Source organism: Sorangium sp. So ce363 (assembly GCF_051520435.1).
Lineage (GTDB): Bacteria > Myxococcota_A > Polyangia > Polyangiales > Polyangiaceae > Sorangium > Sorangium cellulosum_B.
This window is the reverse complement of the sequence record NZ_CP150333.1, coordinates 2,591,838-2,649,508: the sequence shown is the minus strand read 5'-3', so window position 1 is coordinate 2,649,508 and position 57,671 is coordinate 2,591,838. Positions and strand designations below refer to the sequence as shown.

The 57,671-nt window shown below is 72.0% G+C and carries 37 protein-coding genes and 2 pseudogenes (2 of these 39 cut by a window edge); 29 read left to right on the top strand and 10 right to left on the bottom strand.

The window, feature by feature from the left end:
• Positions 1-97 (bottom strand): annotated as a pseudogene (locus tag WMF12_RS10250) (sigma 54-interacting transcriptional regulator); its annotated part reaches 640 nt to the left of the window's first position; the annotation flags it as partial.
• A 244-nt stretch (positions 98-341) separates the two neighbouring features.
• On the opposite strand from WMF12_RS10250, the gene WMF12_RS10245 reads away from it, so the two are divergent.
• The 6 genes from WMF12_RS10245 (at position 342) to WMF12_RS10220 (ending at position 7,182) form a co-directional block, all read left to right on the top strand.
• Positions 342-1,697 (top strand): hypothetical protein, encoded by a 1,356-nt coding sequence (locus WMF12_RS10245; protein ID WP_437870435.1) that lies wholly within the window; start codon positions 342-344, stop codon positions 1,695-1,697.
• Between the two features lie 117 nt (positions 1,698-1,814).
• Positions 1,815-2,846: an AraC family transcriptional regulator gene (locus WMF12_RS10240; protein ID WP_437870434.1), complete on the top strand. Its 1,032-nt coding sequence runs from the start codon at positions 1,815-1,817 to the stop codon at positions 2,844-2,846.
• Positions 2,847-3,157: 311 nt separating this feature from the next.
• The gene (locus WMF12_RS10235) at positions 3,158-4,276 is read left to right on the top strand and encodes a hypothetical protein (RefSeq protein ID WP_437870433.1); all 1,119 of its coding nucleotides are present in this window, start codon (positions 3,158-3,160) and stop codon (positions 4,274-4,276) included.
• Positions 4,277-4,577: 301 nt separating this feature from the next.
• Positions 4,578-5,135 carry a hypothetical protein gene (locus WMF12_RS10230; protein WP_437870432.1) on the top strand — a complete coding sequence of 186 codons (558 nt, stop codon included), beginning with the start codon at positions 4,578-4,580 and terminating at the stop codon, positions 5,133-5,135.
• Between the two features lie 285 nt (positions 5,136-5,420).
• Positions 5,421-6,572, top strand: coding sequence for a hypothetical protein (locus tag WMF12_RS10225; RefSeq protein ID WP_437870431.1), 1,152 nt, complete (start codon positions 5,421-5,423; stop codon positions 6,570-6,572).
• A 43-nt stretch (positions 6,573-6,615) separates the two neighbouring features.
• Positions 6,616-7,182 (top strand): hypothetical protein, encoded by a 567-nt coding sequence (locus tag WMF12_RS10220; RefSeq protein WP_437745397.1) that lies wholly within the window; start codon positions 6,616-6,618, stop codon positions 7,180-7,182.
• Between the two features lie 98 nt (positions 7,183-7,280).
• Here WMF12_RS10220 and WMF12_RS10215 read toward each other — a convergent pair whose 3' ends face one another.
• The gene (locus WMF12_RS10215) at positions 7,281-10,085 is read right to left on the bottom strand and encodes a hypothetical protein (protein WP_437870430.1); all 2,805 of its coding nucleotides are present in this window, start codon (positions 10,083-10,085) and stop codon (positions 7,281-7,283) included.
• Positions 10,086-10,612: 527 nt separating this feature from the next.
• On the opposite strand from WMF12_RS10215, the gene WMF12_RS10210 reads away from it, so the two are divergent.
• The 3 genes from WMF12_RS10210 to WMF12_RS10200 all read left to right on the top strand — a co-directional run bounded on the left by WMF12_RS10210 (position 10,613) and on the right by WMF12_RS10200 (position 16,257).
• Positions 10,613-11,629, top strand: a complete 1,017-nt coding sequence (locus WMF12_RS10210; protein WP_437870429.1) for an ABC transporter substrate-binding protein — start codon at positions 10,613-10,615, stop codon at positions 11,627-11,629.
• Between the two features lie 56 nt (positions 11,630-11,685).
• Complete coding sequence (locus WMF12_RS10205) at positions 11,686-14,508, top strand: ATP-binding protein (RefSeq protein ID WP_437870428.1); 2,823 nt, start codon at positions 11,686-11,688, stop codon at positions 14,506-14,508.
• A 66-nt stretch (positions 14,509-14,574) separates the two neighbouring features.
• A complete protein-coding gene (locus WMF12_RS10200; RefSeq protein ID WP_437870427.1) occupies positions 14,575-16,257 on the top strand; it encodes a response regulator in 1,683 nt (560 codons plus the stop codon).
• 123 nt (positions 16,258-16,380) lie between these two features.
• Here WMF12_RS10200 and WMF12_RS10195 read toward each other — a convergent pair whose 3' ends face one another.
• Positions 16,381-18,153, bottom strand: a complete 1,773-nt coding sequence (locus WMF12_RS10195; RefSeq protein ID WP_437870420.1) for a hypothetical protein — start codon at positions 18,151-18,153, stop codon at positions 16,381-16,383.
• 211 nt (positions 18,154-18,364) lie between these two features.
• Between WMF12_RS10195 and WMF12_RS10190 the strand changes: the two genes are divergently transcribed.
• From WMF12_RS10190 to WMF12_RS10155, 8 genes and pseudogenes are all read left to right on the top strand, one after another.
• The gene (locus WMF12_RS10190; protein ID WP_437870415.1) at positions 18,365-18,967 is read left to right on the top strand and encodes a proton-conducting transporter transmembrane domain-containing protein; all 603 of its coding nucleotides are present in this window, start codon (positions 18,365-18,367) and stop codon (positions 18,965-18,967) included.
• On the top strand, positions 18,964-20,475 hold the full coding sequence (locus tag WMF12_RS10185) for a proton-conducting transporter transmembrane domain-containing protein (RefSeq protein WP_437870408.1): 1,512 nt from the start codon (positions 18,964-18,966) through the stop codon (positions 20,473-20,475). Before WMF12_RS10190 ends, WMF12_RS10185 begins: the two co-directional genes overlap by 4 nt.
• Positions 20,472-20,945: a Na+/H+ antiporter subunit E gene (locus WMF12_RS10180; RefSeq protein WP_437870406.1), complete on the top strand. Its 474-nt coding sequence runs from the start codon at positions 20,472-20,474 to the stop codon at positions 20,943-20,945. Before WMF12_RS10185 ends, WMF12_RS10180 begins: the two co-directional genes overlap by 4 nt.
• A gap of 35 nt (positions 20,946-20,980) precedes the next feature.
• Positions 20,981-21,127: pseudogene (locus WMF12_RS10175) on the top strand (monovalent cation/H+ antiporter complex subunit F); the annotation flags it as partial.
• Between the two features lie 186 nt (positions 21,128-21,313).
• A complete protein-coding gene (locus WMF12_RS10170) occupies positions 21,314-22,582 on the top strand; it encodes a trypsin-like serine peptidase (RefSeq protein ID WP_437873845.1) in 1,269 nt (422 codons plus the stop codon).
• 144 nt (positions 22,583-22,726) lie between these two features.
• Positions 22,727-25,177 (top strand): hypothetical protein, encoded by a 2,451-nt coding sequence (locus WMF12_RS10165; protein WP_437870402.1) that lies wholly within the window; start codon positions 22,727-22,729, stop codon positions 25,175-25,177.
• Positions 25,174-25,749, top strand: coding sequence for a hypothetical protein (locus WMF12_RS10160; RefSeq protein ID WP_437870401.1), 576 nt, complete (start codon positions 25,174-25,176; stop codon positions 25,747-25,749). The genes WMF12_RS10165 and WMF12_RS10160 overlap by 4 nt, the downstream gene beginning before the upstream one ends.
• On the top strand, positions 25,746-26,678 hold the full coding sequence (locus WMF12_RS10155) for an HTTM domain-containing protein (protein WP_437870400.1): 933 nt from the start codon (positions 25,746-25,748) through the stop codon (positions 26,676-26,678). The genes WMF12_RS10160 and WMF12_RS10155 overlap by 4 nt, the downstream gene beginning before the upstream one ends.
• A gap of 25 nt (positions 26,679-26,703) precedes the next feature.
• Here WMF12_RS10155 and WMF12_RS10150 read toward each other — a convergent pair whose 3' ends face one another.
• Positions 26,704-26,925 carry a hypothetical protein gene (locus WMF12_RS10150; RefSeq protein ID WP_437745380.1) on the bottom strand — a complete coding sequence of 74 codons (222 nt, stop codon included), beginning with the start codon at positions 26,923-26,925 and terminating at the stop codon, positions 26,704-26,706.
• A gap of 371 nt (positions 26,926-27,296) precedes the next feature.
• Here WMF12_RS10150 and WMF12_RS10145 point away from each other — a divergent pair, with 371 nt between their 5' ends.
• Together WMF12_RS10145 and WMF12_RS10140 are read left to right on the top strand one after the other, a co-directional pair.
• A complete protein-coding gene (locus WMF12_RS10145) occupies positions 27,297-27,662 on the top strand; it encodes a hypothetical protein (protein ID WP_437870396.1) in 366 nt (121 codons plus the stop codon).
• Between the two features lie 128 nt (positions 27,663-27,790).
• Positions 27,791-28,204 (top strand): hypothetical protein, encoded by a 414-nt coding sequence (locus WMF12_RS10140; protein ID WP_437870394.1) that lies wholly within the window; start codon positions 27,791-27,793, stop codon positions 28,202-28,204.
• Positions 28,205-28,312: 108 nt separating this feature from the next.
• Here WMF12_RS10140 and fbaA read toward each other — a convergent pair whose 3' ends face one another.
• Positions 28,313-29,386, bottom strand: a complete 1,074-nt coding sequence (gene fbaA, locus WMF12_RS10135; RefSeq protein ID WP_437551623.1) for a class II fructose-bisphosphate aldolase — start codon at positions 29,384-29,386, stop codon at positions 28,313-28,315.
• A 210-nt stretch (positions 29,387-29,596) separates the two neighbouring features.
• Here fbaA and WMF12_RS10130 point away from each other — a divergent pair, with 210 nt between their 5' ends.
• Positions 29,597-30,007, top strand: a complete 411-nt coding sequence (locus WMF12_RS10130; RefSeq protein WP_437870392.1) for a nuclease A inhibitor family protein — start codon at positions 29,597-29,599, stop codon at positions 30,005-30,007.
• A gap of 9 nt (positions 30,008-30,016) precedes the next feature.
• Here the strand turns inward: WMF12_RS10130 and WMF12_RS10125 are convergent, their stop codons facing one another.
• Entirely contained in the window at positions 30,017-31,039 is a 1,023-nt protein-coding gene (locus WMF12_RS10125) for a DNA/RNA non-specific endonuclease (RefSeq protein WP_437870391.1), read from the bottom strand.
• Positions 31,040-31,184: 145 nt separating this feature from the next.
• On the opposite strand from WMF12_RS10125, the gene WMF12_RS10120 reads away from it, so the two are divergent.
• The 8 genes from WMF12_RS10120 (at position 31,185) to WMF12_RS10085 (ending at position 50,320) form a co-directional block, all read left to right on the top strand.
• A complete protein-coding gene (locus WMF12_RS10120) occupies positions 31,185-33,647 on the top strand; it encodes a TonB-dependent receptor plug domain-containing protein (protein ID WP_437870390.1) in 2,463 nt (820 codons plus the stop codon).
• Positions 33,648-34,260: 613 nt separating this feature from the next.
• On the top strand, positions 34,261-35,262 hold the full coding sequence (locus tag WMF12_RS10115) for an alpha/beta hydrolase (protein ID WP_437870388.1): 1,002 nt from the start codon (positions 34,261-34,263) through the stop codon (positions 35,260-35,262).
• A gap of 125 nt (positions 35,263-35,387) precedes the next feature.
• Positions 35,388-35,684: a DUF2288 domain-containing protein gene (locus WMF12_RS10110; protein WP_437870386.1), complete on the top strand. Its 297-nt coding sequence runs from the start codon at positions 35,388-35,390 to the stop codon at positions 35,682-35,684.
• A gap of 36 nt (positions 35,685-35,720) precedes the next feature.
• Positions 35,721-36,623, top strand: coding sequence for a WGR domain-containing protein (locus WMF12_RS10105; protein ID WP_437870384.1), 903 nt, complete (start codon positions 35,721-35,723; stop codon positions 36,621-36,623).
• A 236-nt stretch (positions 36,624-36,859) separates the two neighbouring features.
• Entirely contained in the window at positions 36,860-39,685 is a 2,826-nt protein-coding gene (locus WMF12_RS10100; RefSeq protein WP_437870383.1) for a hypothetical protein, read from the top strand.
• Positions 39,682-46,554: a HEAT repeat domain-containing protein gene (locus tag WMF12_RS10095; RefSeq protein WP_437870382.1), complete on the top strand. Its 6,873-nt coding sequence runs from the start codon at positions 39,682-39,684 to the stop codon at positions 46,552-46,554. The genes WMF12_RS10100 and WMF12_RS10095 overlap by 4 nt, the downstream gene beginning before the upstream one ends.
• Complete coding sequence (locus WMF12_RS10090; RefSeq protein WP_437870379.1) at positions 46,551-48,440, top strand: SWIM zinc finger family protein; 1,890 nt, start codon at positions 46,551-46,553, stop codon at positions 48,438-48,440. Before WMF12_RS10095 ends, WMF12_RS10090 begins: the two co-directional genes overlap by 4 nt.
• 386 nt (positions 48,441-48,826) lie before the next feature.
• Positions 48,827-50,320: a reverse transcriptase family protein gene (locus tag WMF12_RS10085; RefSeq protein ID WP_437870374.1), complete on the top strand. Its 1,494-nt coding sequence runs from the start codon at positions 48,827-48,829 to the stop codon at positions 50,318-50,320.
• Positions 50,321-50,326: 6 nt separating this feature from the next.
• On the opposite strand, the gene WMF12_RS10080 is transcribed toward WMF12_RS10085, so the two are convergent.
• Positions 50,327-51,226, bottom strand: a complete 900-nt coding sequence (locus tag WMF12_RS10080; protein WP_437870366.1) for a helix-turn-helix transcriptional regulator — start codon at positions 51,224-51,226, stop codon at positions 50,327-50,329.
• 90 nt (positions 51,227-51,316) lie between these two features.
• Here WMF12_RS10080 and WMF12_RS10075 point away from each other — a divergent pair, with 90 nt between their 5' ends.
• A complete protein-coding gene (locus WMF12_RS10075) occupies positions 51,317-52,075 on the top strand; it encodes an MBL fold metallo-hydrolase (RefSeq protein WP_437870357.1) in 759 nt (252 codons plus the stop codon).
• Between the two features lie 181 nt (positions 52,076-52,256).
• Here WMF12_RS10075 and WMF12_RS10070 read toward each other — a convergent pair whose 3' ends face one another.
• The 3 genes from WMF12_RS10070 to WMF12_RS10060 all read right to left on the bottom strand — a co-directional run.
• Positions 52,257-53,444 (bottom strand): PAS domain-containing protein, encoded by a 1,188-nt coding sequence (locus WMF12_RS10070; protein ID WP_437870352.1) that lies wholly within the window; start codon positions 53,442-53,444, stop codon positions 52,257-52,259.
• Between the two features lie 338 nt (positions 53,445-53,782).
• Entirely contained in the window at positions 53,783-54,505 is a 723-nt protein-coding gene (locus tag WMF12_RS10065; RefSeq protein ID WP_437870345.1) for a hypothetical protein, read from the bottom strand.
• A gap of 620 nt (positions 54,506-55,125) precedes the next feature.
• A protein-coding gene (locus tag WMF12_RS10060; protein WP_437870342.1) for an AAA family ATPase crosses the window boundary here: on the bottom strand, positions 55,126-57,671 show its 3' portion. The gene runs 2,449 nt beyond the window's last position; the window shows 2,546 of its 4,995 coding nt (coding positions 2,450-4,995); the start codon falls outside the window, past its right edge — the gene reads right to left on this strand; it ends in the stop codon at positions 55,126-55,128.

The window sequence follows — 57,671 nt, the reverse complement described above, 5'->3', positions numbered from 1 at the left end:
CCGCGATCAGAAACAAAAATGCGCCGCTCCCTGATCCGTCGAGATCTCGCTGCCCGCCCGTGGCGGATAGCGTTCTTGGGTCAGGTTCACCAGACACGAACCTAGTCGTACCCAGTCGGGCAGACGCGGTCAATACGCCAGGGGGCGGTCGCAGCAGCGAGTCGGCTGGCCGATTCGACCAACTCCCTGGCCGGCGCAACCAGGCCGCCCCACGGGCCGATCGCTAGATCTGCCTCATGCCCAGCCGCGAAGGCGCACACCGCGCGCCTCGCCGGCGAGGCCTGGAGGCTCAAACCATGATCGGTCGAATGGAACTCTCGCGAAATTCGAGGAAGGGCCCGTTGGCCCTCGCGCTCGCCACCACCCTTGCGGTCGCCGGGTGCTGCGATATGCGGGATGACGACGGCCCTGGCGGAGGCTCGACGAGCGGCGGAGGGGACGGCGGCTCGGCGGCCTCCGGCGAAGGCGGCTCATCGAGCTCCGGCGAAGGCGGCTCGTCGAGCTCCGGCGAAGGCGGCTCATCGAGCTCCGGCGAAGGCGGCTCGTCGAGCTCCGGCGAAGGCGGCTCGTCGAGCTCCGGCGAAGGCGGCTCATCGAGCTCCGGCGAAGGCGGTTCGGACCGCTGCTCCCCGGTCGCGACACACAACGGGATCATCTCGATCCAGGACGTATCGATTCAAGGGCTTCCACAGGCGGGCCACGGCCTGACGGTGCAGGTCCTGTTCACCTCGTCCACGCCTCCTGCGTACGAGCAGACGCCCGGAAAAATCGACGGGTGCAGGGCGTGGGTCTACGACGTGGAGGACAGCCCGCCGCCGGCACTGACGGATCAGGGCGTGATCACGATTGCCGGCCTCGAAGGCGGGCCCATCGCGTGCCGCTTCGCTGGCTCGGGTTATGTGTGCCCGACGTCGACAGGGGCCGGACAGGCGAGCGTCGCTCCGGGGCAGCCCGGAACCGCGGCCTACACGATCGAGGGCGCGACGTTCTCCGCGGCCGACGTCGGCCGTTACCTGCGCGTCACCGGCGCGGCGAACGCCAGGAACCAGGGAGCGTTCCCCATCGTCGCCGTGGAGTCGAGCACGACGGCGATCGTGGTCAACCAGGGCGCGGCGGAGGAAGCCTTCGCGGCCGAGTACACCGTCCTCGCCGGGGCGGGGCCCGTTCCGAACAACCCGGTCGACCCGATCGAGCGCGGCGCCGAGGTCGTCGTGGGCGTCTCGCCCGGCGGCGAGATGGCCTTCGACTTCCCCGACACAGCGCCGATCCCGGCCGGCCAGGCGTTCACCCCCGACACGGCGTCGGCGGCCGCCCTCGTGGCGGTGCCGCTCGACGGCAGCGCGCTGACGCTGGGCTGCGGCGGCCCGGGCGGCAGCTGCGGGTCGGCGCAGGCCACGGTCGTGCGCATCACCAGCACGGATGGCAATGTCGAGGGCGCGTCGCCGGCCGCGATGCCGCCGCCCGCGCGCAAGCAGGTCGAGATCCAGTGCGTCGCGTTCGGAGGCGATGGCACGCTGACCATCCCGGCGGAGGCGATGAAGCTGCTCCAGGAGGCCCATCAGGTCTCCCCGATCTCGCGCATCCGCACGGCGCTGATGCGCGAAGGATGGGCGAACGCGACGAACGCTGCCCCGCTGCCCCCGAACACTGCGAGCATCCTCGTCGGCCACGGGCTCCTCGGCTTCACCAACCCCTGACGCCCGCTCGGCCAGCGCCCTGATCAGCGTGTCAGATCGCGCTGGCCCTCGCGATCTCGCGCCGCGGCGAACACCGGCGCGCAGCGATCGGTGCAGATCGTGCATGATCCCAGGCGCATGCACCGCCCGCTGCCCACCGTGATGACGTCCGTGGCCAGGCTGGTCGTCGACCTCGGGCTCCGCGACGGCATCCGGCTGGGCGCGATGGAGCGCGCCGCGCGCCTGCCGTCGCTCGCCGCTGATCCCGACCGGCGCATCGAGATCGACCGGCTGCTCGATCTGTGGACCTATCTGGGTCAAACGCTGGACGACCCGTCGCTGCCTATCCGCGTCGCGCAGCGGGCGAGGGTGGAAGACCTGCATGTGCTCGGGTTCGCGATGATGACCGCGCCCTCCATCCGCCACGCGCTCGGCACCGCGGCGCGGTACAGCGCGCTCCTGACCGACTCGGGCCGATGGGAAACCGTCGAGACCGCGAGGCGCGTCGAGGTGCGGTGGCATCGGCTGCGGCCGCTCACGCTGGGGCACCGCCTCTCCAACGAGACCGCGCTGGCGCAGAGCCTCGGCTGCCTGCGGCAGATGGCGGGCGACGATCTCACGCCGCTGGAGGTGAGCTTCCGCCACGCGGCGCCGCCGCGCCGGACTGCGCACCTGGAGTTCTTCCGCTGCCCCGTGCGGTTCGACGCGCCCTGGGACGGGATGGTGTTCCGCCGCGAGGTCCTCGACATGGTGCCTGTGGGCGCGAACCAGAGGTTATGGGAGTACCTGTGCCGGAGCGTGAGCGCGCTCTGCGAGCAGCTCGCGCCGCCGTCGAGCGCGGACGGCGTGCGGCACCAGCTCGTCCGCGCGCTCGCGAGCGCCGAGGGCGGGATCCCGACGCTCGACGACGTGGCTCGCTCCCTCGGCACGACGGAGCGGACGCTGCGCCGGCGCCTGCAGGTCGAGCGGACGAGCTTCCGGAAGCTGGTCGAGGAGGTGCGCCGCGACCGCGCAACCGACCTGCTGGCGACGAGCAGCGTGACCGAGACGGCGCTCCGGCTCGGCTTCTCGGACACGACCGCGTTCAGCCACGCGTTCCGGCGCTGGTTCGGCTGCCCTCCACGCGAGCTCCGGGGCGCGAGGGGGGCTGCGGGCAATCAAGGGATGTGAGCGGGGGCGAGCCTGGGACGGCGTCCAGGGCTGGGTCGCGAGCCACGATGCGACCTGGATGAACCGCCGCGTTACCGGGCCGACCTGCAGCTCTTGCTAACGCACCCTGCGGCGCTGGACAGCGCTCGGGCTTGCGGCGCGGCACCGCTGGTGAGATCCTCGATGCGAAAGGTCACCAGAGACGTTCGAATGCACAGACCTGGTCCGCCGGCTTCGGTTGACCAGTCGACGACTCGTCGGGCCGACAAGCAACCGTGGAGCGCAGTGGCTGACGGGCAGGCGCAGGTGCCATTTGCAATGGAGCAGATCGGATGAGCGAGCCGTCGGCGTACGAGGATGGATATTCAGCGCTGCCTGCCGAGGATCGGCGGCGGCTCGCCGGGCGAATGTTCGCGGAGAAGAACTACGTGCTGGCGGCCGCGCTGTTCGAATCGGTCGGCGAAGAGCTCTCGGCGTTGGAGGAGGGTAAGCTCCGCTACTCGCGCGCGCACATCCAGCAGGGGCACGTGAGGCTCGTCAACACGGCGGCCGTCTTGCCGATCCTCTTTCATGGATATCGCGGAGAGACCGTGGCCGGCGTCCTCGGCGTGAAGTTCGGCGACTCCGCGTCTGCTACCGTCGACCAGCTCGTCCAGGTCGTCTACCAGCCCTCGTTCGACCCGGAGGCCGTTCTCTCCCTCGTCCTTGACGACGACCGGACCGTGCTCTCGATCACGGCGGCTAGCGTCAGCCTCTGGCGCTCCGCCTACCTCGCCTGGGACCCCGATTTTGCGAACAGCCTCCCTGCCGAGCGACTGCCAGAGGCTCTCGTAGTTCACCAGGAGCAGGTTGTCGTGCGCGCGGAGGATGCCGTGGAGCTTTGGCGCAAGATCGGGGCCATTTCGGTCGACGGTGCGGAGCGGCAAGCCCGGGCGCTCGACGGGTTGAGGGTCGCAGGGTGCTTCCGCGACGGCCGCAGGCACGACTTCAATGTTCATGTGGCGAGCGGTGGTCCAGGCGTCCAGCTCGCCAGGCTCCTCTTCGAAGCGGCGTGGGAACGCGCTCGCCTTCCCGGGAGTGTGGCAGCGCTGGAGAACCTGTTCGGCTACTTGCGTGGCTCCGGGCTCCCGGTCAAAGTGCAGCCGGGGTCGCCGTGTATTCTCCGGATTTTCGGGCGTCTGGGCTGGAGCCCCGATGCGGCCGACGCCATTCGCGAGGAGCTCTCCGCCATCCCTGCGGACGAGCCTCTCATCGTCGACCTTTCGAACTTCCGATCGATGGGCACCTATTTCCATCCGTTCTTCGCCCCCCTCGTCCAGCGGAGCGGTCCCACCGCGTGGATTCGATCACCAGGTGCAGATGACCATCTTTGCGCCATGTCTGTCAGTCCGGCCTGCATCTTCGACACGATGCCCGACGCTCTCGCACACATCCGCGCGGCGCGGAGATGAGCTATCCGCATCATGCGAAAGAAGGAGCTGTCCAGCCTATCAATGAGCCCGGCGTCGCTTCGCTCCGCGAGTAATTGCCGAGGCGTTGAGCCGTCGGAGGCCCTGGGCTGTACGTTCGGGGCATCGTGGAAGGTATTCCGTCCGATGTTCTATGGAGAGGATGTAACTGCAAGGCGCTCAAAAGCTATGACCACATCGCCCGTGGGCGAGCACGGGGTAGCCCAACAGGCCGCGGCGACCGGCGGCGCTTCGGACCGCGACAGACCGTCAGGTCGTCGGGTCGACTAGCAACGGGCGATCGATGAAAGCTCTCGATCCCCTGCGGTTTCTCTTCGAGCTCGCGAACTCGTATCGAGTACCGGCAGGGGTCGTCGCCGCCATCAACATTGCCCTCGCGATTGGCGCGTACTCGGTGCTTCCGAAGCGTGCCGCCGGCTCCACCGCCCGTGTCGGCGCTTTCGTCCTGGCTGGTCTACTTGGCGGGCCAGCGGCTGTTGCGGAGACTCTCATCGCGATCGAGCTCCTTGATTTCCGGCACGAAGCCGCCGGCCTGGCGCTCGCCTTCCTGCCGGTCTTGCTGGTACCAACGACGGTAGCCGTCCTCGTCTGGCTTTTCGGCGACTCCCTCGCCGGCGGCAGCAGGCGCCCCGCCTTGACGCTGCTGGGCGCGATCATCGGGGCCACGACCATGGCCCCCCTGTTGGCCGTCGTGCTCGAGCACTCACCGCTGGCGCTGCGCGAGCTTTCGGGATTGCTTTCGGAGGACGTCGCACCCTTCGTGTGGTACGCGTTTCTCGCGCTTCCAGTGGCCGCTGGCGCGGCTTGTGGGTCTGCTGTTCTACGTCGCGCGTCTCGTTAGAGGCACAACCTCTCGGCCGCTGCTGCCGGTACACGGATGGCCCTCGCGGTTCGAATACCACGCGCACGGCTCCCGATCGCTGCGGAGCTCCGCGAGCGCCGCGATCAGCCCTCGTCTCGCCTTGGGTGTCAGCTTCGCGAGCGCCGACGCATGGATCAGGTCCTCTTTCCCCTGGTCCCGACCTCGGCTCGCCGGACAGAGAACCTACACCGCCCGCCACCGGGTCTTCCGCGTTTTTTCCTCGGGCGCTCGCGCAGGCGGCGGAGCAGCGGATAGCGTGGAAGGATGAAGAACCCTCTGCAATTTCCCCTGGTGATCGCGCTGTTCCTCGCCGCCTGCGACTCCACGTCGAGCTCCGGCGGTGACGGCGGCGCACAGCCGGACACATCCTCAGCGGGCCCGCACGGCGGCGGACCGAACGATGGCGGCGGGGGCGGCGGAACGAGCGATGGCGGCGGGGGCGGCGGCGACACGTCGCCGTCCGGCACGCTGAGCGAGCGCTACCCGGACGACGTGGGGATCGCCGGTGACCCGGCTGTGCTCTTCCACGACGACTTCGAGCAAGGCTGGGGGCGCTGGGACGGGCCCACCGCCGACACGCGCTATCTGCACATCGAGGCCGACGCGGCGGCTGCCCACGCCGGGCAGGGCTACCTCCGCTCGACCGTGACGACCGCCGATCTGGCGGAGGAGACGTACATCTCGTCGTCCACGTGGGTCACCCACGAGCGCGTCGACGCGCTCTACTGGCGCTTCCATGTGCGCTTCCCCGAGCTCGCCCCGAACCCGCACCACTGGGTGCGCATGGCGGCGGGCACCGAGAGCTGGGACAGCAGCGGCCTCGCGAACACGGTGCCGCCCGGGGACGAGGGCTTCTGGTTCGACTTCGACACGACCACCGACGACGTCTTCAACTTCTACGCCTACTGGTACAAGATGCGCTCCGGGCGCTGCAACGACGGGACCGCCACCCCTGGCTGCGCCGGCGATCAAGGCACGACGTACTACTACGGGAATGTCTTCCAGCCGCCGGGTCAAGCGCCGTTCCCGCGCGACCGATGGTTCTGCGTCGAGATGCACGCGCGCGCCAACACGGTCGGCCAGAGCGACGGCGCGCTCGCGTTCTGGATCGACGGCGTGGCGATCGGCGACTACCGCCCCGGCTACCCCGACGGCACCTGGCTCCGCGCCCAGTTCCACACGGGAGGGTGCGACTTCAGCGCGTGCACGCCGCCCGAGCCGTTCGGTGGCTTCGACTTCCGATCGAGCGATGACGTGCGCTTCAAGAGCTTCATGCTCGACGCCTACTACGAGCGCGACTCCGACGCGCGCCGGCGGGCGGAGATGGAAGAGCTCGGCATGACCGTCTCCGACACACACACCATCCTCTACGACGATGTCGTCGTCGCGACCGAGCGCATCGGCTGCCGCCGCTGAAGCACGCTCCGCGCTCGGCCCTCTCCATGGTACCCTCCCGCGCATGGGTACCGCGAACGCCCCCGCCCCCCGACGGCGCTCGGCCCTGCGCCGCGCCGCATGCGCGGCCCTCCTGCTGGCCGCGTGCGGCCCCGCGCCCACGCTGGCCGAGCCGCGCGCGCCGGAGCCGCCGCCCGCAGCCGAGACGGTCTACATCGTCCTCCAGGATCCGCCCCCGGCGGCGGCGATAGCGGCGGCCGACGGCTGGGTGCCAGAAGAATTCCCCGGCGACAACCCGTTCGAGCGGACGCGGACCTGGATCGGCGATTACGACTGCCCGCAGGGCACGACCGAGATGACGTTCCGGATCCTGGAGGTCAAGGGCGACAGGATCAAGGCCGTGTTCGGCTTTCATCATGCCGAGTCCGGCGCCGCCGGCAAATACCTCATGAGCGGCCGCTACGACGCCGAGACGCGGACCGCATCGTTCTCGCCCGGCGCCTGGCTCGAGCGCCCGCCCAACTACGTCACCGTGGGCATGAAGGGCGACCTCGCGTTCGACGGCTCGCTCTTCGCCGGACGCATCGAATACCCCGACTGCGGCGCATTCCGGCTCCGGCCGGCGGGGTAGCGCCGCCCCTCGCGCTGCTCGTCGCCAGGCAACGCCGAGCGACGAGCAGCGCTTCCGTCATGTGGGCAGTCGCGCGAGCGAGGGGCGCGGCGCGACCCTCAGGGTGTGCTCGACGGGTCTGCCGGGTCGCTGCCCTCGTCTTCCTCGTCGCCGTCGCGGAATCCATCGCCGTCGCGATCCAGCCCGATCCGCTCCCCCGAGCCCGGCGGCGCGCACGTGTACGTGAGCTCGCCCCGATTGCGCGAGGCCCGGTGCCGCAGCGCCGCGTCGCGGATCGGCGCGTCGCAGAGCCGGTCGCCGACGAACAGGCCCGCGCCGACGTAGAGGAACCCCGCCGCCTCATGGTCGTGCGATCCCTTGACCACGAGATCGCACTCCCCTGCATCAGCCCGCGCGCGGAGCAGATCGATCCTCGGCCCGACCGCGGCCGCGTTGTGGCGGGTCAGCGTCACCTGCTGCCCGACGATCGGCGCCAGGTTGCTGTCGAACGCGAGCAGGAACTGCTCCACCTCGCGCCGCATCACGTCCCCCTCCGGCCCCGGCGGGAACCCGCCCGGGGTGAGCGGCGACTGGTTGAACCCCATGTCGGGGGTCGCCGAGCTCACGAAGCGGAAGAGCGTCGGGACGCCCCCTTCGTTGTTGAAGCCGAAGCCGCGGACCTGGTCGCCCAGGAACGCGTCGCTGCCCGGGAAGAGATCGTTGTTCGCCATCCCGAACATGCCGACCTTCTGGTACAGATTGCGGAAGTGCGGCGATTTGAAGGCCTCGGTCTCCAGGTCGAACGTGTACCGGCCATCGCCGCCGAAGAAGCCCGGCGCATCGACGCCGAACTCCTCGTTCGCGTGGCGGTCGAGCACATGGCACGAGACGCAGGTGCCCTCCTCGCTGAAGTCGGACACGTTGTTGAAGAAGAAGCTGCGCCCGGCCTGCTGGGCCGGCGTGAGCGAGTTGTCCAGCGCCCGGTTCGGGTTGGGCGGATAGGTGACCTGCAGGATGAAATCGGCGAACGCCTGCATGTCGGCCTCGGGGATGAACTCGCTCCTCCCCAGGAGATCCGTGAACGCGGCCTGGAACTCCATGAACGCCGTCACCTCGTCGAACGTCCCGCTGTCCGGGTGCGCGCTCGGCTCGTCGTCGCCCCCGGTGCGATCGCCGCGCCAGTGCATGGGCCCGTGGTTCGCCATCCCGCGGAGGCTCTGCGTCGTCATCGGCCCCTTCATCGGGTGGTGGGTGTCGGGTATCCCGAAGTCCAGCGGGTGTGACTCGAACGGCCCCGGGATGTCGACGACCACCCCGTCCGGATTGCCGAGATCCCAGGCCAGGCTGTCGAAATCGCCGTAGACATGGCAGCTCGCGCACGACGAGTCGCCGTGGCTCGACTCGAACGACGCGTCGTAGAGGAACCGGCGCCCGGCGACCACGCTCGGCGGCTCCGGGTTGTGCATCGGCACGTGCGCGATCTCGGACTTGGTCGTCGTGCTGAGGATCGAGATCGCGTTGTCGAAGCGCGTGATCGTGTACAGGCGCCGCCGCGCCTCGTCGAGCAGGAGCCCCGTCGGCCCGCCGCCGGGCACCGGGATCTGCCTGGAGGTGCTCGGCGTGAAGGTGTCGTTCTCCAGGGCGGCGGTGCTGAACACCCCGATCTTGGACGACCCGATCGTCGCCACGTACAGCGTCTTGCCGTCGCTCGTGACGGCCATCTGCTGCGGGAGGGCGAGGCTCTTCTGGTTCTCGGCGTTCGGGACCGGGGCGCAGCACGCGTCGTAATCGATGTGTTTGTTGAGGTGCCTCGGCGTGACGCTGCCCGCCGGGCCGAGGACGGTGATCCTGCTCTCGTGCAGGTGGCCCCGTGTCGTCTGGCCGGCGAAGATCCCGGGCCCCTCGAAGCGCTTCTCGTTCCCCGCCTCGGTGTTCGACACGTACACCTTCCCGCTGACCGGGTTGACCACCATGTTGTAGAGGATGGTGCCGACGCCGGTGTAGAACCCGGCGGCGCCGGGCAGCTGCCTCGGCGGGCTCGCGTTCGCGTCGATGACGAACACGTCCTTGTCGGGCAGCGAGAGCCGGACGGAGCTGTCCCAGACGCGGTTCAGCTCGTCGACCCAGTGGGCACCATTGAACTTGACGATGAGCCCCGTCTCCGGGTGCGGGATCCCCTCCGCGTTGGTGGCCGGCCCCGGCACGCCCCCCGCCGCCTCTCCGCCGTTCGGGATCAGGCCCTCGTGGAGCGCGGTTGTGCGGTTCCCGGAGTGGAAGGCCGCCGCATACACCTTGCTGCCGTCCGGCGTCACCGCCAGCGCCCTCGGGGTGTCGCTGAACAGCGTGACGATCGTGAGGGGCGCGCCGGCGAGCGTCGGGCCGAGGTGGGCGGCGTCGAAGACCCATACGTCCGCCCGGCCCACGCCGGGGGTCGTGAGCTGGGGATCGAACGGGATGTTCTGTCCGCGGTGCGCCGTCGTGATGAACGCGCGGCGCCTTCCGGGCCCCGCGAACACGATATCGCGCGGCTCGTCGCCCACGAGCAGCGTCCGCACGACCCGGCCCGAGCGCGCCCCCTGGGTCAGCTCGACGACGCTCACGCTGTCCGACAGGTGGTTGACGACCCAGACCTCGGTATCGCTCCGCGCCGCCACGGCCACCGGCTCGAGGCCGACGGGGATGGAGGCGCGGTGCTCGATACCCTGATCCTTGACCCGATACACCTCGAGGTGGTTGTCGGGTGTGTTTACAGCGAATAGCAGCTTTCCGTCGGGCGAGAGCGCGAGCGGACGCACATGGCCGCTCTCGAAGAGGGTGAAAGACGACGCCGCCTCGGCGGATCGGCCGGCCGCGAGGCCCACGAGCAGCGCCGACGCCGCGACGAGATGGCAGAGGACATCGCGCACGACAAAGTACGAGGCCATGAGTCACCTCCGGTGAGTGGGGTTCTCTTCACATGATTTCGAATGGCAAGCAGACGATAAGGCGCGAAGGTTGAGTTAAAGGGTAGTCGTGGCCGGCTCGCATTGCAATATCGCAATGGTTTTGCTTCAGCAATCGATGCCTTCGGCACACCTGCGCCGAGCTACCTACCGAGGTGTCGCGACGGTGCGAGGCAGTCCAGTCGGGCAGACGGCGCCGGCGATCTCGAGACGGCCCCCCGGATCGCCGTGATCCGGTCGCAGAGCATCGCGGCGCCGCGGCGGTTCATGGTAGGCTGCGCAACATGCAGGGGGGCCTCGCAGTCGGGCCGTCGTCTCGGCGCCGGGAGCACGGCGCCGGTCGTTCGATCGGCCGGCATCGCGCGCTGCCCGCGCGGCGCTGCGTGCGAGAGAGGACAGCCCCCGGACCCCCGCCGCGCGCCCCTTCCCGCCGGCGCCTCGCGCGCCCGTCGAGCGCCGCCCGCTTGACGCGCCCTCTCCACGATCCCGAGAAGGAGCCCCGAGAGACCATGAAGACATCGGCTGTGCGTCGCACGATCGGCTGGCTCGCGGTGACGGCGCTGTCCCTGCTCGCCTCGGCGTGCCAGCCGGAGCCCTCGCGCGGCGATCGGAGCAAGGAGGCGCGGCCGCCGCTCCGCGTCAGCCACGGCTACTGGGTTGGGTACTTCCCGATGTCGATCGCCAAAGAGAAGGGCTTCTTCGACCAGCAGGGCGTGGACGTCGAGCTCCTCTTCAACCCGGACCTGTACGGCATGATCTCCGATTTCACCGCAGGGAAGGTCGACGGCCTGCCCTGGACCATGGAGGTCGTCGTGCGCGTCCTCGCGAGGGAGCCGGACGCGCGGGTCGTCCTCTACCTCGGCCAGACGGCGGGCGCCGACGTCGTCATGGCGCGGCCGGAGATCGAGAAGATCTCGGATCTCAAGGGGAAGAAGATCGCGGCCAAGACCGGCGCCCTGGGCGAGATGCTGGTCGGCGAGATGCTGGAGAGGAACGGCCTCGCCATCGACGACGTGACGCTGGTCAACGTGAGCGAGACGGACGTCGCCCCGTTCCTGGCGAACAATACGATCCAGGCCGGACACACCTGGGAGCCCTACGTGACGCAGGCGGCGAAGTCCGGCGCCAGGCCGATCTTCTCCAGCAAGGAGACGCCCGGGCTGTTCGCCGATTTCATGATGTTCCGAGGCACGGTGCTGCGCGACCGGCCGGACGACGTCCGCGCCTTCATCCGGGGCTGGTTCCAGGCCGTCGAGTTCTGGAAGGCCCACCCGCAGGAGAGCAACGAGATCATCGCGAAGGCGCTGAAGATCCCGGTCACGGACATCAGCATCGACGGATACGAGCTCTTCTCGCTGGAGGAGGTCCGACAGCGGTTCGCGCCGAACAACGACCCCACGTCGCTGGCCCCGCTCGTCAACAAGCACGTCGATTTTCTCGTCCAGGACGGGCAGCTGGGGCGCCGCCCGGACATCAACAACATCTTCGATTCGTCCTTCCTGCCTCCCGTCACGAAGCGCGAGTGATCGCAGCGGCGCGTGGAGCACCTGGAGAGCACCACCACGGAGGTTCGACGAACGCTATGAGTCGCGCAAGGCAGCAGCTGCCGGTCCCCCTGATCACCCTCCGCATGAAGCTGATCGTGGCGCTCCTGACGGTCGCGCTCGCGCCGCTCTCGATCCTCACGCTCCTGAACAAGCGGACCAACGAGACGGTGCTGACCGAGAGCGCGAACCAGGCGCTCGCCGCGGCCGCGTCGCAGGCCGCGAACAGCGTCGACGACTTCATCGAGAGCAACCTCGACGCCGTCCGCGTCGAGGCCCGCCTGCCCGGGCTGACCAGCTACCTGAGCCTCGGCGAGGAGGCGCGGAGGAGCGGGACCGAGGAGCACGCGCGCGCCTCGAGGACGCTGCACGGGCTCATCCGGAAGGACACGATCAACATTCTCTCGTACGCGCTGCTCGATCAGCGCGGGCAGAACGTCCTCGACACGGTGCAGACGCCCGTCGACAGGGACGAATCCAAGCGGGACTACTTCGTCGGCGCGGTGGAGACGGGCCTGCCGTACGCGTCGTCGGTCGTGTTCGCTGGCGAGGTGCCCCAGCTCGTCTTCAGCAGCCCCGTCCGCGACGCGCTGAACAAGAAGAAGACGATCGGCGTGCTCCGGTGCACCTACAACCTGTCCGCCGTCCAGCGGATCATCCTCTCCCAGACGCGCCTCCTGGAGGCGTCGGACGCGTTCGCGATCCTCCTCGACGAGCACCACGTCCGCCTGGCGCACGGCCGCTCCCCGGAGCTCGTGTTCAAGTCGCTGGTGCCGCTCGCCCCGGAGCTCGAAGGCCGGCTCAAGGCGGAGCGGCGGCTGCCGGACAAACCGGCCGCGGAGCTGTCGACCGACGTGCAGGCCTTCGACGAGGGGCTGCGCCGGTTCGAGCGCGAGCAGGACCCCACCTCGACCGCGAGCCGCTTCCTGCAGGCCCGCATGGCCGCGAGGGACGCCCCCATGAGCGCGGTGGCCCTCGCGCGCGTGAGCGCCTTCGACGGCATGAAGAAGCCGCCGTGGACCGTGGCGTTCGTGCGGCCGGAAGCGGCGTTCCTCGAGCCCATCGAGGAGAAGACGACGCGCGACGCCCTGCTGCTCGCCTCGCTGATCGCAGCGATCGTCACGGCGGTCGCCGTCCTGATGGCGCAGGTCCTGACGAGGCCGATCACCCGCCTCGCCCAGGCGGCGTCGCAGCTGGCGAGCGGGAAGCTCGACACCGCGGTCGAGGTGCGATCCCACGACGAGATGGGCACGCTGGCGGAGTCCTTCAACCAGATGGCGCGCCAGATCCAGGGGTCGTTCGAGGAGCTCGAGCACCGCGTCGAGCAGCGCACGGCCGAGCTGAAGGAGGCGAAGGTCGCCGCGGACGCCGCCAACAAGGCGAAGAGCGACTTCCTCGCCAACATGAGCCACGAGCTCAGGACGCCGCTCAACGGCATCCTCGGCTACGCGCAGATCCTCCGGCGCTCGCGGGGGCTGAGCGAGCACGACCTGCGCGGGATCGACGTCATCCATCGCTCCGGCGCCCACCTGCTCACGTTGATCAACGACGTCCTCGATCTGGCGAAGATCGAGGCGCAGGCGATGGAGGCCCACGCGAACGATTTCCACCTGCCCTCGTTCCTGCGATCGACGGCCGAGATCTGCCGCATCCGCGCCGAGGAGAAGGGCATCGCGCTTGTGTATACGCCCGATCCCGAGCTCCCCACCGACGTGGTCGCCGACGAGCGGCGGCTGCGGCAGGTGCTGATCAACCTGCTCGGCAACGCCGTGAAGTTCACCGAGAAGGGCAGCGTCTCCTTCACGATCAAGCGGCTGGGCGAGGGGCCGCGCCCGCCGCACGGCTCCGCGCCGGACTCCGCCGCGCTCCAGAGCGCGCCGCGCAGGACGCACCGGGTGCGCTTCGAGATCGAGGACACCGGGACGGGCATCAGCCCGGATCAGCTCGACCAGATCTTCCTCCCGTTCAAGCAAGCCAGCGACGGCAAGCGCCGCGTCGACGGGACGGGGCTCGGGCTCGCGATCAGCCAGCGCATCATGAAGCTGCTCGGCAGCTCCATCGAGGTGAGGAGCGAGCCCGGCAAGGGGAGCGTGTTCTGGATGGACGTGATCCTCGCCGAGTCGCCCCGGCGAACCCAGCCCACGGCGCTCCGGCCCGCCTCGGCGGTCGTCGACTACGAGGGCAAGCGGCGGCGGGTCCTCGTGGTCGACGACCAGCCCGAGAACCGCGAGGTGCTCGTGACGATGCTGCAGTCCGTCGGGTTCGAGACGTCCGAGGCCACGGACGGCAAGGAGGGCCTCGCGGCGGCGTCGGAGCGCGAGTTCGACCTGGTGATCACGGACCTCGCGATGCCGGAGCTCGACGGCTGGGAGATGATGCGGCTGCTCCGGAAGGCGCCGGATCGAGCAGGATTGAAGATCTTCGCGTCGTCCGCGAGCGTCTTCCTGTCCGATCAGGACAAGAGCCTGGCCGCGGGCGCCGACGATTTCCTCCCGAAGCCGCTGCAGCTGGAGGAGGTCTTCGACAAGATCCAGCGGCACCTCGGGCTCTCGTGGATCTACGAGCAGCAGGGCGATCCTGGCGCGCCGGGCGAGGCACCCGCCGGCGCCCACCGCGACCCGAGCTCACCCGAGCCTGCCGGCGGCGCAGATTCTCCGATGACCGCCCCCGCCGCCGAGGATCTGCGGCTCCTCTTCGATCTCGCGCACAGGGGGCTCTTCCACCAGCTCCAGAAGCACCTCGACAGGCTCGAACGAGCCGATCCGAAGCTCGCGCCGTTTTGCAGGCACCTGCGCCGCCTGATGCAGGATTTCAAGATGGAAGCGGTTGAAGATTTCATCAAGATGCACCTACGCGATTGACGTTGCTTGGACGGCGCGCGCCTTGGTCGTGGCAATGGGAGCGCGCGCCTCCTGGAGGGTAGAACGATGGATGCCAGTGAAGCCGGTACGATACTCATCGTGGACGACAACCCGAGGAACCTCGGTCTCTTGTCGGATACCCTGACGGGCTCAGGCTTCGAGGTCGCGGTGGCGGTGGACGGCGCGCGCGCCCTCCGGCTCGCGAGGGAGGGGATGCCGGATCTCATCCTGCTCGACGTGAAGATGGATGGGATGGATGGATTCGAGACGTGCCGCCGGCTGAAGGGAGACCCGGCCACGGCCGCGATCCCCGTCATCTTCATGACGGCGAGCACGGACCTGTCCGCGGACCGGGTGAAGGGCCTGAACCTCGGGGCCGTCGATTACCTCGCCAAGCCGTTCCTGGACGAGGAGCTGCTCGCGCGCGTCCGGGTGCACACCAAGCTCAGGAGGCTGACGATGCACCTCGCCGCGCAGGTGGACGAGCGGATCGCGGCGGAGGCGGCCTTGCAGCGGCTCACGCAGGAGCTGGAGAGGCGCGTGGGAGAGCGCACGGTCGCGCTGGAGCGCGCGCTCGAGGGGCTCACGCAGGCGCAGGCGCAGATGGCGACGGTCATCCGCGCGGCGCAGGCGGTCTCGGGCGAGATCGTCCTCGACGACGTGCTCGACCGGCTGATGCGGCTCACGCTGGAGCACGCCGGCGCGCGGAAGTGCGTCCTCGTGCTCTCGCGCGAGTCCGGGCTGGTGATCGAGGCGTCGATCACGAGCGAGCCGGACACGGTGGTGCTCGGGCTCTCGAAGCCGGTGGGCCCGGGCGCCGATCTCGCGGCGTCGCTCGTGGAGGAGGTCGCGCGGGCCCGGCAATCGATCTTCGTCTGGGACACGAGCCGCGACGCTCGCCCGGAGGACGCGCGGTACCTCGCCGGGAAGGGGCCGAGGTCGATCCTCTGCCTGGCCATGATGTGCCAGGGCGAGCTGATCGGCGTCCTCTACATCGAGGGCGACGCGGCGCCGGAGCCGCTGCTCGCGGCGCAGCTGGAGACGCTCGGGCTTTTGGCCTCCCAGGCGGCGGTGGCCGTGAAGAACGCCCTGCTCTACGGGCACCTGGCGGACATGACGTCCGAGCTCCGCCGCTCGAACGAGCGCCTGGAGACCGAGGTGGCGCGCCAGACGGAGGAGCTCCGCCAGACGAACGAGCGCCTGCAGCGGGAGCTCGTGGAGCGCGCCCGGGCCGAGGAGGAGCGCGCCCGGGCCGAGGAGGAGCGCGCCGCGCTGCAGGCGGAGGTCATCGACGCGCAGAGCGCCCGGCTCGCGGAGCTCTCGACGCCGCTCATCCCGATCACCGATCATATCATGGTGATGCCGCTCATCGGGACGATCGACTCCGCGCGAGCGGAGCAGGCGCTCGAGGCGGCGCTGAACGGCGTCCAGGCGAACCGGGCGAAGGTCGTCATCATCGACGTCACCGGGGTGACCGTGCTCGACTCGGCGGTCGCGAGCACGCTGATGAGCACGGCGACGGCGCTGCGGCTGCTCGGGTCGAAGACGGTGATCACCGGCATCCGCGCCGAGCTGGCGCAGACGCTCATCGATCTGGGCGTCGATCTCGGCGCCGTGGTGACCAAGGGGACGCTCCAGAGCGGCATCGGCTATGCGCTCCAGCAGGCCGGCGGCGGCGTGGCGGGCCTGCACCTCAACGGCAAGCACGCCCGCAACGGCGGCGCTCCCGGGCGCAGGAACGGCCATTAGAGCGACGGTCACCCGCTTCGGATACGGGCCCACCTCGACGTTTTCGGTGCTCAGCGCACCTGAGTGCGCTTGCGCGCCGAAAACGCCGATCTGGGCCCGTCTCCTGTGCGGGAGACCGCCGCTCTAGCGACCGGCGGATCGCGGCCATTCGCTCGCCGCGGCGGGGAGCGCCGCCCGGTACCCCAGGTAGCGCCCGAACGCGCGCATCGCCTGGTTCCAGTGCTTGGGCTCCTTCACCAGCATCTCCTTCACGCCGACGTCGGCCAGCGCGTCGCCCACCTCGATCCACCGCGGCTCGCGCGTCAGCGCGTAGGCGGCGCCGAACACGGGCACGATCAGCAGGTTGAGGTCGGCGGTCCCGCTGTCGTCGTACGCGTCGGTCTCGCAGCCCCACAGGTACCGGAACGCGCGCCCGTCCGAGGTGATGGCGCGCTCGGCGAGCCAGCCTGCCGCGCGCGCGACCACCTCGCGGACACGCGGGTCGCCGGTGAGCGCGTGGTAGTCCATGAGCGCGTCGACGAGCAGCGCGGTCATGAACGGCGAGCCGCCGCGCGGGCCGCGCTCGCACTCCGACGGGTCGGCGCGGGTCAGGTCGTGCTCGAACGCGCCCGACGCGCCCTGCTGCTGCCACGCGACCGTGCGATCCGCGAGCCCGCGCAGCGTCGACAGGAGCTCCGGCCGCGGGTCGAGCGCGTAGTAGCTCGACAGGGTCATCATCACCCAGGCCATGTTGCGCTCGGTCACGCGCAAAACGTCCTCCCTTCCGCCCGTGAGCGCGGCCTGGTTCTGCCGGAGGGCCTCGCCCATGGCGAGGACCGCCTCCCTGGCCGCCGGATCGCCGGTGAGCAGGTAGTCGTCGACCATCCCCTGGCCGAGCATGCGCCGGAGGACTTGCCAGGAGAGGGGCGCCGCCGGGCTCCAGTCGTCGCGCTCGCAGACGTGGACCGCGAGGCGGCGATCGGGCGAGAACCTGAGCTCGTGCTGCCGGTACCAGACGGCCTCGGCGCGCGCGCGCCGGTAGCGCGCGGCGTCGCCGTTGCGGAGGAAGCGCTGGTAGAGCGCGTGCGGGCCGTCGTAGTACGTGCGGTACGGGGCCGCGCAGCTGACGCCGTACGCGTCGTAGGCGGGCGTCATGCGGGCGAGCGCGCCCTCGATGCCCGCCTCGAACCCGGGGAAGCGGCGATCGTCCATGGCCGGGAGCTGCGGCCCGGACACCAGGCTCGCCGCGTACCACGACGGCGGCAGCACCGCCGCGATCGGGCCGTCCGGGTTCGGCAGGAGCGCCTCGTCGAGCACGGCGCCCCGAGGGATCTGGAAGGACTGCGGGACCTGGGTGAGCCGGGGGGCCGGGGGGGCTTGGCGGTCGGCGCGCTGCGAAGGTGACGATGGCGAAGGGGCGCCGAAATCCAGCGTGTAGATCGCTCGTTCTCCGGGCGCGAGCGCGGCGCGGAAGACGAGGAGCGCGCTGCGGATCGAGCGGCCCCTGGGCCAGACGGCGAGCGGCTTCGCGCGGAGCGGGACCGCCGCGCCGCGCGCGTCGCGCAGGCGGATGAACCGGACGTCGCGCAGCGCGCCCGGCGCGAACGGCACGGCCGCCGACACGACGGCTTCCGGCGCCGGCAGCGCCGCTCCCGGCGGGCGCTTCGCGGGCGCGGGCGCGCTCGGCGCGGCGTCGGCGACGAGCAGCAGCGGGACCGATTCCGCGGGCGGCGGCGCCGGGAGCGCAGGCGCGCCGTGCGCCTCCAGGACGGCCCGCACCCGCGGCTCCACCCGGCGGGCGGCGGGCGCCCGAGCGGACGGCCGGCCGCAGCTCGCCAGGAGGAGCGGCGCTGCGAGGAGCAGCGCCGCGAGCGAGCGGCGGGCCGCGGGCCTCGCCTTGGCGCGCTGCGCATCCATGCCGCATCCGATGCTCTGCGCCCGCCGCGCATCGCGGCAGAGCCATCGAGCGCGCGGCCGCGACGAGGCGGGATGCTCGGCACGGCGCGCTCGCCCGATCGCGCTCGCCGGCGCCGCGGGAACGAGGGCAAACAGCGCGTCGAGCCCGCTCGGCAGGCCGTAGGCCCGAACGCCTCGGCCCCTCGCCGGCATCGAAGGGGAACCTGCTGCGATGCTGTGGGCTGTCCTGAGCGTGTTCGTCGGAGCGCTGCTGGCGCCGGCCCTCCACCGCGGGCTCGGGCGCCCGGCCGGCTGGCTCTTCGCGGCGCTCCCGCTCGCGGTGCTCGTGTTCGCGGCGCAGCTCGTCCCGGGGCCCTTCGCCGAGGGGGAGGCCCATCACGCGTCGCTGCCGTGGATCCCGTCGCTCGGCGTGGAGCTCGCGGTGAGGCTGGATGGGCTCTCGCTCGTGTTCCTCGGGCTCATCTGCGGCATCGGCGCGCTGATCTTCGTGTACGCGAGCGAATACCTGCGCTCGCACCCGCGGCTCGGGCGGTTTTACGCCTACCTGCTCCTGTTCACGGGATCCATGGCGGGCCTCGTGCTCGCCGACGACGTCATTCTCCTCTTCGTGTGCTGGGAGCTCACGAGCGTGAGCTCGTATCTCCTCATCGGGTGGGACCACGAGCGGCCGGAGGCGCGCAAAGCCGCCTTGACGGCGCTCCTCGTGACGGGCGGCGGCGGGCTCGCCATGCTCGCGGGCCTCGTCCTCCTTCATCGCGTTCATCGGACGATGGGCAGCGACGACATCGACTCTCTCGAATCGACCCGCCCATGAAGGTGCTCCTCGTCCTGCCCGTCCTCGTCCCCCTGGCCACGGCGGCCCTCTCGCTCCTCTCCTTCCGGCGCGTGGGGAGACAGCGCGCGCTCGGGCTCGTCGGGAGCGTCCTTCAGCTCACCGTCGGTATCGCCTTGCTCCGCGCCGTGCACCGGGGAGGCATTCAATCGACCCAGCTCGGGGGCTGGCCCGCGCCGTACGGCATCACCTTCGTGGTCGACCTCTTCTCCGCGCTGATGGTCCTGCTCTCGGGCGTCATCGCGGTCGCAACGTCGATCTACTCCCTGTCGGACATCGACCGCGGACGGCGGGCGCACGGGTTCTACCCGCTCATGCACGTGCTCCTCATGGGGACGAACGGGGTCTTCGTCACCGGCGACCTCTTCAATCTGTACGTCTGGTTCGAGGTGACGCTGATCGCGTCCTTCGTCCTCCTGGTGCTCGGCAACGAGCGGCCGCAGATGCAGGGCGCGATCAAGTACGTCGCGATGAACCTGATCTCGAGCGCCCTGTTCCTCACCGGCCTCGGCATCCTCTACGGATCCGTGCACGCCCTCAACATGGCCGACCTCTCGCTCAAGCTGCCGAGCCTCGCGCCGCCGATCCGGTTCACCCTCTCGATGATCTTCCTCGTCGCGTTCGGCATCAAGGCCGCTGTCTTCCCCCTCTTCTTCTGGCTGCCGGACTCGTATCACACGCCCCCCGTGACGGTCACCGCGCTGTTCGCGGGGCTCTTGACGAAGGTGGGTGTCTACGCCCTCGTGCGTAGCTTCACCCTCCTTTTCGTGGGCGACGGGGAAGCCACCCACGCGCTCCTCCTCGGGATCGCGGCCTTCACCATGGCCGTCGGCGTGCTCGGCGCGGTGTCCCACCGGGAGGTTCGGCGGATCCTCGCGTTTCACAGCGTGAGCCAGGTCGGCTACATGGTCATGGGCCTCGGCCTGTTCACGCTGTCGTCCCTCTCGGGGGCGATCTTCTTCGTCTTGCACCACGCCATCATCAAGTCGAACCTCTTTCTCATCAGCGGGATCATGCGATCCGACGGGAAAGACGTTTCCCTCGACCTTCAGGGCGGGCTCCTCGCGCGGAGCCCCGGGCTCTCCGCCTGCTTCCTCGTCACGGCCCTCTCCCTCGCCGGCATGCCGCCCCTGTCGGGTTTCTGGGCCAAGCTCATCCTGGTGCGATCGGGGCTCGAGGTCGGCTCGCGAGGGGCCGCGGCCGTCGTCGCCACGAGCCTCGCCGTCGGCCTCGTCACCCTCATTTCGATGACGAAGATATGGAACGAGGCCTTCTGGAAGCCCGCGCCCGCCGAGGCCGATCTCGCCCCGCGCGAGAGCGGGGCGCGGCGTCGCGCGCTCCTGTACGTGCCAGTGGTCCTCTTGACCGCGCTGGGCGTCACGCTCGGAATGGCGCCCGAGCCGCTCCTCGCCGTCGTGCGGCGGGCCGCGGCGCAGCTCGCCGATCCGACCGAATACGTGCGCGTCGTACTGGGGGAGGGTCACCCATGAGAGCCCTCGTCCTCAATCTGTTCCTGGCGATCGTCTGGGTGGGCCTGACCGGCCGCGCCACCGCAGGGGGCCTCGTCTTCGGCTTCCTCCTCGGGTACCTCTTGCTCCTCTGGCTCCGGCGCCTGATCGGCCCCACGACCTATTTCGAGAAGCTGCCAGGGGTGCTGTCGTTCATGCTCTTCTATGCGAAAGAGATGGTGCGGGCGAACCTCAGGGTCGCCCGCGACGTCATTTCGATCAGGCGAAAGAGCCGACCCGGCATCGTCGCGGTCCCCCTGGATCTGACGACCGATCTCGAGATCACCGTGCTGACGATCCTCCTCGCCCTGACGCCCGGCACCTTTGGCCTCGACGTCTCGGGCGACCGCACGGTCCTCTTCGTCCATGCGATGTTCGTGGACAGCGCCGACGCGCTGCGCGCGACCATCAAGAGCGACCTCGAGCGCCGCGTGAAGGAGCTCTTCCGATAACCCCGCTCTTGCTCGTCGCGATCGCCGTCGTCACGGTGGCGTTCGTCGTCGCGTTCATCCGCCTCCTGCTCGGCCCGAGCCTCCCCGACCGCGTGGTCGCCATGGACCTCATGGCGACGGTCGGCAGCGGGGGCATCGCCCTCTACGCGATGGTGACCGACCACGGCGTCCTCCTCGATGCGGTGATGGTGCTGCAGAGCTCGGCCGCGTGCGCGAGATCTTCGAGGCCTAGCGCCGCAGCCGCACCTCGACGCCCCCGGCGCTCCGCGGGAAGGCGTGTTTGCCAGGCTCGTCATCCTATCCTATCCTATGCGGTTCGTCCGCTTGCGCCGCTTCCATGTGGCGAGCCGGGACGAAGGGGGGTTGTAATGAACAGAAAGATGCTGGTCGCCGGGTCGCTCCTCGCGCTCACGGGGTGTGCCGGGAACGTGGACGCTCCCGGCGCAGGCGGAACCGACGATCCGGACGAGCTCGAGACGGCGCCCGAGCCGCTCCGGGCGGGTGACGTCATCGCGTATGCGGCCGAGACGTCCCACCCGTACACTGGTGGCTGGAAGCAGGCGATCACCTCGCCGGGCGCCACGTTCGTGCGCGTGCACTTCAACGACTTCTCTCTCGCGAAGGGCGATTATGTCACCGTCTCGAGCCCCGACGGCGCGAAGTCGTTTCGATACGAGGACCGCGGCCCGAACGGGGACGGCGACGTCTGGGCGTTCGCCATCGACGGCGAGACGGCGATCGTCGAGCTGCACAGCAGCACCGGCGGTGGCCACGGGTTCTCGATCGCGGATATCGGCCACGGGACGCTCGCGCTCGCCCCGGTTCCTGTGACATCGGGCGAGGCGACCCCGCACAGCGTCTCCCTCGCGAGGAGGCCCGGCGGAGGTACGCCGGATATCGTGTGTGCCTCGGAGGGTCGCGAGAACATCGCGTGTCACAGCGAGCTCAACGAGCAGCAGGGACCTGTGGCGCGGCTGAGCTTCGTGAGAGACGGGGGCATGTACCTGTGCACGGGTTGGCTGATCGCCGGGTCGAACGACAACACGCTCATCACCAACAACCACTGCATCAGCACCCAGGCCGAGACGGACAGCCTCGAGGCCCGCTTTGGCTATCAGAACACGACCTGCTGGGGCTCGACGGTGACGGCAGGCGTGAGCGTCAGGGGCGGCACCCTCCTCAAGACGAATAGCCGGACCCGCAGCCGTTCAAGAGGCGGCCTCGATTACACACTGATCCAGCTGCCGGGCGACTCGATGGGGAACCCCGAGACGACCTGGGGCGAACTCACCCCGACGACGAGGGCGCCCAGCGTAGGCGATGAGATCTACTTCATTCAGCACCCGGGCGGACGCCCGAAGCAGGTCGGCTTCTGGAAGGATGCTGCGCATACCCTCCCCTGCGTGGTCGACGCGATCGATCAGACTTACTCAGGCACGGTCGTGGGATCGCAGATCGGCTACTCGTGCGACAGCGAAGGGGGCTCGAGCGGGTCGCCGATCATCGATGCCGACACGGGCCTGGTGGTCGGCCTCCATCACCTCGCCAACGTCGGCTGGTTCACCTGCAGGAACGGGGGAACAGAGATGTCCGCGCTCTGCGCGGACGCGGGCGCGCTCCTCGACTGCAGCCCTTGAGTCGGACACCGTCGTGTCGCGCCTCCGCCGCTCCAGGCCAACGGCACCGGTGTCGAGCGCCTTGAGGCCGCTCGCCCCCCGAACCGCGCTCGGGCGACGGCGGCGATCGTGCGCGCCAGGCGTCGTGATAAGCGTCGCCGCACCATGCAGGCGCCCGACACCGATCCCCCCCCGCCCTCGGAGCAGCTCCAGGACAGCGCCCCCCCGGCCGAATCCCCCACGCTCGCCAGCCGCGGCGCTGCCTCCCGGCGCCCGCACGCGCGCCGCTGGACCGTCGGGCTGCTCAGCGCCCTGCACGCCCCCGTCTTCGCCTGGACCGCGCTCTCCCTCCCCTTCCGGCCGTGGACGCTCTTCGCCGTGGTCACCGCCGCGCTCGCGCTGCTCCACGCCGCGACCGCCGTCCTCTCGCTCCTCCCCCACCCGCTCGCGCCGCGCGCCTTCCGCGCGACGTCGTTCTGCTCGCTCGGCTACCTCGCCTTCCTGAGCTTCGGGCTCCTCTCCTCCGCGGTCTACGTCGCCTCGCTGAACCGCGGCCTCGGCACCGGCATCGCGGCGGCGCTGCTCGCGGTCTGGGCGGTCGTCGCGCTCCTCACGCTGCCGTTCGCGTGCTGGGGCGTCGCCTCGACCGGCGGCCTCCGCCTGCTCCGCGCGAAGCGCCGGCCCTCGCCCGCGCTCTCCGCGCTCGCCGCGCTGGTCGTCCTGGCCGCCCTCTCGCTGCTCTTCCGTCACCGCGTCGCCAAGGCCGACGTCGTGCCCGTGCCGGGCGGCGCGCCGTCGCGCACCGGGGCGGCGCTGCGCGAGGCGCTCTCTTCCTTCGACGCGCTCCCGCCGCCGCCGGCCAAGGCGCCCTCGCTCATGACCACGGCGCCGGCCGCGTGCGCCGCGCCCCCGGAGCCCGACCGCCCCACCCTCGTCGTCACCCACCTCGCCCCCGGCCGCGACCCCGAGCGCGCCGCCGTCGCGACCCGCTGCCTCCAGCCCGCGCCGGGCGAGGACGCCGCGGCGGCGCTGCGCGGCGCGCTCGCCGAGGCCCTGCGCGGCCCGCTCAAGATCGACGTCGTCTCGGCCGCGCAGCCGCTCGCCTCCCCCGGCCCCGGCCTCGACGGGCTGTCGCTGCGCCCCGGGCTCGACGGCCTCTGCCTCGCGGAGCGGTGCCTCATGCCGTGGCAGCTCATCGCGCTCGACGCGTTCAACACGAACGCGCCGCTGGCCGGCGTCCCCGACTTCCGCTTCGGCGTGGACTTCGCCGTCCTGCGCCGCGCCCTCGGCGAGCCCGAGCCGCCCGGCGGCCACACCGCCGGCGGCGCCGCGCTCCGGGACGGCCTCGTGCGGATCGAGACGCACAGCTACGCCGTCGACGCCGAGGGCGCGCTCCACCTCCTGTCGCGGATCGGAGAGCCGTCGGTCCCGCTCACCGAGGCGACCGCGCAGCAGGCGGCGGCCGCGGCCCAGCGCTACATCCTCGGCGCGCAGCGGAAGGACGGCATGTTCCGCTACATCGTCGACCCGTTCACCGGGCGCGCCTCGTTCGACGGGTTCTCGATCGCGCGGCAGGCCGGCACGACGCTCGCCCTGTGCGAGCTCGGGGTCGGCGCCGAGGGCGTGCCCACGTCGCCGGAGCTCGCGAAGGTGGTGCAGCGCTCGCTCGGGCTGCTCGCGAAGCTCGAGCGCAGGGCCGGCGAAGGCAACGCCGTCGGCGCGCTCTTCTACCCCAAGGACAGCCCCGGGACGATCGCGGGCCTCAACCCCACGGCGCTGAGCCTGGTCACGTTCCTCTCGTGCCGCGACGGCGTCCACAAGGCGCGCACGCACGACGCGCTCATCGGGCGGCTCGCTCGGATGGTGCTCGCCACGCAGCGGGACGACGGCGGCTTCGCGCCGCAGCTCGACCTCGCGCGCGTCGCGCCCGTCCTCGGCCCGACGCAGCTCTACGAGGGAGGCCAGTCGGTGCTCGCGCTGACGCTGCTCGAGGCGCTCGCCGCCCGCGAGCCGAGCCCCGAGTACCCGCCCGCGGCCGCCGTGCGCGCCGCCGTCGATCGCGCCATGGACTACTACGCGAACCGCTACTGGGACCATTTTGCCAGTGATTTCGTGTACATGGAGGAGAACTGGCACTGCCTCGCGGCGCGCGCGGCGCTCGGGCACCACCGCCGCGACGACTACGAGCGGTTCTGCCTCGACTACGTGGCGTTCAAGTCGCGGCTCGTGCTCGACGAGGACAGCGAGGTGACGCCCGATCTCGTGGGAGGGTACGGGTTCGGCAACGTGCTGCCGCCGCACAACACGGCGACGGCGGGGTTCGGCGAGGCGCTGGCCGCGGCGATGGCGGTCAAGGAGGCGCGCGGCGAGGACCTCGCGCCCGATCAGGCGCTGATGCGGCGGGTGCTCGGGTTCCTCGTGCGGCAGCAGTGGTCGCCCGCGACCTGCTTCGCGTGCAGCCGCGACGTGATCATCGAGGGGGGCTTCAGCGAGAGCATGGCGTCTCCCCGGATCCGCATCGATTACGTGCAGCACGCCTGGGCCGCGCTCGGCCACGGGGGCCGGATGCTCGGGCTCGTGCCAGGGCGGAGCGCGCCGGCGGCGGGGCCTCTGTGAGCGCGGGCGGCGAGGGAGAGGCCGTCGCGAGCGCTGGCGCCGGCGGTGGACCGAGCCCGCAGGGCGGCCCCGTGGGCGCCGGGGCCGGCGGTGGATCGAGCCCGCGCGGGGCCGCTCGCTTCGGCGAGCGCCGGGCGTACGCGTACGGCGTGACCGCCGCGTTCCTGCTCCTCATGCTCGCCCCGCTGTTCCGCCGCCCTCCGGTGGACAGCTTTCCGCTGTCGACCTACCCGATGTTCTCGTGGGGCCGCCACGACGCGCGGACCGCCGTGGAGCGCGCCGTCGGCGTGGACTCCCGGGGCGGGCGGCGGCCGATCCCGCCGCGCCTCGTGGGCAGCGAGGAGGTGCTGCAAGCCAAGGCCACGCTGGCGCAGAGCATCCGCCAGGGCGCCCGCGCGGCCCGCGCGCTCTGCCGCGGCATCGCGGCGCGCGTCGCGGCGCAGGACGGCTACGCGGATGTCGTCGCTGTCGAGATCCGGACCGACACCTTCGATGCCGTCGCGTTCTTCGAGGGGCAGGAGGCCCCGATCGACTCCAAGCTCCACGCGACGTGCAAGGTGGGCGCGCGATGAGGCGGCTCCTTGCGCGGTTCGACCGCGCCTTCTTCGCGGAGGCGCCCGCCGAGCGGCTCGCGCTCTTGCGGCTCCTGGTCGGCGGCTTCGCCCTCGTGTACCTCTGCGTCCGCGCGGTGCACTTCCAGCGGGTGAGCCACCTGCCCCCGGAGAGCTTCAGGCCCGTCGGCGTGGTCTCGGTGCTGTCCGCGCCGCTCCCCCTCTGGGCGGTACAGAGCCTCCTTGGCGCGGCGATCGCCGCCGGCGCGGCGTTCGTGGCGGGCTACCGGTTCCGCGTCGCCGGGCCCGCCTTCGGCGCGCTCCTGCTCTGGGCGCTGAGCTACCGGAGCTCCTGGGGCATGGTGTTCCACACCGAGAACCTCCTCGCGCTCCACGTCATCGCGCTCGGCCTCGGGGCCGCGGCGGACGCGCACTCGCTCGACGCGCGCGCGGCGCGCCGCGCCGGCACCCCGGCGCCGGCGCCGGACGGCCGCTATGGCTGGCCGATCCGGCTGCTCTGCGCGATCACGGTGATGTCGTATTTCATCGCCGGGGTCACGAAGCTCCGGAACAGCGGCCTCGACTGGGCGACGAGCGACATCCTCCGCAACTACATCGCTTACGACAACGTCCGGAAGATCGCGCTCGGCGACACGCACTCCCCGCTCGGCGGCGCGCTGGTCCGCTACCGGTTCCTGTTCCCGCCGCTCGCGCTCGCCAGCCTGGCCATGGAGCTCGGCGCGCCGCTCGCCCTGTTCAGCCGGCGCGTCGCGGTCGTCTTCTGCGGCGCCGCCTGGCTCTTCCACCTCGGCGTGCTGCTCACGATGGCGATCCTGTTCCCGTACCCGCTGCTCGGCGTGGCGTTCGCGGGGTTCTTCGAGCTGGAGAAGATACGCGATCTGAGGCGCCCGCGCCGCGTGAACGCAGCCATCGGGGACGGGAGGCCGTGAGGGGCGCTCCCGGGCTCGCGCGCCGCTACGAGGGCTCGATCGGCTCCTCGTCGAACGGCTCGCAGACGAGATAGACCTTCTTCCCGCTCGGATGGATCGCGAGCGTCGCGTAGCGCGGGCAGGCGAAGCACTCCCGCGCGTCCACCGTCGCCGCCCGCCGCGGGCAGCGCACCCTCCGTGGCTCGGTGCCACCCCCCTCGACCTCGATCCACACCAGCTTGTCCGATTCCTCCAGATGACAGGCCATGGCGACCTCCTCCCGCGGCCATCCGCCGATGAAAGGCGGTTTGCAATCATCGAGCCGGAAGATGTCGACCCGCGGCGCCGCCATGGAGAACCGCCAGGACCGCACCCGGATCGCGCCTGTTGCCGTCGATTCCCATGCTTCTTCACGGCTCCTCACGTCGTCGCTCGGCGGCGGGGCGGGCTGCCGCTCCTCGCCCCGGGTTCGGGGGCGCACGCCCTGCGCCGAGAGGCGCGCGGACTGCATCCACGATGGCACGAGGAACGGGCCCTGCCGCGCCGGCCGGCCCACGCCTCGGCGAAGCGCATGGCGCACCCCTTGCTGCGTCGTACGTGCTGCGGTGGACGCCGCAGCACTCTTCCCAGGGGGTCGCGATGGCAGACTGGCTCGTCGTGCTGCTGGCGGCTGCTGGAGGCGCCGTGGCGTTGATCGTCGGGACGAGAAGCCTGCTCGCCCGGCGGCATTACCACACCTCGGAGACCACCCTGGTCTGTCCACGGACCGGGGCTCCCGTGCGGTGTCGACTTGTCGTCGACGGCCGCTCCGAGGAGCCCGTCGAGGTCGCACACTGCTCGCTTCTCCCCGGCGGGCGGCCCACGTGCGAGCAGGACTGTGTGAAGCTCCTGAACCTGGGCATCCGGCTCGCGCCCGTCGAGCCAGCGCGTCCACCACGAACGCACGAGCGCCCTGACGCGGGCGAGCCCGGCGCCGGCGAGGAGCCCGGCCCGCCCTCGCCCTGATGGGACCAGGGGCTCGCGACGCGCAAGGCGTGCGCCGCCCCGCACTCCCTGCATCGCGCAGCGCGCCGGCCGGCCCGCCGCCGCCCGGGAGCCGTGATGGCACATCGCGTGCTGTCATGGCCGGAACCATGGCTTTCCAGATACCGAAGATGACGACCCGCTCCTCGGCCAACCTGCCGATCGCGATGGTCCTCCTGGGGACTGGCTCCCTGCTGTGGATCCGCGCCGCGCTGCGCACGCCGGGCGCGCTGGACATGACCCCCAGCGTCGACGGCTGCCTCACGGTGGGGATCGTCGGCGTGCTGCTCGCGTTGCTTCACGGCGTCACGTACCCGACAGCGCTCCTGTCGATCGCGGCCCCGATCGCCCTCGTGCAGCTCCTCGCCACCGGGGGTTCGGGCTTCGCTTTCCTGCCCGTGCTGGGGATCGAGCTCACCGCGCTCGGCCTCTTCGGCCTGCCGCTCTCCCGGCTGCCTCGCCGCCGCCCTGCTGCGACGGCGCCGGCCCGCTCGCTGAGCGCGGCGCACCCGTCGCCCTCGTGAGCAGCCAGCCGCTTGCGGGTTGATCGACGCGCCGCGGTGTCGCCGCGGCGAGGCTTACCAGGCGTCGCTCCGGCCCCGCGCGAGCGGGGCCTTCGCTTTCGCCGCGGATCAGAACTCGAACTTGTCGAACGAGTTCAGGTCCTTGCACGCGTCCACGAGGCGCGCCGCCACGCCCTTCTCGCCGAGGTGGAGCCAGCCGCGCGGGTCGATGTACTTCTTGTTGGGCTTGTCCTCGCCCTCGGGGTTGCCGAGCTGCGACTTCAGGTAGGCGCCCTTGTCGTCCATGTACTTCTTGATGGGCTGCGTGAAGGCCCACTGCGTGTCCGTGTCGATGTTCATCTTGATGACGCCGTAGGACACCGCCTCGCGGATCTCCTCGCGCGACGAGCCGGAGCCGCCGTGGAACACGAAGTCGACAGGCTTCGGGCCCGTCTTGCGCTCCTTCTGGATCGCGTCCTGGGAGTTCTTCAGGATGGGCGGCCGGAGCTGCACGTTGCCCGGCTTGTAGACGCCGTGCGTGTTGCCGAACGACGCGGCGATCGTGAAGTTGCCGATCGGCTTCAGCGCGTCGTACGCGGCGAGCACCTCCGCGGGCTGGGTGTACAGCTTGGAGTTGTCGATGCCGCTGTTGTCGACGCCGTCCTCCTCGCCGCCCGTGACGCCGAGCTCGATCTCGAGCGTCATCTTGAGCGCCGCCATCTGCCGCAGGTACTTCTGGCAGATCTCGAGGTTCTCGTGGAGCGGCTCCTCGGACAGATCGAGCATGTGAGAGGAGAACAGGGGCTCTCCGTTCTTCTCGAAGAACTTCTTGCCGTGCTCCAGCAAGCCGTCGATCCACGGCAGGAGCTTCTTCGCGGCGTGATCGGTGTGCAGGATGACCGGCACGCCGTAGGCCTCGGCCAGGTTCCGCACGTAGTGCGCGCCCGCGACGGCGCCCGCGATGGCGGCCTTCTCACCCTTGTTGTCGAGGAACTTGCCGCCGAAGAAGTGGGCGCCGCCGTTCGAGAACTGGATGATGATGGGGCACTTGGCCTCTCGGGCCGCCTGGAGCGCGGCGGTCGTGCTGTGCGAGCCGATCACGTTCACGGCCGGCAGCGCACACTCGACGCTCTTCATGTACTCGAACAGCTCCTGAAGAGCGGAGCCAGTGATCACGCCGGGCTTGAGCTTCATCTTGGACATGGCACCTTGAATCCTTGTTCCTTGCTCGGGTCTCGCCCGAGCATGCAACGCGGCGAAGGAAAGCGGAAGGGTGGATCGGATCCGCAGGGCGGGCGGGTCCGGGTACCATCGCCAAAGCCCAGGGAGCAAGCGGATTCTCCGCTGGCTTCACGGTGGAATGATCACCCCACGGCGAGCTTGCCCTCGCCGAGCAGCCGCCCGGAGATCCGCATGCAGGCCTCATCCATGTCGCCCGAAGAGCTCCTCGCATCCCTCGCGGAGGCCGCGCAGGGCCTGCTGTTCCCCAGCGAGTCCGATCACGAGCTGCGCCCGTTCCGGTCGCGCGGGGACGCGTCCTCGCCGGCCGCGCTGCTCGCGGCCGAGGGCCTCGGCGCGGCGACGCCGGTCGAGGTCACGACGGCGGGCGACCTCTTCGCGCCCGTGATCGACGTGCCCGGGGACGCCGGCGACGCGGCGCTGGCCGAGGCGGGGCGGTACCGGCGGCTCGTGGACCTGCTGGAGCGCCACCTGACCGACGTCCGGGTCTACCGCGTCGGGCGCGTCGCGATCGATGTCTACGTCGTCGGCCGCCATCCGTCGGGCGCGTGGCTCGGCCTCGTGACGAAGGTCGTCGAGACCTGAGCGCGCCGCTCAGCGACCGCCGGCGGGCCCGTCGTCGACGCGCGCCTCCAGCGTCCGCTGCGCGGCCTCGGGGAGGGCGGTCATGAGGTCGTAGCCCGCGCGCCGCTCGATCTCGTCCACCGTCGTCCGGTACTGCCCCCAGCCCTGATCGAGGATGCCCGTCTCGTTCGGCATCACCACCGCGATGACCCGCGTCGCCGGGCCGATGTCGCCGGGCCCCTGCCCCGGCTCGAGGACCACGGCGACCTTGAAGAACGCGTCCGGCACGGCGACGTCCTTGCCGATGGTGGCGGCCGGTCGCTCGCGCTCGTCGAAGAGGCCGCCGGCGATCAGGAACAGCACCCGCCGCTCCTTCTGCGCGAGCTCCTGGCACGCCTCCTCGAGCCTCAGCCACGGACCGGCGTTGAGCTCGTGCCGCTGCGGCAGGATGTTCGTGAGGAGGAACGTCGCCTTGTTGTCGTCGGGGTTCCGCGTCCGCTCCTCGGAGCGGACCATGTGGCCTCGATCGAAGCCGGAGCCGGTGTAGTCGTCGTGCTGCACGCGGTACCAGCCGCCCGGCAGCGCGCTGTCGGACAGGAATTTGCCCCGATGGCGGGGCGCGTCCCCGAACGACGCGGCGTCGAGCCGCCAGCCGACCCAGTTCGCCACGTTCCTGGAGCGGTTGTAGGAGAGGGCGTACTGGGGCTTGATCATCAGGTGATCGTCGGACGCGTCGGCCCGCGCGGCGCGCGCTCCCGTGCGGGCCGGGACGCCGAGCTCGAGATGCGGGCTCGGCGCGGGCGGGCGCGAGGAGGGCGCGTCCTTCGGCGGAGCGCCCTTCGGCGGAGCGCCCTTCGGCGGCGAGGCGCTGCCGGATCGGCCGGGCGTCGGCGATGGCCTGGAGGGGCGGTCGCCGCCGAGGTCGAGGCCGAGCTCCTCGAGCACGCGCTCGAGGCCGCACTTGACCCCCACCGCGCTGAGCCCGGTCACGAGGAGCGCGACGAGCACGCGCGAACCCCAGGACTTCTGTTGTCGCTTCCTGTTCGAGCCCACGTCGACGCTGCCAGTTATCTACGGCAGGGACGGCGCGGTCGTCCAGCGCGACCTCGGCGAGGCGAGCAGCGCTCGGCCCGAAAGGCGCGTCGGTACGTTTTGCTTGAGCGTGCCGCCGCGACTCTCCATGGTTTCCGGAGCGCCGATGGAGGAGCCGGAGCACAGCGATCTGCGACGCCGGAGGACGCGCGGCTCCGCGGCCGTCGCGGTGGCCGCGGCGACCGGCGCCCTCGTGGCCTTCACCGACGGCGAGGCCACGGCGGCTCCCGCGCAGGAGCAGGCGCCCGCGGCGGCCACGCAGGGCGCCCGGGTCACGATGCCGTCGCCGCTCGGCCCCACCGAACCGCCTTACCCGCCCGGCGGCGTCGGCGATGCGACCGTGGTCGCCCGCATCACGGTGTACGCGGACGGCACCGTGGGCGCGGTCGAGGTGGAGGGCGAGGAGCCGTTCGCGAGCGCGGCCGCGCGCGCGGCGCCGTCGTGGCGGTTCGAGCCCGCCCGGCGCGACGGGCGGCCCATCGGCGCGCGCATCCTGTTCCCCGTGAAGTTCCGCGATCCTCGCGCCGCGACGCCGGCCGCGCCTCCTGCGGCGCCCGCCGGGCCCGCGCCGCCCCGCGGGAGCGTCGCGGCGGTGCCGCCCTCGCCGCCGGCTGCCGCGCAGCCCATCGACGTGGTGGTGGTGGGCGAACGCGCGGCGCCGATGACGACCTCGATGACGCGCGAGGAGGTTCGCCAGGTGCCCGGCGCGTTCGGCGATCCTTTCCGCGCGATCGAGGCGATGCCCGGCGTGACGCCCATCGCGTCCGGCGTGCCGTACTTCTTCGTGCGCGGCGCGCCGCCGGGCAACGTCGGCTACTTCATCGACGGCGTGCGCGTCCCGCTGCTCTATCACGTGGCGCTCGGCCCCAGCGTGATCCACCCGGCGCTCGTCGAGCGGGTCGATCTGTACCCCGGCGGCTTCCCGGCGCGCTTCGGGCGCTACACCGGCGGCGTCATCGCCGGCGAGACCCGGGAGCCGGCGCGCCTGCTCCACGGCGAGGCCAACCTCCGGCTCTTCGACGCGGGCGCCCTGGTCGAGGCGCCGTGGGCCGACGGCCGCGGCACCGCGCTCGTCGGCGGGCGCTACGCGTACCCGGGCGCGCTCCTCGCGCTCTTCTCGCCCGGCATCGAGCTCGGCTACTGGGACTACCAGGCGCGCGTCACCTACGACGCCTCGCCGTACGACCGGGTCGGCCTCTTCGCCTTCGGATCGCACGACTACCTCGCCCAGATCGAGGACGACGGCGACACGGACGTGGTGCTCGCCGGCGACTTCCACCGGCTCGACCTCCGCTACGACAGGTTCTTCGCGCGCGGCGGCCGCCTCCGGCACGCGATCACGCTCGGCCACGAGGAGAGCGAGAACCAGGACGGGGAGCGGGCCGGGCGCGCCCGCCTCCTCGGCGCGCGCGTGGAGCTGTCCGCGCCGGTCTCCGAGCGGCTGACGGTGCGCGCCGGCGCCGACGCACAGCTGGAGCGGTTCGACATCGACATCCGCGAGAACGACGGCGACTTCCCGACCCGGAACGACAGGGCGCTCGCGCGCCTCTTCACGAGCCGGGAGGACCTCGCCGCGGGGCTCTGGGCCGACGTCGTCGTCCGCGCCGCGCCCGGGTTCGAGGTGGTCCCAGGCCTGCGCGGCGACCTCTTCGCGTCCGGCGGCGCGACGAGGGCCACGGTGGATCCGCGGCTCGCGACGCGGCTGCAAGCGACCCCGCGCGTCGCCCTGCTGAGCGCCTTCGGCGTGACCCACCAGCCGCCGAGCTTCCTCGGCGCGGTGCCCGGCCTGCAGGTGGGCAGCCTGCGCGGCGGCGTGCAGACGGGGCTGCTGGCGAGCGCCGGCGTCGAGCTCCGCCTCCCCGGGGAGATCAAGGCCACGATCACCGGGTTCCGGAGCGGCTTCTTCGACCTGAGCGACGCCCTCGGCAACCGGCCTCCCGGCACCGACGCTGGCCTCGCGCAGCGGGCCGAGCTGCGCGGCGACGGCAGCGCCCATGGGCTGGAGATCCACGCCCACCGCAGTCTGTCGAAGCGCATCGGAGGGTTCGTGTCCTACACCCTCTCCCGCTCGGTCCGCCATGTCGGCCGGGAGAGCTTCGACTCGGCGTTCGACCGCCGCCATGTGCTCAACATGGCGGCCGCGGTCGACGTGGGCCGCGGCTGGAAGCTCGGGGGCAGGGCGGTGTTCTACAGCGGCATTCCCATGACGGTCGATTACGACCTCTGGGACAACGACGGCGTCGACGGGCAGCGCCCGGATGGCGACGACGACCGCCCCGACACGGAGCAGGACATCCGGCGCCGCGAGCAGCTGCGCGAGCGGATCGCCCAGGTGGTCCGCCGGCTGAGCCTGCCGGAGCGGCTGCCAGCGTTCTTCCGGCTGGACCTGCGGCTCGAGAAGCGGTGGATCCTCCGCGAAGGACGGACCGTCTCGCTCACGGTCGAGGTGCTCAACGCCACCGCTGGAAAAGAGACGCTGCAATACGAATGCTCGCTCCTGCGCGGATGCGAGCCGGAGACGCTCGGACCCATCATCCTACCGAGCATCGGCGCCGAATCGACCTTCTGAGCGGCATTGACGTCATCGCGCCACGAGCAGCGCTCGCGCTCACCAGGGGCGCCGCGGCTGCGCGCCCGCGCCGCGCCGAGGATCGCCGGGATCACCCGCGGGGGCGCGATCGCCCGTGCACCTGCGAGCACAATGCAGCAGAGCCACAAAAATCCCATATCGATTCATCAAACGACTTCCGTGCCGCGATGGCGTCTCCTGGCCATGACGTCCGGCAAGAGCGATAAAGCACGGGGAGATTTGTTCGCCAGCACAGAAGTCGTCGTGATGACGCCTTCCCTGACACATGTGCCGGGACCGGCAGCCGGCGTCACCCCCCGTGCAAATCATTGCGGCATCACGCAAAGACTCGTGCAGCGTCCGCTCTTCACGACGGGCCGCGAGGGCCCGGCGCGCCCACGGTCAACGCGCTGGATACCAAACAGCGCTCCGAAATGGCGGCGAACGGCGGCGCGGGCGGAGATCGTGCGCTATCCTGTTGACGTAGACGCTTTCTGGTCCAATGTTTGCGAACATGGCGTGGCGGCGCTGGAGCTGAGAGACCACGGGATATCGCACCGCGATAGACGTTGCCTCACCTCCAATCACCTGCCGTAACCATGAGGGTCAATTCATGAACTTGTATTATCGCGCACTCAGCACGGTACTCTTCTCGGCGACGCTCGCGGCCGCCGCGCTCTCTTCGGGCGATGCCGAGGCGTCGTCGTCGAGGCAGCCCACCAAGGTCGAGCGCCTGGTGTTCCCGGTGACCCTCTCCGACGGCAACACGTACGACGTCGTCGGCTACCTCTACTATCAGGGTCACGCCAAGTACCGCCCCCTTCAGGTGCTCGTCCACGGCCTGACCTACACGCACGAGTACTGGGATCTCCCGTCGTTCGGCGGACACGATTACTCCTATGCCCGGCACATGGCGAAGGAGGGATACGCCGTCCTGGCGCTCGACATGCTCGGGGCCGGAGAGAGCGGCCGGCCCGACGGCGACTCCCTCGATCTGGCCCAGACCGCCGACAGCGTCCATCAGATCATCACCGAGATGCGCACGCCGGGCGGCGTCTACAGGACGCCTTTCACGCGCGTCGCGCTCGTCGGTCACTCGAACGGCGCCATCATCAACACGTTCGTTCAGAGCACCTACAATGACGCCGATGTCCTCGTGAACACCGGTCTGGCCTTCACGCCGCACCCGATCCCGGTCCCCCCGGAGGGGATCTCCTCGCTGCTGCAGGCGCCCTATATCGCGATCCCGCCGGAGATGCGCACCGCCATCTTCTACGACACCGCGAACGCGAACCCGGCGCTCATCGATTTTGACAACGCCACCATCGCCGACACGTTCACGCGCGGGCAGTTCCTGAGCCTCCTCGCCGTCTCCGAGGACCCGACGCTCGCCGGCATCGACGAGGTGACGAGCCCGGTGTTCATCCAGTTCGGGGAGACCGACGCGCTGCAGCCGGCGTCGTACGCGGACTCCGACGCGGCGCTCTATGCCAGCGCCGAGAGCGTCACGACCGCGATCGTCCCCGACACGGGCCATATCCTGAACGCCCATTACCGCGCGCGGGTCGGCTGGCAGCAGATCGACTGCTGGGTCCACCATAACATGGGCTGGTAGGGCGCGATCGGAGCCTCGGGCAGCGCCGCCTGCCCGGACCGCCGCGGCCGGCGGCCGCCGCCCTCCCGCGGCCGGGCGGCGGCGCGCAGGCTTGGCGGCCGCTGTCCGGGACCTATGCTGCCCCCATGCGCGAACAGCTCGCCAAGACGCTCGGGGAGGTCTTCTGGACCGATCTCCGCACCCATACAGTGCGCGACGCGGTCATCGTCGTCGCCGCGGATCTCGATCTCCTGGACGTCGGCGAGGCCATGGCCGCGAACGACACGGCCGCGGTGGAGGCCTGGATCGCGGCCGGCAAGCTGACCAAGCCGACGGCCGCCGATCTCGCGCGCTGGCCGCAGCAGCTCGATCTGCGCTTCCTGTCGCTCGTGGTCGCGCCGTTCGTGCTGATCCGCCGGCCGCCCTCGCCGCCGCCCTCTTGAGGCGCGCCGCCGGCGCGACGTGATATCGTCGCCCGCATGCGCCGGTTCGAGTTCGTGCAGGGGACGAGCGCCAAGTTCTGGATGGCCGACGTGGACGACACGACCTTCATCGTCGTCTACGGGCGGCTGGGGACAGCCGGGCAACGCAAGGAGAAGGCGTTCCCCACGGCGGAGGCCGCGCAGCGCGAGTGCGACAAGAAGATCGCGGAGAAGCTCAGGGAGGGCTACCAGGAAGTGGCCGCCGCCGGGGGCGGCGCGCCGGCCGGCGGCGCCCCCGCAGCCGGCGCCGGAGCGGCCGCGCCCCCGCAGCCGCCGAAGCTCGATCTACCGCCGCGCGTCCAGCCCGGTGAGGCCACCGAGGCGCGGCGCAAGGCGGCCGTCCACGCGCTCGCCGCGGTCTCGGCCGCGCGCGGCCGGCGGAGCTGGGTGCTCGGGCGCGCCGTCCGACGCGCCCGCCGGGCGCTCGAGTCGCTCGGCGGGCTCGATCCCGCGACCGACGGGGCGCTGTCCGCCGCGCTGGACGCGCTCCTGGACCGCGTCGTCGCGCCGAGCGCGCGCGATCGCCTGCCGCTCGTGCGCGCGATCGAGCTGCTCTCGGAGCTCGACGCCGCGGCGTTCGCGCGCGCGGTGCGCGACACGTGGAAGGCCCCGCCAGCGACCTCTCCTGCCGCCGGAGCGCTCGCCCTCCTGAAGCGGCAGCTCGAGGAGCTCGACGATCCCGAGCTCGGCCTCAGGCTCGGCGCCCTGCTCGTGGATCGGCCACACCACGGCTCGATGAGCGCCGAGGCCGGGTGGGCGCGCCGCTGGAAGGCGCTCTCGCCGCACCTCGAGGCGCACCTCGCCCACCGCGGGCGCTCGCTGAAGGACCTCCTCGCGAGCATCGACGCGGGCGGCGACCCGCACGTCGCCGAGCGGGTCGCGCGGATGCGCGCGGCGTGAGCTGCCCGGCCTGAGCTGCGCTGACTGAGCTGCGCGGCCTGAGCTGCGCGTCCGGCGCGCGCCTCGAGGCAACGCTCCGGGCGCCGCGCGGCACCCCGGCATCCGCGAACACGCCCCACCCACAGGCGCACACCGCGGGAAGCGACGACGCTTCCGTCATCGTCAGATCGACTCTGGCTTGACCTGCACCGCGGGGCTCGCGATTCTCCCAGGCCATCCCGCCGCGGGAGGGCGCCTTGACGAGCTCACCGAATCCGATCGACATCGCGAACGTCAAGCAGCTCGCCACGAGCGGCTCACCCACCCTGGCCGAGGTCGTCGAGACGTACCTCGGGCAGCCGGATCCCAAACCGGAGACGCCGCTGCGCGAGGGGGCGCTCACCTTCGCGGCGTTCCTGCAGCTGCTCTCGCGCGCTCAGGGCATGCGCTCCCCCGAGCAGCGGCGAGAGCAGTCGACCGACGCGTGGAAGCGCTTCCTCGCCCAGGTCGACGCCGCGCCGCCGCCGCGGCTCGAGCTCGCGGACCTGCTCGTGCGCATCTACGAGGAGGGCACGGACGCAGGGCGCAGCGCGCTGCGCGACATCGCCACGAGCGCGCCGCTGGTCTTCGGCGCGTGGGGCGGGCTCAAGCGCATCTACAAGCTGGCCGAGGCGCGGCTCGACGCGGAGCTCTTCGGCGCGCTCGCCTTCCGCTTCGACGTCGAGCTCTCCCGCAGCCGGCGGCGCGAGGTCTCCAAGGGGACGTTGATCTACATGCGCCGCCGCGCGTGGCGCTTCCTGCGCGAGCTCGGCCGGAGCACGCCGGAGCTCTACCCGCAGTTCGCGGTCGAGGTCCTCCGTCACTACGCGCCGGGCACGGGCTTCAGCGACCTCTGGGTCGCGAACCACATCTGGGCGCACGGCACGGGCAAGTACGACGGGCGCTCGTTCCACGGCAACGTCCCGCCGAACGACCTGGTGAAGCACCGCGCCTTCGACGAGGCGTGGAAGCGATCGCCCGATCCGCTGATGCTCCTGCTCTCGGCCTGCCAGGCCGATCCGCCGGCCAAGTTCGCGATCCAGGGGCTCAAGAAGGACTTCGCCGACACCCTGCGGAGCGTCACGCCCGCGTGGCTTTCGCGCCTCGCGTACCGGCCGCTCGCGAGCGCGCACGAGTTCCTGATCGAGACGCTGCTCGGCTCGCCGGAGCTCCACCAGAGCAAGCTGCGAGGCCTCGGGCTGCACGACGCGGCGCTCGCGCTGCTCGGCTCCCCGAGCCCGAAGGCGCGCACGTTCGCGATCGAGTATGCCCGGGCGCACGCGACGGACCTCGACCCGGAGCGCCTCGCCGCGCTGCTCGACTCCGAGCACAAGGACACGCGCGCCTTCGCGGCGTCGGCGCTCCAGGGCAAGAGCCCGCGCGCGCTCGGCCACGCGTTCCTGGGGCGGCTGCTCACGCACAGCGAGACCGAGGCGTGGGCCGGCAAGGCCCTGAGCGAGAGCTTCGACCGCGCCGAGCTGCCCGAGGGCTTCCTCGTCGACATGCTCTACGGCGAGTCCGAGCAGAAGAAGTGGGCCGCCGCGTACTTCAAGGCCAAGTACCGGCCCGGCGAGCCGGGGGCGGGCTTCTGGGTGCGCGTTCTCGACGATCCGCGCCACGAGGACGACTACCAGGCGACGAAGTCCGCGCTCGACGCGCTCGGCAAGTACCCGATCGCGGCGATCGGGACGCCGTGGCTGCTCGGCGCGCTCACGCGCAAGCGCATCGGGTCCACGGTCGCGACCTGGCTCCAGAAGGCCGACGCCCTGCCCGATCTGACGGCCGAGGGCGTCGAGCGCCTGAAGGGGCTCGTCTTCAGCGCCGAGACGCGCGCGGTCGCGCTGGAGGTGCTCGGCAACCCGAAGATCGTGTCGCCGCGGCAGCTCACGCTGCCCTGGCTGCTCGCGCTCGCGCGGCGCGCGGATCCGACGCTGAACGGCTTCGCGCGCCGCTACCTCCTCTCGCACATGAAGCCGCAGGACTTCGACGCGGGGCAGGACGCGAGCGGCCGCGGCGACCGCGAGGCGGGCACGGCGAGGCTGTTCGCGCTCGCGCTCGGCGAGAAGGAGCCCGAGCCGATGCGGGCGTTCGCGCAGACGTACCTGCGCTGCCACCACCCGGTCCTCGGGCCCGAGCAGAGCGAGGCCAAGGAGCTCGAGCTGAAGCCGGCGCTCAAGCGAGGCGCGTTCACCGCCGAGCGCATCTGGCCCGCGCTCTCCGACAAGCGGGACGACGTCCGGCGCTTCGCCGCGCTCATCACGCGCGCCGAGCTCCGGGCCTGGGGCTACCAGACCCGCGTCTACGAGCTCGCGCACAGCGACGCGAAGGAGGTGCGCAACATCGCCTTCGACGCGCTCCGCAAGGTCGGCGATCCGTCGGCCGATCCGGCGATCGCGCTCACGCCGGAGGAGCTCGATCCGGCGCAGGTCTTCGCGCTCACGGAGAGCCTGAAGAAGAGCGCGCGCGAGCTCGGCCTCTCGCTCATCCTGAAGCACTACGCGCGGCTCGGCGGCCCGGAGCGCCTCGGCTGGCTGATGCAGAGCGCCGACCGCGAGGTGCGCCTCTTCGCCGTGCGGATGCTCTGGGAGAAGCACCGGCCGCGCGATCTGCCGCCGGGCTGGCGGCCGCGCGGGGCGCGCGGAGACGACGCGCGCCCCGCGGCGGAGCTGCCCGAGGACGCCGGGCGGTTCGCGGACGTCGAGGCGCTCCGGCGCTTCCTGCGGTACGTGCTGTCCGGGATCCCCGCGGGGCGGTCGCCGGAGCCGGGCGACGACGCGGGCTCGCGCAGGCGCCTCTCGGCGAGCGAGGCCAAGCGGCACGTGATCGAGGTCGTGCGCGATCTCGCGGTCGAGGACGCGGCGTTCGCGGCGCTCGTCGCCCCCGTCATCGCCGAGTTCACCGGGTCGATCGCGAAGGGCGAGTGGCAGGCGTGCCTGGCGGCGCTCCTGCGGCTCAGGCACGCGCACCCAGGGCTCGAGATCGAAGGCCTCGGAGCGGCCGGCGAAGGCCGGGCGCTCCCCGGCGTCGGACAGGAGACCGCATGAGCCACGCGATCGGCCATTACGAGAAGGTCCGCGCGCTCGCGATCGGCCCGCGGCTCCTCGCGGTCGGCGGCGTGCGCGCGCCGGCGCCGGGCGAGGCGCGCGGGACGCGCGAGACGCAGACCGCGCCATCCCCCGCCAGCGCGAGCCAGGTGACGCTGTTCGATCACGTGGCGAACAAGCCGGTGCGCTCGATCGACGTGCCCGCGCACGTGCTGGGCCTCGCCTTCGCGGGCGACCTGCTCGCGGCGGCGTGCTCCGACGGGGCGCTGCGCCTCGTCGCGGGCGGCGTGGCCGACGTGCGGGCGATCGACGTGCACCCGGGCGGCGCCACGGCGATCGCCGCGGCGCCTTCCGGCGCGCGCCTCGCGACCGTGGGGGTCGACGGCGCGCTGCGGGTGTTTCGCGTCGGTGAGGCCGCCGGCTCCCCTGCCCCGCAGCCCGGCGCCGCGGTCGAGATCTCGTCGTTCGCGCTCTCGGCGGCGCCGCTCCGCGCCGTCGCCTTCGATCCCGCCGGCGAGCTCTGCGCGGCGGCAGGCGACGACGGCATCGTCCGCGTGGTCACGCTGTCGACGGGCGCCGTCCGCGCCATGCCGGGCCACGACGGGCCGGTCACGGCGCTCGCGTTCACGCCGCGCGACGGGCGGCTTGCGTCGGGCGGCGACGACGGCACCGTGCGGCTCTGGTACCTCGTCGGCGACGTCGAGTGCGAGGTGCGCGGCGCGGACGGGAGCGGTCACGCGGGCGGCGTCCGCGCGCTCCTGTGCCTGCCCACCCCGCCGCCGCAGGAAGACGGCAAGGAGAGCGGCGACCGCCTGCTGTCCGCAGGCGCGGACGGCGCGATCCGCATCCACCGGCTCGAGGACAAGCGCAAGCCGCGCACGCTGGAGACGAGCGCGCTGGCGCTCCACGCGCTGGCGCTCGCGCCGGCCGCCGCGCGCAAAGGCGCGCGCGGGCAGGCCGCCCGCGGCGGCGCGGACGCGAAGGACGGGCTCGGCGCCGTCTTCGCCGCAGGGGACCGGCGCACGGTATGGCGCTTCCCGATCGACGCCGCCGGCGCGCCCGCGGACGGCACCGCCGAGCTCGCGCACGGCTTCGATGTCCTCGCCCAGGCGCTCTCGGGCGCGCGGCCGGCACGCGAGAGCGCCGTCAAGACGCTCGCCTCGCTCGACGAGCCCGAGGCGCTCGAGGCCGCGCTCTCCGCGCTCCGATCGGACCGCGACGCCGAGGTGCGCGCGCTCGCCGCCCGCGAGCTCGGGGCGAAAGGGCGCCGCGGCGCGCGCGCGAAGCTGCGCGAGGCGCTCGACGACGAGAGCCCGAACGTCCGCATGGCCGCGCTCGAGGCGCTCCGCGCGATCGAGCGCGACGCGCCGCTCGCCCCGCTCCGGGCGGCGCTCGATGCCCGCGCCGCGGACGTGCAGCGCCGGGCGCTCCTCGAGCTCGGGAAGCTCTATGGCAGCTCGCCGCTCATCCCGGGGCTCATCGCCGAGAAGCTCGCCGGCCGCGACGCGTCGGTGCGGCTCACGGCGCTCGACCAGCTCCAGCAGATCCACCCGGACGGCCCGCAGCCGCTCCGCGCCGCCTTCGAGCGCGGCCCGGCCGACCTCCGGGTCGAGGCGCTCATCCGGGCGGCGCTCGCCGGCTGGCTCTCGGCGCCGGAGTTCGCGCCGATCGCGGCGCGCGCGCTCGACGACGAGGACGCCGAGGTGCGCCGCATCGCGTTCGCGGCGAAGGTGATCGAGCGGCGCGCGCTCGCCCACGCGCTCGAGGCGCGCGACGAGGATCTCGGCCGCGCGGCGATCGACATCGCGCGGCGCGCGGCCGAGGTCCTGCGGCGCGCCGGCGCGGGCGGCGCGGAGAAGCCCGCGGCGAACGCGAAGGAGGGGGCGAAGGACGGCGCGAAGGCGGCCGACGAGGCGGCCATCAAGGCGGCGCGCGCCCGGATCCCCGGCGTGGGCAGCCCGGGGGCCGAGCCCGCCGAGGCCGACCTCGAGCCGCTGCTCACCGCGATGGCGTGCCGCACCCCGGACACGGCGGTGCGGGGGGCGCGCGGCCTCGCGCAGCTCGGCGACACGCGCGCCCTCGGCGCGCTGCTGCAGCTCACGCGCGAGCAGGACCCGTCGCTGCGACGGCAGGCGGCGACCGCGCTCGCCGAGCTCCGGGACACCCGCGCCGAGAAGCGCCTCATCTGGATGCTCGACGACGCGGACGGTGCGGTGCGCGCCGCGGCGCACGACGCCTACGCGCGGCTCCAGCCGTCGGCCCCGCTCACCGTCGCCGAGGCGTCGCTCCGCTCGTCGCAGGAGGACATCCGCGTCCGCGGGCTCGACCGGCTCGTGGCGCTCGCCGGCGAGGGCAAGGGACCGAGGCCGCCCGAGGCCGAGGCGCTGCTCGCCGACGCGATCGAGGACGAGTCGCCCAAGGTCCGCCGCGAGGCGTTCCGGACGCTCTGGTCGTGGCACGCCTCGGATCCGCAGACGGCGCTCGACCGCGCCCAGCTCGCGCGCTTCCCCGATCTGCGCCTGCGCGCCGTCGAGGAGCTCAAGGCGCACGGCGAGCAGCCGTGGGCTGCGGAGCGGCTGCACGCGGCCATCGGCGACCGCGACGCGGGCGTGGCCCAGGCCGCGTACGACGCCGTCGTCAAGCTGCGCGGCAAGGAGGCCGCGGAGCCGCACCTCGCCGCGATGGCGTCGATCCACCCCTCGGTCCGGGAGAGCGGCGCGCGCGGGGCCGCGCACATGCCGGCGGGCGACGACGCGCGCAACGCCCTGCTCCGGCTGCTCGCCACGCGCGTGCCGGTGGGCGAGGCCGCGCGCAGCGCCCTGAGCAAGCTGCTCGAGGACGAGCACGCGGGGCCGCGCATCGCCGCGATCGAGGCGCTCGACAAGCTCCTTCCGGGCGAGGCGGGGCCGCTCCACATCGGCCTCCAGTCGAGCCACCTCGACCTCCGGGTGCGCGCGGCCGAGCTCTGCGCCGTCCGGCGCGACGAGCAGCTGATCAACCCGATGCGGGCGCTCCTCGCCGATCAGTCCCTCTTGAACGCGGGTCGGGGATCCGCGTTCGCGGTCCCCTCCGCGCAGATGCCGATCCAGGTCCTCGGCCCGCTGCGCGCGCGCGCCGCGACCGCGCTGGCGACGCTGGGATCGCCGCGCCTCGTCAAGTACTTCGCCACCGAGCTGCTCAAGGACGAGTACCCCGACGTGCGCGAGCAGGCCGCGCGCGGGCTCGCGATGGCCGCCCGGCGCGGCGAGGAGGGCTACCTGCTCGACGCCATGGGCCACGCCGACGTCGCGGTGCGGTCGTGGGCCGCCGACGGGCTCGCGCGGCTCGGCGACGTGCGGGCGCTGCCGGTGCTCACGGGCACGCTGCGCCACGAGCACCCGCCCATCCGCGTCGCGACGATCATGTCGTTCGCGGCGCTCGGGCCCGAGGGCTACGGCGGCATGCTGCAGGGCCTCGAGGACAGCTCGCGCGAGGTCCAGGAGATCGTCTTCGCGATCGTGCTCGCGCGCGACCTCAGGGCGTTCCGCCGCGGCGACCCGCCGGACCTCCTGACGAGCGCGCTCTCGTCGCAGCGCTCCGACGTGCGCTTCGCCGCGGCGCGCGCGCTGGAGCTCCGCACCGATCCGGAGCTGTACCTCGCCCACCTCATCGAGGCGCTGATGCCCCCGCGCCCCGACACGGCGGAGCAGGGCCGCGCGGCCGACGGCGAGAAGCCCGCCGGCACGAAGGACTGGCCGCCCGAGGTCGCGCGCGGGCGCATCCTCGTCGGCCTCGCCGAGGCGCTCGCCAGCGACGACCCGCAGCAGCGCTACGCGGCCGCGCAGGTGCTCCGCATCCGGCGCAAGCCGGTCGAGTACTTCCGCGAGGCGAAGCGCGTGGCCGCGCTGCGCCCCGCGGGCGCCCACGTCGTGGCGGACACGACCCCGCGCGCCGCGGAGGAGAGCGACACGAAGCCCGCGAAGGGGTGGCTCCGCCGCCTCTTCGCGCAGCCCGAGCCGAGCGGGCAGAGCGGCCAGAAGCAGAGCGACAAGCCGGCCGGCGACGCGGTCCCGGAGGGCGAGCAGCGGCGGCTGCGCTGGCTCGCGTTCGGCGCGTACATGGGCCTCCTCCGGCAGGTCTCGGCGGGCGACGACGAGGCGCACCGCACGCGCCGCGACGCCATCGATCGCATCGTCGACGTCTGCGCCAAGGGGCACGTCAGCAGCACGGCGGCGGTCCCGCCGCTCGTCCGGGCGCTCGACGACCCGCACCACCTCGTGCGCAAGGCGGCGTTCGCGGGGCTCAAGGCGCTCTTCCCGGCGGGGGCGGGCGAGCCGCTCGCGCTCGGGCTCGCGTCGGCGTCGGCCGACGTGGCGCGGACCGCGCTCGACGAGATCGCCGCGCGGGGCGGCGACGCCCGCCCCGAGATCGTGCGCGCGCTCAGCTCCGCGCTGCCCGACGTGCGCCGCTACGCCTTCGAGCTCCTGGAGCGGCTCTCTCCGAAGGGCAGCCTCGATCCGCTCCTCGCGGCGCTCGGCAGCGAGCACGCCGACCTCCGCCTCGGCGTGCTCGAGCGCCTCGCGTCGTCGAGCGATCCGCGCATCGTGCCCGCCCTGTGCCGCGCGATGGAGAGCGATCACGACGACCTGCGCCTGCGCGCCGCGGAGCTCCTCGCCCGCAGCCGCGACGATCGCGCGGTCGACGTGCTCTCGGCGTTCCTGCGCGAGGGCGCGGCCGCGCCTTCGGCGCGCGCCCGCAAGGCGCTCGTCGCGCTCGCGAGCGACGCGGCGGTGCGGGCGCTCGCGGCGCGCATGGATGAGGCCGCCACGCCGGCGGACCGCGCCGCGCTGGCAGGCGCGCTCGGGAGCACGCGGAACCCCGCGGCCACCGCCCCGCTCGCGGCGCGCTTCGACGACGAGGCGGCCGAGGTCCGGAGCGCCGCGCTCAAGGCGTGCCTCGAGATCGTCGACAAGGGCCGCGAGCGCGAGAAGCGCGAGACGGCGCTCGCGCTCGCCTTCCTCGCCGCCGCCGCGCGCGCGAAGGACCCGGCGCTCCGCCTCGCCGCGGCGCGCGAGCTCGATCTCGGCGACGATCCCGCGCAGAACGACCTCCTGGTCGCGCTCTTCGCGGATCGCGATCTCCCCACGCGCGTCGCGGCCGTGACGTCCTATGCGAAGCGCGTCAAGGACAAGGGCGCGCCCTCGGGGCCGCTCGAGGCCGTGTTGCGCGCGGGCGCGCGCGAGCTCGTGCTGCCCGCCGCGGAGGGGGTGGCCGAGCGGGGCCTCGCGTCAGCGCTCCGGCCGCTCCTCCTCGTCGTGCGCGCGGGCGAGCCCGGGGAGCGGGAGCGCGCGCTGCTCGCGCTCGGCACGCTCGGGGACGCCCGCGCGCTGGAGGAGCTCGAGGCGGTGGCCGCCGGCGGCACCAAGGAAGCACCCATCGAGCCGAGCATGCAAGCCGCCGCCACGGAGGCGCTCGGCCGCATCGCCCCGAAGCTCGGGAGCGCCGAGCTCCGCAAGCGCGCCTCGGAGCGCGTCGAGCAGGCGCTCCACGCGGACTCCATCGATCTCCGCGAGTCGGCGGCGAAGGGCGTGCGCTGGATCGGCGGCGAGCGCGCCCGCGTGCTGCTCGAGGAGCTCGTGCGCGCCGGCGACACGCCCGACAGGCTCCGCGTCGTCGCGGTGAACGAGCTCGGCCTGCTCGGCGACGGCGCGGCCGAGCCCGCGCTCGCCCGCGCGCTCGACGCGCGGAGCAGCGAGGTCCGCAAGGCCGCGCGCAAGGCGCTGGAGAAGCTCTTCCCTGGCGAGCGGACGCGCGTCGAGCTCCTCGCGGTCGGGAGCGAGCACGACGACATCGCGGGCCCGGCGGCGAGCTACCTCGCCGCGGAGGCCGACCCGGCCGAGCTCTTGCCCCGGCTCGCCGCGCTCAAGGACGAGGACCTGCGGCAGCGCCTCGCCATGGGCCTGCTCCGCCGCGGCGCGCTGCCTGTGGCCGCGCTCCTGCGCATGCTCGAGGACGAGCGCGCCCCGGCGCGGCAGGAGGCCGCGCGGCTCATCGCCGCCGGCACCGTGGCCGGCGATCGCGGGGCCCTCGCGGGCGCGCTCGCCGCCGCGGCGCAGCGCACCGCGGAGCGCTGGTCGGCCGCGCACGGCGACGAGCGCAGCGCCGAGGCCGCGGCGTGGCGCGAGCTGCTCTGGGCCGCGGGGCGCGCCGGCGCGACCTCGATGGCGCCCGCGCTGCGCGCGCTCCTCTCGAACGACAGCGCCCCCGGCGAGATCCGCCGCGAGGCCGCGCGCGCCCTCGGCGCGCTCGAGTCGGCCGCGAGGTCCGCAGGGGCCGCGCCGCCCGCGGGCGCCGTGGAGGCGCTCACGGCGGCCCTCAAGGACATGGACGCCGGCGTCCGGGCCTCGGCGTCGGCCGCGCTCGCCGCGCTCGCGCCGGACGGCTCGGCCGCGATCGCCGTGGCGGTGAGGCCGTTCGACCCTGTCGCCTTCGGGCCGACCGCGCGCGTCGCCTCGCCCGAGGCGCTCGCGGCGCTCGCCGCGACCGAGCCGGGCCGGCGCCTCGCGCTGCCGTCGATCCTCGCGCGCCACGACGCCGCCGCGCTCGCCCCGCTGATCTCGCTCGCGCAGGGCAGCGGCGGCGACGCCTCCGCGCGCCTCGACGCCATCGCGGCGCTCGGCCGCGCCGGCGGCGAGCGCGCGCTCGAGGCGCTCGCCGCGATCGCCTTCGACAAGGAGAAGGCCAAAGAGAAGGCCGAGGTCGCCGCCCGCAAGGCCGCGTACAGAGCGTACCGCCGCGCGAAGCGCAAGGCGGCGGATCCCCGCGCGGCGCGGCTCGCGGCCGCGCGCTCGTCCAGAGAGCCCGAGACCCCCGAAGGAGTCAACGCATGACGGCCGCACTCGCCCGCCCGATCCTCCTCCGGTACGCCGCGCCGAGCGAGCTCGCCGCCGCCCCGCTCCACACGAGCGTGCGCCTCTCCCTCGACGGCGCCCGCGGCCCGGTCGGCGTGCGCGGCACCGTCCGCGACGCGGCGCTCTTCCGCGACGCGATGGCCGCGCTGGCGACCATCCTGGAGAGCGATCTCCGGTACAAGGGCCGGGATCGGACCGCGTACCTCGCCTACCTGATGAAGCAGGGCAAGAAGGCGACGGCGGCCATCTGGGAGGCGCAGAAGGCGTTCCTGGAGGGCGCCTTCCCCGACGACGCGGCGGCCCAGGGCGACGGCTCCGCGGCGAAGCCGAGGGCCTCCGGCGCGCTCGATCCCGTGCTCACGGTGCACCCGGACGAGGTCTCGATCGAGGTCTTCTCGCGCGACGAGAGCGCCTACGCCCGGCTCGCCTTCTCCAGCGACCTCTTCGAGGGCCGCGAGGCGGCCCACGGCACCGCCTTCGTCGATCTCTCGCCGCGCATCGTCGAGCAGATCGATCGCCTGCGCGCCTACGCCAAGGTGGAGCTCGACGCAGGCGCGGCGCGCGGAGACGCCGCGGCGGCGCGCGCCACGCCGATCGAGCGCTCGCTCGAGGTCCCGGCGACCTGGCTCCGCGGCTTCCTGCAGGTGCAGTCGGCGGCGACGCTCCCCGCGGTCTCCTGCGAGCTCGCGCCGATCGATCTCTACAACGCGCTGTTCGTGCTCCGCACCCGCAAGGCGAAGAAGCCGCCCCGAGGCCTCCGCTTCGAGCTCGTCCCCGGCAAGCCGCCGCGCCTCATCCTGGAGCCCTGGGAGATCTTGATCGAGGGCCACGGCCCTCCGTACGAGGGCCCGCCGCGCGTGGTCCGGACCTTCGGCCGGCAGCGGCTGCTCGCGCTGTCGCGGCTCCTGCCGCACGTGCAGCGCGTGCGCGCCGAGCTCCGGGGCCCCGGGCTGCCGGTCTTCTGGGTGCTCGATCTGGGCCGCGCGACGCTGACGATCGCGCTCACGGGCTGGACCGACAGCAGCTGGGCCAGCGCCGCCTCGTTCGACGCCCTGATGCCTCGCGAGGGGAAAGGCGGCGACAAGGCGCGCGCGGCGCTCGACGCGCTCGCGGGCAGGCAGCTCGCCCTCCTCCGCGAGCGGGGGCCGCTCCCGCTCGCGTCGCTCGCGGCCGGCGGCGGCGCCGAGGACGCCCGCGCGGCGCTCCAGCTCGAGTGCCTGCGCGGCCGGGTGCTCTACGACGTCGCGCGCCGCGTCTACCGCCCGCGCGAGCTGTTCGCCGATCCGGTGGACGAGCGCGACATCCGCTACAGCTCGCCCCGCGAGGCCGCGGCCCACCGCCTGCTCGGCGCGCCCGGCGCGGTGAGGCCGACCAAGGTGCACGAGATCGCCGGCGAGGGCACCGAGATCCACGGAGAGGTCGCGGACCGGGAGGCGCACCGCGACTTCGCGCCGCGGTTCACGATGGATCTCGAGGGCCGCGTCTCCGACGCGTGGTGCAGCTGCCCCACGTTCCGCCGGAGCGGCCTCCGCGAAGGTCCGTGCGAGCACATGATCGCGCTCCGCGTCGCCTACGCCCGCGAGCGCGCCGAGCGGGACGCCCTGCGCCAGACGGCCGAGGGGCGGTCGCTCATCCGCGCCGAGACGCGCACGTACGTGCGCCGCGAGGCCTCGGGCGCGGAGGTCGTCTACCGTGTCTCCCTGGACGACCGCGTAGTACACCTGTCGTGGGGGGCGCGCGCCGAAGCGCCTCGACACCAGCGCATTTGGTTTGACACGGACGGCGAAGCGCGCGACGCGTATTTCAAGGGACTGGATGCATTGACGTCCTCCGGGTTCGTGGACGCCGACGCGTCGTCAGCATGAGAAAGGAAAGGAGGTCAAGAAAAAGAGATTGTTCGTGTTGCCAGGAGAGGTTCTGAACGCACCAGCCTCCACGCCTCGAGCGTAGGAGCGGCGTCGCGCCGCTCTGGAGGAACCGCCAGTCACTCTCCGCAAGGTAGCCTGTTCTTGGTTCTCTTCGGCTAGACGAGCCCTACGGCGTCGGGAGAGCTGAGACAACCTCGCAAACGCCGTTTCTCCCGACGCCGTAGGGCTCGTCTAGCCGGAGAACCGGTGAGGCTACCGTGCACCAAGCGATGAAGGTGATGCGCTTGGAGCCTCTCTTGGCGACATGAGACAGCGATCGACGGTCCGGCCTCCTCAGGACAGATCGCTTCCATCGTGACTCACCACCACGCTCCCACCGAGACATGACCGCGAAGATCGACGCGACCGTTCAAGCCCGAGCCCCCGTCGTTCTCCCCATCACGACGCCGCCTGCCCCCGGCGGCGCGGCGGCCCGCGGCGTAGGCGCAGAAGCGCGCCGGCTCGCCCACGAGGAGCGCGTCGCCCGCTGGAAGGCGATCGAGGAGGCGGGCGGGATCGACGCGTGGGTGAGCGCGGAGCTCACGTCGAAGGGCGCCCTCGCGACCGGCGATCCCAAGGCGATGTCCGACCGGGAGCGCGCGCAGTGGAAGGAGCGCAAGAAGGTCGAGGCCAGGGAGCGCCGCTCGCTGCGCCGCCTGGCCTGGGAGGCCTACGTCGCCACACACGTCAACCACCTTGGCGCGGGCGTGCACTGGAGCGACCGTGTCGGGCCGGACAGGCTCGATGTGCCCGGGCCGAGCGAGCGCGCGCGGGCGCACGGGCTCCCCGACCTGCCGGGCGCGGCCGAGCTCGCGAGCGCGCTGGGGCTGTCGATCCCGCGGCTCCGCTGGCTCGCGTACCACCGCGAGGTCGACACGGGCACCCATTACCGGCGGTGGCACATCCCGAAGCGCGACGGCAGCGCGCGCACCATCTCTTCGCCGAAGCGGGATCTGAAGCGCGCGCAGCGCTGGGCGCTCCGCAACCTGTTCGAGAAGCTGCCGGTCCACGCCGCGGCGCACGGCTTCCTGGCGAGCCGATCCATCGTCACGAACGCCGCCGCGCACGCCGGCGCCGACACGATCGTCAAGGTGGATATCAAGGACTTCTTCCCGACGATCACGTGGCGCCGCGTGCGCGGCCTGCTCCGCAAGGCCGGCGTGGCCGAGGGTCCCGCGACGCTCGTGGCGCTCCTCTCGACGGAGGCGCCCCGGGACGTCGTGCAGTTCCGAGGGCAGACGCTCTACGTGGCGACGGGCCCGCGCGTGCTCCCGCAGGGCGCGCCCACCTCCCCGGCGATCACGAACGCGATCTGCCTGCGGCTCGATCGGCGCGCGTCCGGCCTCGCCCGCAAGCTGGGGCTTCGTTACACGCGGTATGCTGACGATCTCACGTTCTCCTTCCGCGCGCCCGAGGCGCCCGGCCTCGCCGACGCCGCGCGGCCGCGCGCGCCGGTGGGCGCGCTGCTCCGCGGGCTCCGAGAGATCCTGAGCTCGGAGGGCTTCCGGCTGCATCCGAGCAAGACCGTGGTGATGCGCAAGGGCAGCCGGCAGAAGGTGACAGGCCTCGTCGTCAACCAGGCGAGCGAGGGGGCGCCGGCGGCGCGCGTCCCGCGCGAGCGGGTGCGCGCGCTGCGCGCGGCGATCCGCAACCGGGAGCTCGGGAGGCCAGGAAAGGGCGAGACGCTCGCGCAGCTCAAGGGGCTCGCGGCGTTCGTGTACATGACGGATCCGGCCAAGGGGCGCGCGTTCCTCGGGCGCATCGAGGCGCTGGAGCGCAATCAGCCGGCGCCTGCCGGCGAGGCGGGCCCCCACGACGCGCGCCCCGTGCTCACGTAGGGCGGGCTACCCCGCGGCTGAAGAGCCCCGGGCCGGCGACGCGGCGTCGGCCGTGCGCCCGCCGCCTCCGCACGTGCGCATGTGGTGATCGAGCGCCGCGCGCCGGTAGACCGCGGGCGTCGTGGCGAAGTGGCCCCGGAACAGGCGCGTGAAGTGGCTCGTGTCGCGGAAGCCCCAGCGCGCGGCGACCTCGGACACGGCCTCGAGCGGGCGGAGCGAGAGCTCGCTCGCCGCCCGTTCGAGCCGGCGCCTCCGGATGTGCGCGGCCAGCGAGCAGCCCAGCTGCTCTGCCATCACGCCGTCGAGGTAACGGCGGCTCACCCCCTGCGCCCGCGCGACATCCGCCGGCTGGAGCGTCGGATCGCCGAGGCGACGCTCGATATCGGCCAGCGCCCGCTCGACCCTCGCCTGCGGAAGCGCGGGCGCGCGGCCGCACATCCCGATCGCCTCGAGCACCACGCCGACGGCCGCCACGCAATCGCGCTCCGACAGCGACGAGCTCTCGCTCAGGATCTGGCGCAAGAGCCCCGCCACGACCCGCTCACCCGCGTGCTCCTCGCCGCGCGTGACGGCCGTCCGTAGGTCGACCCCCGGGTGCCTCTGCTGCACCGCCGACAGCGGCAGCCGCAGCAGCAGCCGCCGGCCCCGGCTCATCGTCAGCTCGAAGGGGGTGTCCGACTGAAACCACGCGAACGTCCCTTCGCGCAGGAGTGCCCGGCGCCCCGCCTGCACGATCACCCCCTCCCCCTCGGCCACGGCGACGATCTTGAGCAGCCCCGTGGAAACGCTGGGCTCGCAGCGGACCTCGAACGGCTCGGCGCCGAGCCAGAGCAGCTCGCCAGGGCCGGCCCGCACCGCGCGCTCGAGCATCGACTCCGGAGGTGTCGCCACGTGGGTCAGTTCCATCGTGGACCATCCGTCGCGTCGAATCGGGCCAGGCGAGAGGAGCCCCGACACACCACCTTGAGGCCAGGCGTTCGGCCCCGGAGGAACATCATGTCTGCCGCCCAGATCATTCGCGTGCCCATTCTACCCTTTCGCATGCTCAACGCCCACCTGCTCGTCGGCGCCACCGGTTGCGTCCTTGTCGATGCCGGCGTGACGGACGCGGCGCCCAGGGTGGGCGAGGCGCTGGCGCGCGCGGGCCGCGGCTGGTCCGACGTGAAGGCGATCGTGGTCACTCACGCCCACGTCGACCATGCCGGGAGCGCCGCCGAGCTGCGCGAGCGCTCCGGAGCGCTCGTCGTCGCCCACGAGGCCGAGGTCGAGCACCTCAACGGGCGCGCCCCGATGACGTTCTGTCCGACGGGTTGGTTCGGCCGCTTGTTCGTCCGGGCCCCTCTCGTGCACGAGCGCTATGCGCCCGTCGCGCCCGACATCGTGCTGTCCGGCGACGAGACGCTCGACCTGGCTCCCTACGGGGTCGCGGGTCGCGTGCGCCACACCCCCGGGCACACCGAGGGCTCACTCTCGGTCGTCCTCGAGTCGCGCGAGGCGCTGGTTGGAGATCTGGTCGCCTCGGGGCTGATGCTGGGCGGGCTCGCGCGGCTCGGCCACGCTATCCGGCCGCCCTTCGAGCTGGACCCGCGCGCCGTCGGCGTCGAGCTCACGCGGCTGGTCGACGAGGGAATACAGACCTTCTACCTGGGCCACGGAGGGCCGCTCGGCGCTGACGAGGTGCGGCGGCACGCCCGCGTGTTGGCCGGATCCATCGCCGGCGTGCCCCACCTGCAGCGGACGCCCCAGCTGCGGTGAGCGACGAGACATCGGCACACATCGTCTGTCTTCACGCGCCGGTGGTGCTCGGCGTGAACCCCACGGACTGGTTCTCGATCGTGGTGGCCGGGGCTCGTCTACGATTTCGGCATCGGGTTCAACTTCGGCGGGCTGTCGAGCTACAAGGACCTTCAAGAGCCGATGTGACGCGCCCGCCGGACTAGCGGGCTGGGCCGGTCGTCGAGAAGAGGCGGATCGCGTCCTTCGGGGTGCGCATCGTGACCATGCTCGACAGATCGATGCCCAGCGAGGTCATCGTGTGCGCGACCGCTGGCTGGATCCCGGTGATCGCCGCGCGCGCGCCGAGCAGGCCTATCGCGCGGACGATGCCGACCAGCCGGTCGGCGGTGCGCGTGTCGATCGTCTCGAGCGCCGAGAGGTCGAGCACGACGCTGCGCACCTGCCGCGTCGCGATGATGTTGAGAAGGCGCTCGGTGAGCGTCGCCGTCCGCTCCTCATCCATGGCGCCGATGAGGGGCACGCCGACGACGCCATCGGCGACCTCCAGGATGGGCGCGGAGAGCGCCAGGATCTGCCGGTGCTGCGCCTGGATGACAGCGAGCCTCCGGTCGAGCTCCGCCGCGAGCGCCGACTTCTCGTCCGCCTCGCGCCGGGCCGCCGCGGCCATGGACTCGAGCTCGCGCGCCGAGCTCTGGAGCGCGTCCTGCGCCCTCTGGCGCTCGGTGACATCCACGCAGAAGCAGGCGACCTGCACCTCGCCGCTCCTGCGGAGGATGGGCTTCTTGACGGTCTCGTACCAGTGCACGTCGCCGTTCGGCCGCGTCTCCTTCTCCTCGATGACCACGGGTTGTCTCGTGTCGATGACCTGCCGGTCGACGCTTGTGAAGCCTGAGGCCTCATCGACGCTCGCGGTGAGCTCGTGCTGGGACGCGTGGACGACCTGCGCCGGCGTCATCCCGTAGCAGCTCGCGAGGGCGCTGTTCGCCATGACGTAGCGGCTGCGCCGGTCCTTGATGAACATGAGGTTGGGCGCGAGGTCGATGAAGTTGCGCAGGAGCTCCAGCTCCTCGGCGAGCGCCTCCTCGCGGCGGCGCTGCGCGGCGTCGTCGGCCGCACGAGCGTGGACGAAGACGAGCGGCTCTCCCTCGGATCTCGAGCACCGCAGGAGCGTCCAGCGCTGCGGGCTCGCCCCGTTGCTCGCCGTGGCGTCGATCTCCGCCCGGCTCTGGGCCCCGCCGAGCACCGCGCGAGCGGCCTCCTCCGCCTCGGGCACAAGCAGCGCCGCCTCTCCAAACGTGTTGCGCCAGGCCAGGTTGGCCTCCCGCAACCGGAGGTTCGCGTCGAGCACCGCGAGCGGTTCAGGAAATGCGTCCAAGTCTGCGTGCATCCATACCTCCCCCGCGGCCCGTGCGGCGCAGCAGACGCACCATGCCGCATCGTTGAAGATGCCTGTGCTTCAGCGCCTTGTCTACGGCGCGCGCCGGTGCCCGCGACGAAAGCCACCGTCCCTCACATCGGAGGTTCCGTGAGTGACGGACGGGCGAGCGTTGCTGGACGGACTGGGCCTGGTTCGCGATGTCGAGCGACAGACCATGTAGGCGCAGGACTCTACTCGTCCACGGCGTTCCCATCGACGGCTGTAGCGTACGTCGTGGGCGTGGCGTGGGCGTGCTCGCACCTGCGCGAGCCAGGAGAGCGATGCGCGCGGCGGCGCGCGATTGCGGACTACGGCGCTGCCGGGTGCGGGGCCTGGCTCCCCTTCAAGGGCAGCCGCGCCGCGGGATCGCCGAGGAGCACATAGCCCCGCAGATCGTTGCGCAGCATGAACGCGCTGCCGCGCTGCATGGGATCGACCGGAGAAGGCCGGTTCCACACGCGCGCGTCCTCCTCGGCGTGGTAGCCGCAGAGCAGCTCATCGTTGACCTCGCGGTAGGAGCGCATCAGCGCGTCGAGCGCCACGCCGGCGCGGCTGCCGCGGGCCATGGCCTGGAGGCTGCTGAAGATCCGGGAGGCGCGGCTCTGGGTCATCCTGTTGGGATCGACGAAGCCGAAGGTCCAGGCCAGATCCAGGTGCGCTATCACCGAGAGCGGCCCCTCTGGGTTCCGGAGCGCGGCCTGCGGCAGCGCAGCGAGGAACGGGCGCTCGCCGCCCGGAGGCAAGCTCGCCAGCACCCGCTGGACCTGGCCGCTGTAGGCGCCCTCGCGCGCGAGGAGGGAGAGCCAGGGATAGAACGCGCTCTCCTTCCGCGTCCCGGCTCCGAAGCAGGCCAGACAGAACCACAGGCCACCTGGCAGGAAGGGCGCGTGTTGCAGCATGTCCGCCGCCAGCAGCGGCGCGGAGCTGCCATGGGCGCCTACGCACAGCGCCCCCTGGAGCGCGCGCTGCTGATCGACGGAGGCCCACCCGCCGCGGGGCCGGCCGAGCCCGTGGCTCACGGACAGGAGCACGGAAGGCCTCGGCGTGCTCCCCGCGCGGAGGAGATCGTCTGCGCTGTCGGCGCCGGGGATCTCGATGACGTTCGCGGCCGGGAACGGTCGCCTAGGCAGCGTTCATGGAGGCGGCAGGGTGCCAGGGCATTCGGGTGGGTCAATGCGCGGTGGGGGTGGTTCACCACCTCTCCGCGCGCCGTCTTCGTTGCTTCAGCCGCCGCCGGCGCCGTAGCGCACAGTGTTCCTCCTGGATGCGCGTCGAAAGACATCCCGTGGGCCTGATACCACGGCGGGGCTCCTGCAGATGTTGCATCCCTGTTGCTTCACCGCCGGCGCCGGCTGGTTTCTCGCCACGAGCTCACGAGCTCCAGCCATCAAGGAAGACGTTCGTGCGCGCCCCACCTGGGCCGTGGCCTCCTGCTGCGCTGGCTTTGCAGCCCCTTCCGCCGTTCGCGCGGCATCTTCGGCGCTCTGCGCCGCGTTTCGCTGCCCCAACGCCCAGACAACCAGGATGACCATCACCGCGGCCACCGCGACCGCGACCGCCGCAATCGCCCCCAGCGTCCGCCGCGCTTTCTGCTCCCGGGCTCTATGAGGTAACGTCGATGCCCAATGTCGCTTTTCGCGTCGCCGCGAGGTCACCCTCGATTCGAGCGCTGCCCAGCGGAGGACGCGGACGGGGTCCACCCGACCGCGAGCCCGTGATCCCTCATGCAGAAGAGCAGCCCCTCGCGCAGGTTCCCCAGCGTGATGAACGACGATAGATCGACGCCAATGGACACGACGGTGCGCGCCACCTCGGGCCGGATCCCCACCAAGATGCCCTTCGATCCGACGAGCTGGACCGAGCGGATGAGCTTGATGAGATGGTCGGCCGTGCTCGCGTCGACCTTATCGACGCCGGTCAGATCGATGATGACAGAGCGGCAGGACGTGCGGACGACGGCATTGAGGAGGATATCCATCATCTGCTCGGCGCGGCGCGTGTCGATCGAGCCGAACACAGGCACCGTCAGCACGCCCTCCCATACCTCGATGATAGGCGTCGACAGTTGCTGAATGGCGGCCTGCTGGTCCTGGATGATGGCCAGCTTCTCCGCCAGCGTCGCCTCGGTCTCTTTGCGGTCCGTGACGTCGAAGAGGAAGCCGCCGAGCGCTATCTTGCCATCCTCGCCCGCCGTGGAGCTCACGACGTTGTGCAACCATACGACCCGCCCGTCCGCCGCTCGTAAGCGGAACTCGAAATCGTCGTCAGCGCGGACCGCGTCCCTCTGGAGGAAGCGGGGAAGGACCCGCTCGCGGTCCGCCGGATGTACGTGCTCGCCCAGGAAGCCGGCGTCATACCACGTGTCCTGTGGGTACCCGAACATCTTCACGACCTGCGGGCCGACGTAGGTGAACCGTGCGGTCGTGCGATCGGCCTCCCAGGGGATGACGCTCGCCGTCTCGACCAGCCTCCGAAGGCGATCCTCGCTTTGCCGCAGCGTCGCCTGGGCCAGCTTTCGATCTGCGTTCTCCTGGGCGAACTCCGCGTGTAGCGTCGCGTTCTCGATCGACACCGACGCCATGAACTCGAGCAACACGAGCCGTCGAGGCGTGAACACCCCCGCGGCGAGCCTGTTCTCCAGGTAGAGGAGGCCGGCCAGCGCGCCCCGCCGGAAGATCGGCATGCAGAGCAGCGAGCGCGGCCGCGCGCGGACGATGTACTCATCGGACGAGAAGGCGCTGTGCTTCGCCGCGTCGTCCAGGGTGACCTTCTCCCGGCTGCGCTTCACGTAGTTCAGCACCGACGCCGGGAAATCGGACACGCTGACGCTCGCGTTCTCGTCGCGCCCGACCACCCGGACGTTGGTCTCACGATGATCGATTCGGGCCTCTGCCACGAGCGCGAAGCCCTCTCCCTCGGGCGTGAACAGGCACGCCTTCTGCGCGCCTGCGTGCTCGATGACGATGCGCATGAGCGTCGCCAGGAGCTTGTCGGGCCCCATTTCGCTCGAGAGCGCCTGGGATACCTTCACCGCCGCGAGCGTGTCGAGCTGCTCCGAGCTCGTGTCCGCGCTGCCATGGGCCGCCGGGGAGATCGGCGTGCCCTTATGTGCGAAATGCGGGGCGTACATCCGGCCGAGCTGAAGCACCTTGCCTTGGGCGCCCCAGCGCGTGAAGCAGGCCTCGGCCCCCGCGAGGTACATGGACGGGAGCACATCGAACTCTCGGTCGATATAGAACCGCGCCGCGAGCTCGGAGCTCACGCCTTCGTTCTGCACAAAGCCGCCCTCGCGGAAGGCGCGGATGGACTTGTCATAGAGCTTCGCCGCGTCCCCGTCTCTGCCCTCGATACGCGCGATCTCTGCGGCGACCAAGGCGTGCGTGCCGAGGAAGTTCGCGGGGCAGCTCTCCGCCCACACACGCAGCCTCGCCTCGCTCGCGGCGAGGAGCTCGCGGAGCTCTTTCTGCTTCTCGGCCGTGGCGTGTTTGTAGAGGGCCGCCGCGCAGAGGGCTCCATAGTAATAATACTCGTGGACCAGGATGGACTCCGCGGTGGCCGTCCAGAGGAGCCCCTTCGCCGCTTCGCCCGCGGCCTCCGCCTCCTCATATTCGCCCGCGATGAACCGCGCCTGGAGCTTGTTCACCTGGTAGAAGAAATGGATGAGCGGAATGTTCTCGGTGGCGAGGTGCTTCTCATAGTCTGCCTCGACGAAATCGCCGCCGCCAAACGTCCCGAGGCGATCCGTCAGCCCGCGCATGGCCAGCGTCAACCGCTGGACGCTTGTCATGACGTCGGCCACGAACGTCATCTTCGCGTTGATGATGAAGTCGGCGCTGCTCACCGCCGCGGCATGCACGGACTCCAGCGAGTCTCCGCGGACGAGCATTCCAATGACATATTGCAGGAGGTTGAAGCAGGCGTACGTCGAGTTCCCGAGCTCGCGGCCCGTCACGAAGCCAATATGAGCGTATTCGACCTGCATACGTACGTGCTGGGTCCAGATGCAGATCAGACAGGCGTGCGTCTGGAAGACCTCCGGCTTGAACGCGATGAACCCGTGCCTCTCCGTGAGGTCGCACGCGAGCTTGCCGAACTCGTAGCCCTCCTGGTACGCGGCGAACTTTGCACAGAGCGCCGCCCCGAACGACGCGTAGCCCATGGTCGACGCCGGAGCGTTGCCGTGGAGCACGCTGAGCC

What these genes read in the sequence shown, in the direction of transcription:
- WMF12_RS10240 (WP_437870434.1), top strand. Translation starts at nt 1,815, where the DNA reads ATGCACCGCCCGCTGCCCACCGTGATGACGTCCGTGGCCAGGCTGGTC.
- WMF12_RS10235 (WP_437870433.1), top strand. Translation starts at nt 3,158, where the DNA reads ATGAGCGAGCCGTCGGCGTACGAGGATGGATATTCAGCGCTGCCTGCC.
- WMF12_RS10230 (WP_437870432.1), top strand. Translation starts at nt 4,578, where the DNA reads ATGAAAGCTCTCGATCCCCTGCGGTTTCTCTTCGAGCTCGCGAACTCG.
- WMF12_RS10225 (WP_437870431.1), top strand. Translation starts at nt 5,421, where the DNA reads ATGAAGAACCCTCTGCAATTTCCCCTGGTGATCGCGCTGTTCCTCGCC.
- WMF12_RS10220 (WP_437745397.1), top strand. Translation starts at nt 6,616, where the DNA reads ATGGGTACCGCGAACGCCCCCGCCCCCCGACGGCGCTCGGCCCTGCGC.
- WMF12_RS10215 (WP_437870430.1), bottom strand. Translation starts at nt 10,085, where the DNA reads ATGGCCTCGTACTTTGTCGTGCGCGATGTCCTCTGCCATCTCGTCGCG.
- WMF12_RS10210 (WP_437870429.1), top strand. Translation starts at nt 10,613, where the DNA reads ATGAAGACATCGGCTGTGCGTCGCACGATCGGCTGGCTCGCGGTGACG.
- WMF12_RS10205 (WP_437870428.1), top strand. Translation starts at nt 11,686, where the DNA reads ATGAGTCGCGCAAGGCAGCAGCTGCCGGTCCCCCTGATCACCCTCCGC.
- WMF12_RS10200 (WP_437870427.1), top strand. Translation starts at nt 14,575, where the DNA reads ATGGATGCCAGTGAAGCCGGTACGATACTCATCGTGGACGACAACCCG.
- WMF12_RS10195 (WP_437870420.1), bottom strand. Translation starts at nt 18,153, where the DNA reads ATGGATGCGCAGCGCGCCAAGGCGAGGCCCGCGGCCCGCCGCTCGCTC.
- WMF12_RS10190 (WP_437870415.1), top strand. Translation starts at nt 18,365, where the DNA reads ATGCTGTGGGCTGTCCTGAGCGTGTTCGTCGGAGCGCTGCTGGCGCCG.
- WMF12_RS10185 (WP_437870408.1), top strand. Translation starts at nt 18,964, where the DNA reads ATGAAGGTGCTCCTCGTCCTGCCCGTCCTCGTCCCCCTGGCCACGGCG.
- WMF12_RS10180 (WP_437870406.1), top strand. Translation starts at nt 20,472, where the DNA reads ATGAGAGCCCTCGTCCTCAATCTGTTCCTGGCGATCGTCTGGGTGGGC.
- WMF12_RS10170 (WP_437873845.1), top strand. Translation starts at nt 21,314, where the DNA reads ATGAACAGAAAGATGCTGGTCGCCGGGTCGCTCCTCGCGCTCACGGGG.
- WMF12_RS10165 (WP_437870402.1), top strand. Translation starts at nt 22,727, where the DNA reads ATGCAGGCGCCCGACACCGATCCCCCCCCGCCCTCGGAGCAGCTCCAG.
- WMF12_RS10155 (WP_437870400.1), top strand. Translation starts at nt 25,746, where the DNA reads ATGAGGCGGCTCCTTGCGCGGTTCGACCGCGCCTTCTTCGCGGAGGCG.
- WMF12_RS10150 (WP_437745380.1), bottom strand. Translation starts at nt 26,925, where the DNA reads ATGGCCTGTCATCTGGAGGAATCGGACAAGCTGGTGTGGATCGAGGTC.
- WMF12_RS10145 (WP_437870396.1), top strand. Translation starts at nt 27,297, where the DNA reads ATGGCAGACTGGCTCGTCGTGCTGCTGGCGGCTGCTGGAGGCGCCGTG.
- WMF12_RS10140 (WP_437870394.1), top strand. Translation starts at nt 27,791, where the DNA reads ATGGCTTTCCAGATACCGAAGATGACGACCCGCTCCTCGGCCAACCTG.
- fbaA (WP_437551623.1), bottom strand. Translation starts at nt 29,386, where the DNA reads ATGTCCAAGATGAAGCTCAAGCCCGGCGTGATCACTGGCTCCGCTCTT.
- WMF12_RS10130 (WP_437870392.1), top strand. Translation starts at nt 29,597, where the DNA reads ATGCAGGCCTCATCCATGTCGCCCGAAGAGCTCCTCGCATCCCTCGCG.
- WMF12_RS10120 (WP_437870390.1), top strand. Translation starts at nt 31,185, where the DNA reads ATGGAGGAGCCGGAGCACAGCGATCTGCGACGCCGGAGGACGCGCGGC.
- WMF12_RS10115 (WP_437870388.1), top strand. Translation starts at nt 34,261, where the DNA reads ATGAACTTGTATTATCGCGCACTCAGCACGGTACTCTTCTCGGCGACG.
- WMF12_RS10110 (WP_437870386.1), top strand. Translation starts at nt 35,388, where the DNA reads ATGCGCGAACAGCTCGCCAAGACGCTCGGGGAGGTCTTCTGGACCGAT.
- WMF12_RS10105 (WP_437870384.1), top strand. Translation starts at nt 35,721, where the DNA reads ATGCGCCGGTTCGAGTTCGTGCAGGGGACGAGCGCCAAGTTCTGGATG.
- WMF12_RS10095 (WP_437870382.1), top strand. Translation starts at nt 39,682, where the DNA reads ATGAGCCACGCGATCGGCCATTACGAGAAGGTCCGCGCGCTCGCGATC.
- WMF12_RS10090 (WP_437870379.1), top strand. Translation starts at nt 46,551, where the DNA reads ATGACGGCCGCACTCGCCCGCCCGATCCTCCTCCGGTACGCCGCGCCG.
- WMF12_RS10085 (WP_437870374.1), top strand. Translation starts at nt 48,827, where the DNA reads ATGACCGCGAAGATCGACGCGACCGTTCAAGCCCGAGCCCCCGTCGTT.
- WMF12_RS10080 (WP_437870366.1), bottom strand. Translation starts at nt 51,226, where the DNA reads ATGGAACTGACCCACGTGGCGACACCTCCGGAGTCGATGCTCGAGCGC.
- WMF12_RS10075 (WP_437870357.1), top strand. Translation starts at nt 51,317, where the DNA reads ATGTCTGCCGCCCAGATCATTCGCGTGCCCATTCTACCCTTTCGCATG.
- WMF12_RS10070 (WP_437870352.1), bottom strand. Translation starts at nt 53,444, where the DNA reads ATGCACGCAGACTTGGACGCATTTCCTGAACCGCTCGCGGTGCTCGAC.